Origin of the sequence: Paenibacillus taichungensis, from assembly GCF_003287275.1 — a bacterium.
GTDB classification, from domain to species: Bacteria; Bacillota; Bacilli; order Paenibacillales; family Paenibacillaceae; genus Paenibacillus; species Paenibacillus taichungensis_A.
Genome location: NZ_QEVW01000033.1, coordinates 57,672 through 113,922 on the forward strand (window position 1 = coordinate 57,672; position 56,251 = coordinate 113,922).

At 48.6% G+C, this 56,251-nt stretch carries 42 protein-coding genes; 33 read left to right on the forward strand and 9 right to left on the reverse strand.

All coding sequences use genetic code 11. The features are described 5' to 3' along the window. Positions 1–123 precede the first annotated feature (123 nt). From DC345_RS30445 to DC345_RS30510, 13 genes are all read left to right on the forward strand, one after another. Positions 124–990: a sugar phosphate isomerase/epimerase family protein gene (locus tag DC345_RS30445; RefSeq protein WP_113056328.1), complete on the forward strand. Its 867-nt coding sequence runs from the start codon at positions 124–126 to the stop codon at positions 988–990. Positions 991–1,327: 337 nt separating this feature from the next. Then, positions 1,328–2,386, forward strand: a complete 1,059-nt coding sequence (locus DC345_RS30455; RefSeq protein ID WP_113056330.1) for a Gfo/Idh/MocA family protein — start codon at positions 1,328–1,330, stop codon at positions 2,384–2,386. Positions 2,387–2,567: 181 nt separating this feature from the next. After that, on the forward strand, positions 2,568–3,980 hold the full coding sequence (locus tag DC345_RS30460; RefSeq protein ID WP_113056331.1) for an alpha-L-fucosidase: 1,413 nt from the start codon (positions 2,568–2,570) through the stop codon (positions 3,978–3,980). Positions 3,981–4,292: 312 nt separating this feature from the next. Next, positions 4,293–5,273: an ABC transporter permease gene (locus DC345_RS30465; RefSeq protein WP_024629462.1), complete on the forward strand. Its 981-nt coding sequence runs from the start codon at positions 4,293–4,295 to the stop codon at positions 5,271–5,273. A 15-nt stretch (positions 5,274–5,288) separates the two neighbouring features. Then, a complete protein-coding gene (locus tag DC345_RS30470) occupies positions 5,289–6,197 on the forward strand; it encodes a carbohydrate ABC transporter permease (protein ID WP_231952803.1) in 909 nt (302 codons plus the stop codon). Between the two features lie 128 nt (positions 6,198–6,325). Next, positions 6,326–7,963 carry a type 2 periplasmic-binding domain-containing protein gene (locus tag DC345_RS30475; protein WP_113056332.1) on the forward strand — a complete coding sequence of 546 codons (1,638 nt, stop codon included), beginning with the start codon at positions 6,326–6,328 and terminating at the stop codon, positions 7,961–7,963. 195 nt (positions 7,964–8,158) lie between these two features. Further along, a complete protein-coding gene (locus DC345_RS30480) occupies positions 8,159–10,381 on the forward strand; it encodes a helix-turn-helix domain-containing protein (protein WP_181586789.1) in 2,223 nt (740 codons plus the stop codon). Positions 10,382–10,519: 138 nt separating this feature from the next. Further along, positions 10,520–12,832, forward strand: a complete 2,313-nt coding sequence (locus DC345_RS30485; RefSeq protein ID WP_113056334.1) for a glycoside hydrolase family 3 N-terminal domain-containing protein — start codon at positions 10,520–10,522, stop codon at positions 12,830–12,832. Further along, a complete protein-coding gene (locus tag DC345_RS30490) occupies positions 12,829–15,930 on the forward strand; it encodes an alpha-mannosidase (RefSeq protein ID WP_113056335.1) in 3,102 nt (1,033 codons plus the stop codon). The genes DC345_RS30485 and DC345_RS30490 overlap by 4 nt, the downstream gene beginning before the upstream one ends. A gap of 139 nt (positions 15,931–16,069) precedes the next feature. Beyond that, the gene (locus DC345_RS30495) at positions 16,070–16,945 is read left to right on the forward strand and encodes a sugar phosphate isomerase/epimerase family protein (RefSeq protein ID WP_091001471.1); all 876 of its coding nucleotides are present in this window, start codon (positions 16,070–16,072) and stop codon (positions 16,943–16,945) included. Positions 16,946–16,957: 12 nt separating this feature from the next. Then, on the forward strand, positions 16,958–17,830 hold the full coding sequence (locus tag DC345_RS30500) for a sugar phosphate isomerase/epimerase family protein (RefSeq protein ID WP_113056336.1): 873 nt from the start codon (positions 16,958–16,960) through the stop codon (positions 17,828–17,830). Between the two features lie 290 nt (positions 17,831–18,120). Next, positions 18,121–18,348: a hypothetical protein gene (locus tag DC345_RS30505; protein ID WP_053782996.1), complete on the forward strand. Its 228-nt coding sequence runs from the start codon at positions 18,121–18,123 to the stop codon at positions 18,346–18,348. Positions 18,349–18,645: 297 nt separating this feature from the next. Beyond that, the gene (locus DC345_RS30510; RefSeq protein WP_076291950.1) at positions 18,646–19,077 is read left to right on the forward strand and encodes a VOC family protein; all 432 of its coding nucleotides are present in this window, start codon (positions 18,646–18,648) and stop codon (positions 19,075–19,077) included. An 86-nt stretch (positions 19,078–19,163) separates the two neighbouring features. On the opposite strand, the gene DC345_RS30515 is transcribed toward DC345_RS30510, so the two are convergent. After that, entirely contained in the window at positions 19,164–20,036 is an 873-nt protein-coding gene (locus DC345_RS30515) for a hypothetical protein (RefSeq protein WP_113056337.1), read from the reverse strand. 369 nt (positions 20,037–20,405) lie between these two features. Here DC345_RS30515 and ytxJ point away from each other — a divergent pair, with 369 nt between their 5' ends. The 8 genes from ytxJ (at position 20,406) to DC345_RS30555 (ending at position 30,626) form a co-directional block, all read left to right on the forward strand. Further along, positions 20,406–20,945, forward strand: a complete 540-nt coding sequence (gene ytxJ, locus DC345_RS30520; RefSeq protein ID WP_181586790.1) for a bacillithiol system redox-active protein YtxJ — start codon at positions 20,406–20,408, stop codon at positions 20,943–20,945. A gap of 308 nt (positions 20,946–21,253) precedes the next feature. Beyond that, the gene (locus DC345_RS30525; RefSeq protein ID WP_231952816.1) at positions 21,254–21,316 is read left to right on the forward strand and encodes a potassium-transporting ATPase subunit F; all 63 of its coding nucleotides are present in this window, start codon (positions 21,254–21,256) and stop codon (positions 21,314–21,316) included. Positions 21,317–21,379: 63 nt separating this feature from the next. Next, a complete protein-coding gene (kdpA, locus tag DC345_RS30530; protein WP_113056339.1) occupies positions 21,380–23,059 on the forward strand; it encodes a potassium-transporting ATPase subunit KdpA in 1,680 nt (559 codons plus the stop codon). Positions 23,060–23,126: 67 nt separating this feature from the next. Then, a complete protein-coding gene (gene kdpB / locus DC345_RS30535) occupies positions 23,127–25,271 on the forward strand; it encodes a potassium-transporting ATPase subunit KdpB (RefSeq protein WP_258530933.1) in 2,145 nt (714 codons plus the stop codon). 36 nt (positions 25,272–25,307) lie between these two features. Continuing rightward, the gene (gene kdpC, locus DC345_RS30540; RefSeq protein WP_113056340.1) at positions 25,308–25,868 is read left to right on the forward strand and encodes a potassium-transporting ATPase subunit KdpC; all 561 of its coding nucleotides are present in this window, start codon (positions 25,308–25,310) and stop codon (positions 25,866–25,868) included. Between the two features lie 129 nt (positions 25,869–25,997). Further along, positions 25,998–28,337, forward strand: coding sequence for a histidine kinase (locus DC345_RS30545; protein ID WP_113056341.1), 2,340 nt, complete (start codon positions 25,998–26,000; stop codon positions 28,335–28,337). Positions 28,338–28,345: 8 nt separating this feature from the next. Next, on the forward strand, positions 28,346–29,926 hold the full coding sequence (locus DC345_RS30550; RefSeq protein ID WP_220095262.1) for an ATP-binding protein: 1,581 nt from the start codon (positions 28,346–28,348) through the stop codon (positions 29,924–29,926). A 1-nt stretch (position 29,927) separates the two neighbouring features. Next, positions 29,928–30,626 carry a response regulator gene (locus DC345_RS30555; protein ID WP_113056342.1) on the forward strand — a complete coding sequence of 233 codons (699 nt, stop codon included), beginning with the start codon at positions 29,928–29,930 and terminating at the stop codon, positions 30,624–30,626. A 90-nt stretch (positions 30,627–30,716) separates the two neighbouring features. On the opposite strand, the gene melA is transcribed toward DC345_RS30555, so the two are convergent. Continuing rightward, on the reverse strand, positions 30,717–32,018 hold the full coding sequence (melA, locus tag DC345_RS30560) for an alpha-glucosidase/alpha-galactosidase (RefSeq protein WP_113056343.1): 1,302 nt from the start codon (positions 32,016–32,018) through the stop codon (positions 30,717–30,719). Positions 32,019–32,214: 196 nt separating this feature from the next. On the opposite strand from melA, the gene DC345_RS30565 reads away from it, so the two are divergent. Continuing rightward, positions 32,215–33,051 carry an AraC family transcriptional regulator gene (locus DC345_RS30565; RefSeq protein WP_113056368.1) on the forward strand — a complete coding sequence of 279 codons (837 nt, stop codon included), beginning with the start codon at positions 32,215–32,217 and terminating at the stop codon, positions 33,049–33,051. Positions 33,052–33,189: 138 nt separating this feature from the next. Here the strand turns inward: DC345_RS30565 and csaA are convergent, their stop codons facing one another. From csaA to DC345_RS30585, 4 genes are all read right to left on the reverse strand, one after another. Further along, a complete protein-coding gene (gene csaA, locus DC345_RS30570) occupies positions 33,190–33,519 on the reverse strand; it encodes a chaperone CsaA (RefSeq protein ID WP_113056344.1) in 330 nt (109 codons plus the stop codon). 176 nt (positions 33,520–33,695) lie between these two features. Further along, positions 33,696–34,328: a uridine kinase gene (gene udk / locus DC345_RS30575; RefSeq protein WP_113056345.1), complete on the reverse strand. Its 633-nt coding sequence runs from the start codon at positions 34,326–34,328 to the stop codon at positions 33,696–33,698. A 201-nt stretch (positions 34,329–34,529) separates the two neighbouring features. Next, entirely contained in the window at positions 34,530–34,766 is a 237-nt protein-coding gene (locus DC345_RS32505; RefSeq protein WP_113056346.1) for a VanZ family protein, read from the reverse strand. Positions 34,767–34,825: 59 nt separating this feature from the next. Continuing rightward, positions 34,826–35,749, reverse strand: a complete 924-nt coding sequence (locus DC345_RS30585; RefSeq protein WP_113056347.1) for a helix-turn-helix transcriptional regulator — start codon at positions 35,747–35,749, stop codon at positions 34,826–34,828. 98 nt (positions 35,750–35,847) lie between these two features. Here DC345_RS30585 and DC345_RS30590 point away from each other — a divergent pair, with 98 nt between their 5' ends. Together DC345_RS30590 and DC345_RS30595 are read left to right on the forward strand one after the other, a co-directional pair. Beyond that, positions 35,848–36,345, forward strand: coding sequence for a GyrI-like domain-containing protein (locus DC345_RS30590; protein WP_113056348.1), 498 nt, complete (start codon positions 35,848–35,850; stop codon positions 36,343–36,345). 169 nt (positions 36,346–36,514) lie between these two features. After that, the gene (locus DC345_RS30595; protein ID WP_113056349.1) at positions 36,515–36,973 is read left to right on the forward strand and encodes a hypothetical protein; all 459 of its coding nucleotides are present in this window, start codon (positions 36,515–36,517) and stop codon (positions 36,971–36,973) included. A gap of 106 nt (positions 36,974–37,079) precedes the next feature. Here the strand turns inward: DC345_RS30595 and DC345_RS30600 are convergent, their stop codons facing one another. Beyond that, positions 37,080–40,094, reverse strand: coding sequence for a DEAD/DEAH box helicase (locus DC345_RS30600; protein ID WP_113056369.1), 3,015 nt, complete (start codon positions 40,092–40,094; stop codon positions 37,080–37,082). Between the two features lie 5 nt (positions 40,095–40,099). Beyond that, positions 40,100–41,869: an SWIM zinc finger family protein gene (locus tag DC345_RS30605; RefSeq protein WP_181586791.1), complete on the reverse strand. Its 1,770-nt coding sequence runs from the start codon at positions 41,867–41,869 to the stop codon at positions 40,100–40,102. Positions 41,870–42,150: 281 nt separating this feature from the next. Between DC345_RS30605 and DC345_RS30610 the strand changes: the two genes are divergently transcribed. Then, positions 42,151–42,969, forward strand: coding sequence for an endonuclease/exonuclease/phosphatase family protein (locus DC345_RS30610; protein WP_113056351.1), 819 nt, complete (start codon positions 42,151–42,153; stop codon positions 42,967–42,969). Positions 42,970–43,155: 186 nt separating this feature from the next. Here DC345_RS30610 and DC345_RS30615 read toward each other — a convergent pair whose 3' ends face one another. Beyond that, the gene (locus tag DC345_RS30615; RefSeq protein WP_113056352.1) at positions 43,156–43,983 is read right to left on the reverse strand and encodes a methyl-accepting chemotaxis protein; all 828 of its coding nucleotides are present in this window, start codon (positions 43,981–43,983) and stop codon (positions 43,156–43,158) included. A gap of 245 nt (positions 43,984–44,228) precedes the next feature. On the opposite strand from DC345_RS30615, the gene DC345_RS30620 reads away from it, so the two are divergent. The 8 genes from DC345_RS30620 (at position 44,229) to DC345_RS30655 (ending at position 56,010) form a co-directional block, all read left to right on the forward strand. Beyond that, positions 44,229–45,809, forward strand: coding sequence for an S-layer homology domain-containing protein (locus tag DC345_RS30620; protein WP_181586792.1), 1,581 nt, complete (start codon positions 44,229–44,231; stop codon positions 45,807–45,809). Positions 45,810–46,065: 256 nt separating this feature from the next. Continuing rightward, on the forward strand, positions 46,066–48,363 hold the full coding sequence (locus DC345_RS30625) for a glycoside hydrolase family 88/105 protein (protein ID WP_113056354.1): 2,298 nt from the start codon (positions 46,066–46,068) through the stop codon (positions 48,361–48,363). 334 nt (positions 48,364–48,697) lie between these two features. After that, on the forward strand, positions 48,698–50,032 hold the full coding sequence (locus DC345_RS30630; RefSeq protein ID WP_113056355.1) for an ABC transporter substrate-binding protein: 1,335 nt from the start codon (positions 48,698–48,700) through the stop codon (positions 50,030–50,032). A 46-nt stretch (positions 50,033–50,078) separates the two neighbouring features. Next, positions 50,079–51,029, forward strand: a complete 951-nt coding sequence (locus DC345_RS30635) for a carbohydrate ABC transporter permease (protein WP_113056356.1) — start codon at positions 50,079–50,081, stop codon at positions 51,027–51,029. Then, the gene (locus tag DC345_RS30640; protein ID WP_113056357.1) at positions 51,026–51,874 is read left to right on the forward strand and encodes a carbohydrate ABC transporter permease; all 849 of its coding nucleotides are present in this window, start codon (positions 51,026–51,028) and stop codon (positions 51,872–51,874) included. The genes DC345_RS30635 and DC345_RS30640 overlap by 4 nt, the downstream gene beginning before the upstream one ends. Before the next feature lie 27 nt (positions 51,875–51,901). After that, positions 51,902–53,812, forward strand: a complete 1,911-nt coding sequence (locus tag DC345_RS30645; RefSeq protein ID WP_113056358.1) for a sensor histidine kinase — start codon at positions 51,902–51,904, stop codon at positions 53,810–53,812. Further along, a complete protein-coding gene (locus DC345_RS30650) occupies positions 53,809–55,413 on the forward strand; it encodes a response regulator (protein ID WP_113056359.1) in 1,605 nt (534 codons plus the stop codon). Before DC345_RS30645 ends, DC345_RS30650 begins: the two co-directional genes overlap by 4 nt. Before the next feature lie 51 nt (positions 55,414–55,464). Further along, entirely contained in the window at positions 55,465–56,010 is a 546-nt protein-coding gene (locus DC345_RS30655; protein ID WP_113056360.1) for a GNAT family N-acetyltransferase, read from the forward strand. The last annotated feature ends 241 nt before the right edge of the window (positions 56,011–56,251 follow it).

A 56,251-nucleotide genomic window follows, 5' to 3' on the forward strand; every position in this document is an offset into this window, starting at 1 on the left:
AGCCGATTTTGATTTTATCCGATGGAAAATAGAGTAGCAAACGATTATTGGCAATTGTATGATCTTATGGAAAAAGGTATACGTAAGGTAGAGCCATACACCAGCAGGAGAGGATGAGAGGATATGAAAGTAGGACTCAGCACATACAGTCTGCAACAAGCACTGGATTCCAAAGAATTGACTGTACCCGACGCCATCCGTTACATCGCCGAGCAGGGCGGAGAACATGTGGAGATTGTTCCGATCGGGTACAGCCTGATTGACCAGCCGGAATTAATTGACCAGATTCGAGAGGCTGCACAAGACGTGGGAATTGATATTTCTAATTACGCAATAGGTGCCAATTTCGTTACAGGAGACGGCCCGGATGCATTTGAAAATGAGATCGCTGCTGTCATGAAGCATGTGGATGTCGCTGCCGCACTTGGCGTTACGAGAATGCGCCATGATGTTGCATTTCGTCCTGCACAGGAAGGCACTGTCGCCCAGTTTGAGGCGGACCTGCCTGTTCTGGTGAAGGCCTGTCAGCGAATTGCCGATTACGCAGCGGGTCACGGCATTACGACAAGTGTGGAGAATCACGGTTACTATGTGCAGTCCAGTGAACGAGTGCGGCGGCTGGTTCATGAGACGGCACGAGAAAACTTCAGGACAACGCTGGATATCGGCAATTTCCTGTGTGTGGATGAAGACCCGGTTAGCGCTGTGAAAAACAACATTCCTTATGCGTCCATGGTGCACGCCAAAGATTTCTATCGAAGACCTTCTTATCGTAATCCCGGAGAGGGCTGGTTCCAGACCGCACACGGCAATTATCTGCGTGGAGCGATTGTGGGCCACGGGGATATCGACATGCCGGAAGTATTCCGTGTGTTGAAGCAATCTGGTTATGACGGATATATCTCTGTGGAATTCGAGGGTATGGAAAATTGCAAAACAGCATCCCGAATCGCGATGGATAACGTCCGCCGTTTCTGGGAGGAAGCATAAGCAGCGACTGCACTACTATATAAGTGGAATAAGAATATAAGCTTTGCTGAATCTTGAAATTAGTTTTTATTAAGATCGAAAAGTAGTGGAGGGGACGAAATCGATTCTGAAGAAGCGAAGCGTGCGCCTAAAAGCTTTCGTCAGAAAGCTACATCGGAAGCATAAGCTTATCACCGAATTTCCTCCTTTTAAAAGAGTTGATAAGAAATTTGGGGATAAGAGCGATCGAAAGAACGATTCGTACCCGGAACGGCTACTTCGTAGAACGTTAAATTTTTTTAAAGATGAGTATCAACTGATATGACCATCATTCAACTTATTATGGAGGGGAAAATCCATGTCCAAACTTAAAATTGCCGTTATCGGTGCAGGATCAATTTCCGATTTTCATTTACAAGCGTATGACAGCAATCCCGAAGTTGAAATATACGCCATATGCGACCTGAATGAGGCGCGTGCCAAGGAAGCAGCAAAAAAATATAACGCTACTCATGTATTTACGGATTATAAAGAGCTCCTGGCACTGCCTGAAATTCATTCGGTCAGCATCTGTACCTGGAATGATACACATGCCGAGATCAGCATTGCCGCTTTGGATGCGGGAAAAAACGTGCTTTGCGAGAAGCCGCTCTGTCAGACGGTTGAAGATGCGTTAGAAGTGGAGAAAGCTGTTCACCGCAGTGGAAAGCTGCTTCAAGTTGGCTTTGTACGCCGTTATAGCGACAATGCACAGATCCTGAAGAAGTTCATTGATGAAGGCGAGCTGGGAGAGATCTATTATGCCAAGGCATCCTGTCTGCGGCGTTTGGGCAATCCGGGCGGATGGTTTGCAGATGTGGAACGTTCTGGCGGTGGCCCGTTGATCGATATTGGTGTACACATTATTGATATCTCCTGGTACCTGATGGGCAAACCGAAAGTGAAAACCGTCTCCGCGAATGTCTCCAATCGATTGGGTAACCGTGCGAATATCCGCAATCTGTCATTCTACCAGGCTGCGGATTATGATGCGAACAAAAACACCGTGGAGGATATGGCTAATGCGTTGATTCGTTTCGAGAACGGGGCAAGCCTGCTGGTGGATGTAAGCTTCACGCTGCACGCGAAGCAGGATGAAACTTCGGTCAGACTCTATGGCGATAAAGGTGGGGCTGAACTGGAACCAGAAATTTCACTGATTGGTGAGAAATTCGATACCATTTTGAACATGACGCCACAGGTGGATTTCAAATCCCTTGATTTCGCAGGTTCTTTCCGTAATGAAGTCAATCATTTTATCGACAGTACCCAAGGACGCAAAGAGACACTTAGTCCCGTTGAGGATGGCGTTGAAATCATGAAAATTCTCTGTGCTATCTACGAGTCGGCACGTGAAGGACGCGAGATTTCATTTTAAAAAGGTGTATTGCAATCTGAAGAAGCGAAGCGCTCGCCTTTATCCCCGGATTTCGACCAATTATAAAGTGAAATCAAAGAAATCCGGGGATAACAGCGATCGGAAGATGGTACTGCAATTGGAGTGACAGAGCTTAACTTGTGTAGTTTATCTTATATCCAATCCAAAGGAGATGAACGGGATGAGCGAAACCAAAGATACGGTGCTGGAACAGGAAGAACAGGTCGTCGAAGCCGGGGTGCACAACTTTAGCAAAGAAGAGGAATGGGTGAAGCCTGAAGATCCGTTGCTGAATGAACGTCTGGAGTGGTTCAAGGATCAGAAGCTGGGGTTGATGATGCATTGGGGTCCCTATTCCCAGCTCGGTCTTGTAGAATCCTGGGCGCTAAGTGACGAGGATGGCGATTGGTCACGCAATGATATCGACTGGACTGACGATATGGAGCATTTCAAGCAGGAATACTTTGATCTCAACAAAACCTTCAATCCGATTCGCTTTCAGCCTGAAGAGTGGGCACAGATGGCCGCGGATAACGGGTTCAAATATTTCCTTTTCACCACCAAACATCATGATGGTTTCTGCATGTGGGATACACATACCACCGATTATCGCATCACGGGCAAAGATACTCCTTTTCACACCCATAAGTATGCGGACATTTGCCGGGCGCTTTTTGACGCGTTTCGTGCCAAGGGGCTCGGCATCTCGGCTTACTTCTCCAAAGCGGACTGGCATACGCCATATTACTGGACACCTGGCATGGAGCGTGGAAGCCATATGTGGCGTGGACCATCCTATGATCCGAAAGCGTATCCGTGGCTGTGGGAGAAATTCGTGGAGTTTACGCATGAGCAAATTATGGAGCTGCTGACCAACTATGGACGAATCGAATGTCTGTGGCTGGATGCAGGCTGGGTACGTGAAGGCCGTCACGGTCAGGATATCCGATTGGGCGAAGTGGTGGAGCGGGCGCGTCAGACAACTCAGCCGTGGCTCCTCGCAGCAGATCGCACGGTAGGTGGACCGTATGAGAATATCGTAACTCCAGAACAGACCATCCCGGAGCATCCAATGAATATTCCTTGGGAGAGCTGTATCACGGTGGGCAATTCCTTTGCGTTTGGATATGACGATCAGTACAAGTCAGCAAGACAGTTGGCGCATATTCTGCTTGAGGTCGTATCCAAGGGTGGTAATTTGGCGCTGAATGTGGGACCACAACCAGACGGGCGTCTTCCAAAAGGGGCAGTCCGAAGTATTAAAGCCCTGGGAGAATGGATCGGTACTCACGGGGAGGGCATCTATGGCACGCGAATTTGCGGACCATACTTCACAGGAGAGTGGGCCTTTACACGTAAGGAAGATCTCAACGTATCGTATGCTTTCCGTTTGTACAGAAGCGAGAACGAGGCGGTACAATCACAGGTGGTCATTCCATATGTGGAAAAGGTGGAGCGAATTGAACTCGTCGGCACAGACGATGTGTTGTCATTCCAACGGACGGAAGATGGACTTGTTGTAGAGTTACCGCAAGCAGCAGTTACGGAAACAGCACCTATCACGCTAACGTTCAGATTGTTCACAAACCAATAAATCTACACTTCAAATCCCGGGGGACTTTACAGTCTTTCGGGATTTTTTGGGTTGGTGATTTTTGCGATATACCTGTGCTAAAGGACGATTTTTCCTTGTTCGGCAAGGGTTTTGGGAATAAGGAGAGGTGGGAGAAAATTGCAAATTGATAAAAGAACACGGCTCAAGGTACTATCGATTTAAGAAAGCGTTACCTGACATTATTCTTCACACGGATGACGCTAATGCAGAAAAGTGAGTCAAAAAAAAGGATGTTTAAGGGATGTAAATGTAATGTATTATTACACTTAAGGTGTAGAAGGAGTGACGCGAATGAGTCGAGCTACGGAAAGCATACCTGCACCGGTGGAGCTCCAGCAAGGAAGGAACTACGCAGAACCCAAGCGACAGCATCCATTTATCAGAAGCCTCAAGAAGCATTGGGAGCTCTATCTACTGGTGCTGCCTCCCGTATTGTATCTGTTGATCTTCAAGTACATTCCGATGGTTGGTGTACAGATTGCCTTCAAAGACTTTAGTGTCGTCAAAGGAATCTGGGGAAGCCCATGGGTTGGACTGAAACACTTTGAAGCCTTTTTTGAATCCCCGAACTTCTGGCTGCTGATCAAAAATACGATTGGTATCAGTTTCTACTCGTTACTCGCCGGATTTCCCATACCGATCCTGCTGGCGCTCGCGCTAAATGAGATCCGAACAGGTTACTTTAAAAAGACCGTCCAGATGGTCACCTATGCTCCGCATTTTATCTCTACAGTCGTCATGGTATCCATTATTATTCTGATGCTGTCACCGCATGTGGGTGTTGTAGACAAGCTATTTACCTTCCTGGGTTTCCCGATGACCAACTTTATGGGCATTCCCGAATACTTCAAATCCATCTATGTGTGGTCGGGTGTATGGCAGGGCATGGGTTATTCATCGATCATTTATATCGCGGCTCTCGCTGGCGTTGATCCATCTCTCTATGAGGCAGCGAAGATGGACGGCGCTTCAAGGCTTCGGAAAATTTGGCATATCGACCTGCCAACGCTCGTGCCTGTTACCGTCATCATGCTGATTCTGAGTTTGGGCAGCATTATGGGCGTGGGCTTTGAAAAAATATATCTAATGCAGAATCCGCTCAACACGAGTGCATCGGAGGTCATCTCCACGTATGTGTACAAGGTCGGTCTGATCGGGGCCAACTTCAGCTTCTCCTCGGCAGTAGGATTGTTCAACTCCGTTATCAACCTGATCCTGTTGGTTATCGTCAACGGCATTTCCCGCAAAGTATCCCAGAACAGCTTGTGGTAAAGGAGGAGCTCATCCATGTTCAACCTGATGAATCGTAACCGGATCAAGGACCCCCTCGGTGACCGAATCTTCATGACATTCAACTATATCTTTCTGTTCGCCATACTTCTAACGGTGTTTTACCCGCTCTTGTATATCATCAGTTCTTCGTTCAGCTCCTCGCGTGCCGTTACATCCGGTCAGGTGTGGCTGTTCCCGGTAGACTTTAACATCAAGGCCTACATCTCCATTTTCAAAAGCCAGCAACTTATGCTCGGTTTCTACAACACGATCATCTATACCGTTGTAGGCACGTTTATCAATGTGGCGCTTACGGTCATGCTGGCGTATCCGCTGTCGCGCAAGTCGTTTTACGGAAGAGGAGCCATCATTATTTTCATGATGATCACGATGTTCTTTGATGGCGGTCTGATTCCAACCTATCTCTTGATGAAAGACCTTCATTTATTGGATACACGCTGGGCGATGTGGCTGCCAGGGGCGCTCGCGGTGTTTCAGGTTATCGTAGCGAGAACCTTCTTCCAGTCTTCCATCCCGGAAGAGCTGGGGGAGGCGGCGGAAATGGACGGATGTCGAGACATTCGGTATTTGATCAGCGTGGTTCTTCCGTTATCGAAGCCGATTCTGGCGGTCATGACCCTGATGTATGCGGTGGGGCACTGGAATGCGTACTTTGATGCCCTAATCTATCTTCGTTCCGAGAAGCTGTTCCCACTCCAATATGTGCTGCGCAATCTGCTAATTCTAAACGCCGCAGACCCGGCAATGTTAGCCAATACGAGCCAGCAGCTAAGAGATCAGGGATTCGAGCAGGTGCTGAAATACGCACTGATCGTAGTCGCCAGCATTCCCATTCTCATCATGTACCCGTTTGTGCAGAAGCATTTTGTTAAAGGGGTTATGGTTGGCTCGCTCAAAGGATGATCTTTGTCATCTGCGTCCGTTACGCCACTTGAAAGGAGGTGGGGGAACACTCCAGCTTCCGGAATCGGGTTTAACACGAATACGTAATCAGATGGTTATGCCGTTTTCAACAAAAAGGAGGAGTCAGATTGAAAAAATCTTGGATTTCGATGTTGTTTCTGGTCTTTGCTTCGATGGCTTTGTTGTCCGCATGTGGTTCATCCGAGGATGCGGGTACAGGGAGCGACGGTAGCGGGGAGAGCGGTGGCCCGGTAACGATGACCTTCTTTGCCCCACAAGGTAAAGCGTCCATGGAAGAAAATGAGTTCACCAAATTTATCGAAGACAAGTTCGATGTTACCCTGAAATGGGATCTGGCCCCGACGGACGCTCTGCAAGACCGCAGACAGTTGCTGCTGGCGAGTGGGGACTATCCCGAAGTGTTCCTCCATGGCAAGTTCACGACCTCAGACCTTCAAACGTACGGAAAACAGGGCGTGTTCCTCCCGCTGCAGGATCTGATTAAGCAGTACGGTCCAAATCTCACCAAGATTATGGAGGAGAAACCGTACTTCAAAGAAGCGGTAACTGCGCCGGATGGCAACATCTACGCACTGCCGATCTTCAATGAATGTTACCACTGTACGTACGCTCAGAAATACTGGATTAATACTGAGTGGCTGGACAATCTGGGACTCAAAATGCCTACCACGACCGATGAACTCTACACGGTTCTGAAGGCGTTCAAGGAACAAGACCCGAATGGCAACGGCAAAGCCGATGAGATTCCACTCACGGGTGCACCCAACAAGTACGTGTGGAATGGCAACATCGATGCCTATTTGATGAACAGCTTTATCTATAATGACAATGATAAATATCTGATTGTGAATGATGGCAAGGTTGATTTTGCAGCGAATAAGGAAGAGTGGAAAAAAGGGCTGGAGTACATGCACAAGCTGTATGCAGAAGGTTTGATTGATCCGGCTTCCTTCACGCAGAACGATCAGGCAATCGGGCAGTTGGGTAACAAGGAAGGGGATGAGGTGGTCGGATCTATAACGACAGCGCTCGTCAGCTACCTAGTGAACACGTATGACAAAGATATCACCCGCCACCAGCACTGGGACATCGTGCCTCCACTGAAAGGGCCGGATGGCGTGCAGACGACAGGTGCTACGCAAAGCGTAGGTGAGTTCGAGTTCGCTATCACCAATAAAGCGACCGAAGCACAACAGATCGCCGCGATCAAAATTGTAGATTACATGTTCAGTGAAGAAGGTGCTCTGTATGCAGAGTACGGTCCAACAGAAGGAAAGGGCTGGAAGAAGGCGGATGCCGATGAGAAAAACATCAATGGTGAGCCTGCCAAATACAGCTACTATAACCTGCCTGAGCGTGACCCAAATGTTGTAGTCAACGAAAGTTGGTCACAGATCGGAGCACATGACTTGTCCAATACGTTTCGCAATCTGTTTGCAGAAGGTCAGAACCCACTGGAAGCAGAGGGTTACGGTACACGTCTGGCGCAAGCAACTAATGTATATGAACCTTATGCACCAAAAGAAGTCTATCCTGCCAACGTATTTATCCGTCCTGAAGATACAGAAACCGCTGCGCAGCTCACGACGGCCGTCAAGGATTACGTGATGACCAATATGGCTCAATTCATTATTGGCAGCAAGAGCATCGATAAGGAATGGGACGCTTACGTAAAAGGTTTTGATGGTCTGGGACTCAGCAATTACCTTGAGATTTACCAGCGTGCAATTGAGAAGAATCAATAAGGCTAATGGATTCATGAATGAGGCTGTCCCGATGCCAACACAGGAATCGGGACGGTCTTCTCCTTTTGACAACCCCACTTCATCCGATATAATTTACTGAATATTTATGGAAAATTAGCGACCAGATTGGCGCGGTTGTCATTCCAGCTTATGCAAAATACTCATGCGTATAAACAGTGGTGGGGGGCCTCGGAGATGAACAACAGTTGGTTTAGACGTTTGCTGCTATCGTATTTGCCTGTTTTTTTTATCGTGACCACAATCCTGTTTATCATTTTCTTTCAGGTATTCAATGAACAGAACCGGAGAGAAGCACTCAAGGCCAATGAATTCCTGGCGTCACAGGTAACGCAATATCTGGACAATTCACTGCGCTCCATCGACTTCAAGGTGCTGCGTGATATTTTGACCAATCCCAATCTGAAAAATTATTATTCGGTAACCGGAAGCGAGGATGTGTATGCCGGAATTCAGGCAGTCCAGGTTATTGATGAATTGAAAATAGAGTATCCGCTGATTAATTCCATATATCTGGTGAGATACAACGACGATACGGTATTCAGTAACGGCAAGGCGGTGCCGATTGAGGAATTCCCGGATGCAGCGTTTATTAATGATAGCCGTGCTGCAGCAACGCAAAAGTGGGTGGGAGCGAGATCCTTTAAGGCGTTCCCCACCGAGGAAGGAAAACAGGTCATTACGCTCATTCGCGGTGTCGGAAATGGCACGGGCCTTGTGGTTGTTAACGTCGATCTGCCAACCTTGCAGAAGTCCATCATGCAGATGTACGACCCTGAGTTCACCTTCGTGAATATCTTCAATCGCTCAGGAGGAAATCTGTGGGACGGAGGAATGCAGGGTGGAATTACAGCAGTTTCTTCCAAAACAGACTCAGGGGAAGTGTTCTCCGAATTCACATCCAGCTACAGTGGCTGGAAGGTACAGACGGGACTGAACAATGGCAAGATCGTCAAATTCGCCCTGAAATTTTATAATATCTGGTTTGTTTTTGCCGTTGCCGTTGTCCTGATTGGTGTGGTGTGGGTGATCTATGTGACACGGAGAAATTACAAGCCCATCCAGCAGATTGTCACGTTGATTGAGACGGTAGCTTCGCAGAAACAGCCAGGGGTAGGTTATACGAAAGATAACGAGTTCCGTTTTATCCAGACTACGCTTGAGCGAATGATTGATCAAACCAAGCAATATCAGGAGGAGCATGAAGAGAACCTGATTTTGCAGAAGAAATATTTCTTTCAGGAGCTGCTGGAGGGTACACGGGACTTTACTGGAAATGAACTTACAGCGGAGATGAGCAGGTTCAAGCTCCCGCAATTAGAGGATCGATGGGCTGTAATTGTGGTGGAGATTGATCAGTACTCCCAGTTCATGGAGGAGTACCACAATCAGGATCAATCTCTCCTGAAATTTGTGTTATCCAGCATTCTGCAGGAGAGTGCAAGGCACGAGGGCACCGAAGTGTGGGCTGAGTGGATATCGGATCAGCGTCTGTATGCAATACTCTGGATTCCCGAAATGGAGAAAGGTGAGGAGACCGAGCAGAGACTGCTCTCCGGTTATCTTGACAGGGTTGGGCAGTATTTGAACTTCACCGTAACTATCGGTATTGGGAGAGTGGCAGTGGATGTCCGTGGTCTGAGAGCTTCGCTGAAGGAGGCCGTACATGCCTTGGAGTACAAGGCCGTGCTCGGCATGAACCGGATTATTTCTTGCGGGGAGGTACCGAACTCAACGAATGATGTGTATGAATTCCTGAAGACGATCTCTTTGTTGGTGCAGGCGATGCGACTGTCCGACGATGTCTGGGAGAAGCATTTTGACCGCTTGTTTGAGCAGATCCGTGAATCCGTGCTTTCCCGCCAGGAGATTATGAATACGATCCAGTTGCTGTTCCAGCACTATAACCGGGAGTTCGCAGAACTTCCGCGAGAATATCAGGAGCGATGGGCTTCTATATTTACACCACTTCTTCCCAGGTTGGAGGGATGGGAGACGTTGGATGATTTGCGCGCGTTATGCTGGGAAGGCTTCCGTGATTTGGCGGAGCAGATCCAGACGCTGCAATGTTCCAGAAAACACAGATCTCATATTCTTGAAATTCGCAAGTATATTGAACAGAACTACAACAACCCCGAGCTGTCGCTGAATTATCTAAGTGATCTATTCGATATCAATCCGAAATATCTAAGCAAGCTGTTCAAGGACGAAATTGGTGAGAAGTTCGTGGATCTTCTGATTAGTCACCGCATTGAGAAGGCGAAGCAGCTCATGCTGGAAACTGATAAGGCCATTCAGGAGATCAGTGAGGAAGTTGGGTATACGAATTACAATTCCTTCAATCGGGCGTTCAAAAATGTGGTGGGTGTAGCGCCTAGCGACTACCGCAAAGCCATGTGAGGGTGTTTGAAGGACGCCAAATTGACAGGGAAATAGTCGTTCTATTCTACGGGAGTCAACGGAGTTATCGTATTCACCATATTCACCGTATTTACCGCAGTTGCCAAACCAAGCCTAACTCATAAGGAGAATGTGCATATGGACTATAAAGATGCTTCGCTTTCCATTCAGGAGCGGACCCGAGACCTGCTCGGACGCATGACAACGGAGGAAAAGATAGGACAGCTGATTCAGCCCATGGGGTGGAAGACTTATGTGAAGGGAGCAGATGGTGCTGTTCAGGTTACGGATGAGTTTAAAAAGGACATCGCAGAGGGCGGGATCGGGTCGTTGTATGGAGCACTACGGGCTGATCCCTGGACGGAAGTGACGCTTGAGACTGGCCTGACGCCTAGACAGGGAGCTGTTGCCACGAATGAAATTCAGCGGTATGCCATGGAGAACTCCCGGCTGGGAATCCCGATTTTATTCGGGGAAGAGTGTTCTCACGGGCATATGGCCATTGGGGCAACCGTATTCCCGGTACCGTTAGCGGTAGGAAGTGCTTGGAACACGGAGTTGTACCGCAAGATGTGTGAAGCGATTGCTGTGGAGACTCGGAGCCAGGGAGGAGCGGCAACATATTCGCCTGTGCTTGATGTAGTGCGGGACCCGAGATGGGGACGGACGGAGGAATGTTTTGCGGAAGATCCGTACCTGATTGGTGAATTGGCGATTGAAGCGATAAAAGGATTGCAGGGCGACCGGCTCGATTCCAACCGGACAATTGTGGCGACACTCAAACATTTCGCGGCCTATGGCAGCTCCGAGGGGGGGCGCAATGCGGCCCCTGTGCATATGGGACTGCGCGAGCTGCACGAGGTGGATCTGCTGCCGTTCAAGAAAGCGGTGGAAGCCGGAGCGTGTTCTGTCATGACAGCGTATAACGAGATTGATGGTGTGCCTTGTACGTCGAGTTCGTATCTGCTGAATGATCTCCTGCGCGAGCAATGGGGATTTGACGGATTTGTCATTACCGATTTTGGTGCGATTCAGATGCTGGTTAGTGGGCATAACACTGCGGAGAACGGGGAGCAGGCCGTTGCTCAGTCACTTAAAGCAGGTGTGGACATGGAAATGTCCGGGTACATGTACCGGAAGCATCTCGGGCGAGCCCTGTCGCAAGGATTAATTGAAGAGAAGGATCTGGATACGGCGGTAAGGCGGGTGCTGGAGATGAAGTTCAGACTGGGCTTATTCGAACAACCCTTCATTGATCCTGACTTTGCAGAGCAGGTCATCGGATGTGAAGATCATATTCGTTTGGCGAGGCAAGTGGCGCAAGAGGGAATCATTTTACTCAAAAATGAAGCAAACACCCTTCCGCTTAGCAAAACTGGTACAAAACTGGCGGTCATAGGCCCGAATGCGAATCATGTCTATAACCAGCTTGGTGACTACACCTCGCCGCAGCCGAGAGGACAGATCGTTACGGTGCTGGATGGGATTAGGCGCAAGCTTGGTGCTGACACCGGAAAAGTGTTGTACGCACCGGGCTGCCGGATCAAAGGGGATTCCAGAGAAGGCTTTGCGCAAGCGCTAGCCTGTGCTGAAGAAGCAGACACCATCATTATGGTGATGGGAGGGTCAAGTAGCCGTGATTTTGGCGAAGGGACCATTGATTTGCGAACGGGGGCATCCGTTGTTACGGATGATCCATGGAACGATATGGAATGCGGCGAGGGCATTGACCGGTCTTCCCTGAATCTGATGGGTGTTCAATTGGATCTGGTGCAGGAAGTACATAAGCTGGGGAAACCGGTTATTGTCGTATATATTAACGGACGACCGATTGCCGAACCCTGGATTGATGAGCATGCCGATGCCATTGTGGAAGCGTGGTACCCGGGGCAGGAGGGAGGCAACGCTATCGCAGATATTCTGTTCGGTGATGTGAATCCATCTGGTCGCCTTACCATCTCCATTCCCAAGCATGTAGGCCAGCTTCCGGTCAACTACAATGCCAAACGCACCCGGGGCAAGCGATATCTGGAGACTGATTTGTTACCACAATATCCATTCGGCTTTGGGCTGAGTTACACGGAATTCAAGTACGAGAATGTAAGAGTTGTGCCGGAAGTGATCGGACCAGACGATGAAGCGGAGGTACAGGTAGAGGTCACGAATACGGGAGCGGTTGCGGGAAATGAGGTTGTACAGCTGTATATTACGGATGTATCGGCATCGGTTACCCGGGCGGAAATTTCACTAAAGGGATTCCGTAAAATTCATCTGGAGCCGGGACAGACCCGGACGGTGACCTTCCCTGTGCAAAAAGAACATCTGGAGCTGATCGACTCCCGTCTTCAGCCTGTTGTGGAACCGGGTGAATTCAGACTGATGGTGGGCAGCAGCTCCAGAGACTGGACTGCTTGCAGTTTACACATCCAGAAGGTGGGGGTGGAGGTATGATTCGAATTCAGAGATTTATTCAGGATCTGGCTCAGCAGCAATGGATGGATACCATTGAACTTCCAGAGTGGCAGATACAGAAAGCCAAGTATATCCGGCCAGGGGAATATGAATATGAACAGGAGAATGAGGCTGTCGAAAGCTTGAATCCGCTCGATAGCAACCATGGAACGACTTATTTTCTGAGCAAAACCGTAGAGATTCCGGCCAATTGGGAGGAAGACCTGGTCGGATTGGTCTTCCAGGCCGGGGGTGAAGGTCTGCTGAAGGTAAATGGCATGCCTTATCACGGACTGGACCGAAATCATTGGTATGTACCGTTACCGAAGAGCCGTGTGGGAGTTACGCCTTTGCTGGAGATTGAGCTGTATGATCCCATACCGGAACCACATGACCCCCTGAATCGACAGGCGGTCATTCAGCCGCCAATTCAGGGCATCCGAGCCGCTTTGGTTCGTGTTAATTCGTCTCTACAGAGTCTAATGTACAGCATTACGGTACTTACGGAATCACTCAGAGCATTGCCGGAGAAAGACTTAAAGCGCACCCGTCTTGTCCGGGAAATACATCAGGTGATGGATAAGATGTACAACGAGCCGGAGCGCTGGAGTGAAGCGGCGTGGGTGCAGCATTGGGAAGAATGGCTCGCACAGTCGGTGCAGGAGGAAGACCCGGAAGAGTACCGGGACGGATTCATGCATCTGGTTGGGCAGTCCCATATCGATATTGCCTGGCTGTGGCCTGTGCGTGAAACTGTGCGCAAGTCCAGCCGCACCTTCTCCACGATGTGTACTTTGATGGATGAGTATCCGGAGTTCGTGTATTCGCAGAGCCAACCACAGCTGTATGCATTCGTGAAAGAGCATTATCCTGAGCTGTACGAACGAATCAAAGCCCGAATTGCCGAAGGTCGTTGGGAGCTGGTGGGTGGCATGTGGGTAGAGCCGGATCTGAACATTCCAAGTGGAGAATCGCTTGTACGGCAGATCTTGTACGGGCAGAACTTTTATCTGAAGGAGTTCGGTAAACGTTCAAACATCGAGTGGCTTCCGGATACTTTTGGCTACTGTGCTTCGCTGCCACAACTGCTCAAGCTGGCTGACATTCCTTATTTTATGACCACTAAGCTCAATTGGAATGATACCAACGTTTTCCCGTATGATCTGTTCCATTGGGTTGGTATTGACGGCACCTCGGTGCTTGCGTATCTCAATCATGGAGTGAATGAACATACGAGGCCCAAAGATGTCGATGAGCACTGGCAATCCTACAAGCAGAAGGATGTACATCCCGAGCAAATGCTGCTTTATGGGCATGGCGATGGTGGAGGCGGGGTAACAAACGAAATGGTTGCGTTCGCAGAGCGATCCCATTTCATGGTTGGGCAGCCCATTAGCAATTTCAGTACAGCAGGCGCGTTTTTCGAAGAAATTTCTAACAACAACCCTAAGCTGCCCAAATGGCATGGCGACTTATATCTGGAACTGCATCGTGGAACCTATACAACCCATGCGCGCAACAAACGGAGCAATCGCAAAGCGGAAGTGTTGTATCGGGAAGCGGAGATCTGGGGGCAATTTGCCGGAGTTGAAGCAGCACAGGCGAAAAGTGATCTGGATGAAGGCTGGAAGCTGATCATGTTGAATCAATTCCATGACATTATCCCAGGGACGTCCATTCCCGAAGTATACGTGACATCTACGGAGGAGTATACGAAAGTATTTGCTCTGGGGACATCGGCAGTGGAAGGCACCCTTGGAAGAATTGAGGAATGCATTGCGACAGATGGCTTCGACGGTCAGCCCTATATTGTATTTAATAGTCTGGGTTGGGAGCGGGGAGAAGTCGCCAAGATTACAGGCGACGAGAAACTGAGCGGTTTAGCAGCGTTCGACCATCAAGGTAATCGTCTGGCGAGTGACCTTGAGGCAAATGGAGACGTGCTGAACTTGTCAGTCTATGTCCCATCCATTCCGGCCTTTGGGTATGCCACGATATGGCTGCGCCAGACACCGGATGCCAATCTTCCTGCATTGAAGCAGGATGAATCCTTTCCTTTTGTCTGGGAAACGGACTTTTACACGCTTGAATTTAACGATATAGGAGAGATCACCAGTTGGTATGACAAATCCATGCAACGGGAGTGGCTGAAGCCGGGCGATAAAGCGAATGAACTGCAGTTTTTCCATGACAGGCCAACGTATTGGGATGCTTGGGATATCGATTCGCGGTTTGAATCGCAACGTGCAGGAGCGGCAGAGTTGATTTCCAGAGAGGTAGTTCAGCGTGGTGTAACGCAGGATGTTCTTCGGTTTCATTGGAAGTTAAACGACTCGGAGATTCACCAGGACATCATCCTGTATCGTCATCAACGACGTGTTGATTTCATGACAAAGGTAAACTGGGCAGAAAGACATAAGCTGCTCAAAGTGGCTTTTCCTGTTGATCTGGTATCAGCGAAAGCAGCCTACGAAATTCCGTTTGGTGCGCTGGAGCGGCCAACCCATAACAACACCAGCTGGGAGCAGGCCCAGTTTGAAGTATGTGGTCACCGCTGGGCGGATATCTCTGAGGGCAACAGTGGTGTAAGCCTGCTGAACGATTGTAAATATGGATATGACATCAAGGATCAGACGATCCGTCTTTCCCTGCTCCGTGCTCCCAAATGGCCGGATGAACATGCTGACCAGGGTGAGCATGAATTTACTTATTCCCTGCTGCCGCATCAGGGGGATTGGCGTGAAGCGGGTGTGGTACGACGTGCGATGGAGTTAAATCATCCGGTCAAGGTTGTTGCGAGTGAACGACACTCTGGCACATTGCCAGCAGAACATAGCTGGGTCCATTTCCATAGTGAACATGTCATTCTGGATACAATCAAGGCTTCCGAAGACGGCACGGGAACGGTACTTCGTTTCTATGAGTCATCTGGTGGAAGAGAAACGGTTCAAATTCAATGGGCTGACGCGCGTGTTCAGACGTCTGTGGTCAATCTGTTGGAAGATGAAATCATGCCATTGGCTTGTCATGAAGGGAAGTTTGAGCTGACGTTCAAGCCATATGAAATTCAAACCGTGAAGCTGGTTTCAGCAGATTAGTCTCAGGAAATCGGATAAGAAATGATCGGAGAAAAAGGAGTGACCGGGTAGGGGTCGAAAATTTAATAGAGCATTCCGTCCATCATGAAGGCTCACCAGGAATGAAAAAACAAATACTGATTTAACGGGAGGGTATGGCATGAAATTAACAAACAAGATTGGCGTTATCGTGGATAGCTTCGGTGTAGGTGTACGTGAAGGGTTAAGCAAAGCGAAGGATGTAGGTGCAGAAGGCGTACAGATCTATGCAGTCCATGGAGAGATGGACCCCGAAAATCTCTCTCCCGCAGCCCGTAAGGAGTTAAGAAGTTATATCGATTCTCTTGGTCTTGAAATTTCTGCCCTGGTTGGCGATTTGGGCGGTCACGGGTTTCAGGTCAAGGAAGATAATCCGTGGAAAGTAGAGAAGTCCAAGCGCATCGTGGATCTTGCTCTGGATCTAGGTACGAATATCGTCACAACACATATCGGTATTGTTCCGCACGATCCTTCCTCCGAAGTGTATGCCACACTGCATGCTGCATGTGAGGAACTGGGCCAATACGCCAAAAGCGCAGGAGCCTACTTCGCGATTGAGACGGGACCGGAAACGGCAGCAGACCTGAAAGGATTTCTGGATACCCTATCGACTAACGGGGTTTCGGTGAATTTTGACCCGGCGAACATGGTGATGGTTACCGGAGATGACCCTGCACGAGGCGTTCATCTGCTCAAGGATTATATTGTGCATACCCATGTGAAAGATGGTGTGCGCTTGAAGGAAGTAGACCCGAGAGACGTATACGGAGCAGTGGGATATGCACCTATGGATCATGAGAAAATTGCCGAAATGGTCTCTTCCGGGACGTTCTTCCGTGAGGTACCGCTGGGCGAGGGCAGTGTGGATTTTGACGCCTACTTTGCAGCCCTTCGGGATATTGGCTACAAAGGTTATCTGACGATTGAACGCGAGGTAGGCGATCAGCCGGAGCAGGACATTCGCAAAGCGGTTAAGTTTATCCAACAATACCGATAGGGAGCTGAGCAGATGAAAGTGGGCCTGAGTACGTATAGCTTGTTGAACGATCTGAATTCGGGTGAAATGACGGTTCTGGATATCATCGACTGGATTGCTGCAAATGGTGGCGAACATATGGAGATGGTTCCTTATGGTTACACCGTGGAGGACAATCCTGATCTCGCCGACGCCATTCGGGAGCGGGCTGCTTCTGTGGGTATTGAGCTGTCCAACTATTCGATGCCTGCGAATTTCGTGCAGGAGACGGAAGAAGCTTTTGAAGAAGAGATAGCTCGGGTCAAAAGACATGTCGATGTTGTACACCGCATGGGTGTAAAGCATATGCGTCATGACGTAACGGCGTTTACTTTGCCCAAGGAGAAAATGACCATTGCCTGGTTTGAGGAAAATTTGCCGCTGATGGTGAAGGGAAGCCAGATCATTGCTGATTATGCTGCACAGTTTGGCATTACAACAACCATTGAGAATCACGGCTTCAGTGTGCAGGCCAGTGACCGTGTGCAGCGTGTGCTTCATGCCGTAGATCGTCCCAACTTCAAAACGACACTCGATATCGGCAACTTCATGTGCGTGGATGAGAATCCGATTATCGGGGTCATGAAAAATCTGCCGTACGCTTCTCTGGTTCACTTCAAGGACTTTTATTTCCGCCCTTATGATGAGCATCCGGGTGAAGGGGAATGGTTTACAACCGCTTACGGCAACTTCCTGCGTGGTGCCATTGTGGGGCAAGGGGATATTCCAATCCGCAAAATTGTGAGGCTCATTAAAGACTCCGGTTATGATGGTAACATTACGATTGAGTTTGAGGGCATGGAGGAATGCAAATCTGCTTCCAAAATTGCCATGAGCAACCTGCGTCGCTTCTGGGAAGAGGCTTAAGGCAATCATTAGTTTTACATCGTGGGGCCACTTTAAGGAAGTGGCTCTTTTTGCACTTCTTATGTTGGTAGTATACATGTGGAATGGGTAACGTTAAGCAACTGATCAAGTCGTCAGATCCCTCTCCATTTCCGGCATTAAGTCAGTTCGAGGTGTTTGGCTGCGAAGCCTAAAACATTAACATTAATTGGTTCACGATAAGGATTAAGTTACGATCATCACAAGTATGGTATAATGGATCTATTCAGCCTGGAAAATGACTGGCTATGGATAGGGGAGATCACTGATCTATGCAGGTATTCGAGGACTGGAACCAGAAAGTGAAAAAAACGTTTAATGCTACGAATCCCGAGGTTGTATTGACGGTATCTGAAGCAGGGAGTTTGCTCGGTCTGACCAAAGATCAGATGAAACTTTATGTAGACAAGAATAAACTAACTAAGGTCCCGATCATGAGAAGTGTTCACCGATACCTCTTGTTGAAAAGTGAAATAGATAGCATCGTAAAAACGCGCTAACCTCATAGGATCGACCGCAGCCATTTTACCGACAGGATTCGGGAGAGTGGTTTTTTTTTCGAAAACACCGAGGATAAAATAAGGATTACAGGACAATCATACCAATGAATAAACTTTGGGACCCAGTACCACTGGGAGTTAAACGAAGAGTGGTCAGAGCCTGTTTGCAGAGGGGAACTTGTTCTTAGAGTAGCTTGTGGAAATACCTTCTTGTCAATGGACAACCTATTCGTATATACTCTTGTCGCAAGTGGCAGGAATGGTTCAATTACATGATATCAAGGAGATGAAGCACGAATGGCGATTAGCTTGAATGTGTATCTTGTAACGGATGGTAACGGACGTGAAGCAGTGGAATTTTATAAAAAGGCATTTGGAGCGGAAGTGTTGGCTCTCCAGACATTTGGTGATGGTCCTTCCAACCCAGACCACCCCGTTCCTCCCGAAGCGAAAGACCGCATTATGCATGCTTCTTTGCAGATTGGCAGTTCTGTATTGATGTTATCCGATACATTCCCTGGTATGCCTTATATTGTGGGTAATCATGTAAACGTTACGGTGAACACAGATACTGCCGATGAAGCCAAAGCAATTTTCAACCAGTTGCAAGACGGTGGCGAAGTGAAGATGCCAATACAAGAGACATTCTGGAGTCCAGCCTACGGTATGGTTATCGATAAATTTGGCGTTCAGTTCCAGATCAGCTGTGTTGCAGCCAACCATCAGTAAATTGTAAGTTAGTGTCCCTGATATATATGATTGAACTACAAAACCTCCAGAACATGAGTAACATGTCTGGAGGTTTTTTTTGACTTTTATTCTTTCTGAATCTTGGAAGGATTGTTGATTTTGTAGGGAACAGGGTTCTTGGCCAGCTTTTTCTTGATAATCTTTGCTTCAAAAGTAAGCACATCGCCAACCTCAAGCTCCTGCTTCTTGATCGTGGCACTGTGACTGGACCAGGCTTCGCCAACGTCAACAACTTCGGGCTCCGTAATTGTAACAGCTTCATAGATAATGACTTCATCATCATTGTCGGAGAAGTGGTTCGGCACGGTCGTAAATTCCTTCACAACAGCAGACATTTTCACTTTACCCTCCGGCAATTCAATCTTAAGCGATTTAGCTTTACCTGCGGTTTTGGCCTTTGGTTTAGCAGCACTGCTTGTTGCATTAGCAGGTCCAACATATTCTTCCACAAGACCGTCAGGGTCGCCTTTTAGAGCAGAGGTATCATCGTCATCCGTTTCCACATCCAGTTCGGAATCAAAGTCACTTATACCGGATGGAATCTTATCCGAATAGGAATCAGTAACAGAGTCTTGTGCAGTATCGGAGCTAGGAAGCTCTTCTAAGTTGGTTGTAGCGACTGGTTCATTAGATTTGTCCTTTGCCGTGCCTGCTCCGACCGGATTTTTTACATTATAGCCAGAAGCCTGCATTTCTTTCAGATAAGACGGATGAATGCAGTGTTTCTGATCATTGTCCAATTGAATGACTGCTGCCATATGATCGACAAAGCCAACGATGGTGCAAGGCATGTTCAGCCCATTCCCTTTATAATAGAACGTTTTGACCTTCGTTGCTTTTTCCGAAAGCAAGCCCCATTCCTGGCACTTCTCAATCAGCTCGTCTTCGTTCTCCAAAGCGGTATAATACTGCGGTTCGATCATAAAAGCATATGCCATAACGAATTTCCGCCTTTCCAATCAGTTCTTCATGTTCATCGTTGCCAAATTACACTCAGTGTATCACAAAACTGGACCCTTCGATGAGGAATATAAAAGCGCCTGGGTAGGCGCCTATGGTATAATTTTGGTAGACAACGGGTGGGAATTGCCGCAAAGAATTCATAAATAAAAACCCACCGTTAAACAGGTTGACTGCCTGTGGTGGGATTTGCTCTGCATCTGAATAGACGCGCGCCGTAAGAGGGTTTTACCTCTCCATGTTGTCTATTCTTATGTTACCATAGCCATTTTATACAGGCAAATGAACGACTGAACCTACATTAAAGTAATAGTATCTTATAAATAACTTCAAGGAGGATGATCTCCATGGATAAAAAAGCGAATCCTCAAACTCTTTGGCTCGGGGTCGGTATTGTCATAGGAACGAGTATTGGTGCAGCAACGAACCAGATCGCTCTCGGGATTGCCTTCGGTGTGGCACTGGGCGTCGTGGTCGGAGCTGTCGCTAGCAAACGTGCAGGCCTGAGGCTGGATGATATGCTGAGTGAACATGTCCAGGAATTGCATAAGCAGGAGGAATGGGAAGAGGTGCTTGAGCGGTCACAGGATCATCCGGTGCTGCTGCTGAAACACAGTACAACTTGTCCAATCAGTGCGAGAGCATACAGGGAGTTTATGGCCTTTGTGGGCTCGAATGCATCAGATCCCGCACAGAAGATGGAGTACCGGATCGTCAAAGTCATCGAAAGCCGCTCGCTGTCCCGACGTATTGCGGAAGATACCGAGATTCACCATGAATCGCCTCAAGTCCTGCTGCTGGACGGCGGCCAAGTTATTCAACATACGTCACACGGGAAAATTACCCGGAAGAGACTGCTGCAATGGGCCCAGAATCCGTTTGGATGAAGGGCACTCAATATACATAGACCCGTTTCCTTCAGCTGATGGCTGGAGGAAACGGGTCTTTTTTACGCTTTTTTTACACCCTGGCTGGTATTTCTTTACCCCCTTTTTACAGTGTTTCGTATTACGATTTCATATGTAGAAGGTTGCAAGAACGGTAGAGAGAGGGAGGAGAGCACATGGTGAAGGATGCCATGATCATTGGGCTGGTTGTGCTGTTGTTTGTGGTGTTCTGGGGATTTGTGAAGTTTTGTGAGAAAGCATGAATGCATAGGGCATGAAAGGGGAGGAGCCGTATGATCGTCATCGGCATGATTGTGCTCGCACTGGTAGTCTATCTTGGTTATGTGCTAGTGAGGCCAGAGAAATTCTGATGGCCGCTTGGGGCACGAAACCAGAAGCACTCGGATCGTCGATTTTAGGGAGGAAATGCGGATATGAGTAGCGGTTTATTACAAGTGGCGGTGACGCTGCTGATCATCATACTGCTGGTGAAACCAGTGGGAAGTTATCTGGTGAAGGTGTTTGACGGCAAACGAACTGGACTGGATCGGATATTTGGCGGGCCCGAGCGATTGCTGTATCGATTGATGGGGGTGAAGGAGAACGAGTCGATGGGTTGGAAAAAGTACCTGTCAGCCGTGCTCATTTCGAACTTCGTCATGCTGTTATTGATGTTTCTGGTGCTGCGGCTGCAAAAGTATTTGCCACTCAACCCGGATGGCATCGGCAATATGCCTGCCGCACAGGCCTTTAATACAGCTGCATCGTTCATGACTAACACGAACTGGCAGTCTTACACGGGCGAGAACGCTCTGTCATATCTATCACAGATGCTGGCCGTGACGTTTCCGATGTTCACCTCAGCCGCGACCGGATTCGCGGTCGCTATTGCCTTCATTCGCGGCCTGGTGGGCCGACGGGATGAACTGGGGAACTTTTACGTCGACGTGGTACGGTCGATTACGAGAATCTTTTTGCCGCTGAGCTTCATTGTGGCGTTGTTCCTCGTATTCCAGGGTGTGCCGCAGACACTGGCGGGAGCGGTGAACGCGACCACGCTGGATGGGGCACAGCAGACGATTAGCCGCGGGCTGGTCGCTTCGCTGGAGTCGATCAAGCACTTGGGTACCAATGGTGGAGGCTGGTTCGGAACCAATGCCGCGCATCCGTTTGAGAACCCTACGGCGTTGTCGAACCTGGTGCATATCGTCTGCATGATGCTGCTTCCTACTGCGCTGGTTTACGCCTTCGGCATCATGGTGAACAACCGGAAGCAGGGCTGGACGCTGTTTGCGGCGATGAGTTTACTTTTCCTCGTGATGCTGACCACGGTCTTTGTGTCGGAATATCGCGGTGTGCCAGCGCTGGATGCGGTGGGAATCCAAAGTAATATGGAAGGAAAGGAAGTCAGGTTCGGAGTATCCGAATCGGCACTCTTCACAGCAGTGACTACAGCAGCCACAACCGGGTCGGTGAACAATATGCATGAGTCGCTCACCCCGCTTGGTGGCATGGTTGCACTGGCTGAGATGATGCTGAACAACGTATTCGGTGGTAAAGGAGTAGGTTTGCTCAACGGACTGCTCTATGTGATTCTGGCCGTATTTATCTGTGGGCTGATGGTTGGGCGGACCCCAGAATTTCTGGGCAAAAAAATTGAGGGCAAGGAAGTGAAGCTCGCGTCCATCGCGCTGCTTGTTCATCCTTTGATTATTCTGGCCCCGACCGCGCTGGCGCTTATGCGTCCTGAATCTGTTGCTTCTATTTCGAATTCAGGCATGCATGGTCTGACCGAGGTGTTATATGCTTTTGCATCCGGAGCTGCCAATAATGGATCGGCGTTTGCCGGGTTGAATGCCAACACGGACTTTTACAACATCGCCATTGGTGTGGTGATGCTGCTTGGAAGATACATTTCCATGATCGCGATGCTCGCCATTGCCGGATCACTGGCCACCAAACGAATTGTTCCCGTAACAACGGGTACACTGCGTACGCACACGCCTCTTTTTGCAGGTATTCTGGTGATGATGATTGTGGTAGTTGGAGCGTTGACGTTCTTCCCATCACTGGCACTTGGACCGATTGCAGAGCATTTGGCGATGATTCGATGATGAACGGTACGGTGGTCGGTTATGGGAAAAGGAGCAAGGATGTAAAGTGCGGAGGTGGATTATCACAATGAATGTTGTGGAACGAAAGAAGGAGCAGACGGTGGAAGGATTAGACAGAGGCACGATCAGAACCCAGGGTAAAGGAACGAGAGGTACGGGTACGGATCCCGGTACGCCCAAAAGAAGCAAAACATTAAGTCGGGACATTCTGCTCCAGGCATCTCTGGATGCCTTCAAGAAGCTGAACCCGGTCGTCATGATCAAAAATCCGGTGATGTTTATTGTCGAAGTTGGCACACTCATCACATTGCTGTTATGTATCAATCCGGATCTATTTGTTGCATCTGAGGCAGGATGGGGGTACAACATCGCGGTGTTTCTCATCCTGTTGTTCACGCTGCTGTTTGCCAACTTTGCTGAAGCACTGGCAGAGGGACGGGGCAAAGCTCAGGCAGATACGCTGCGCAAGACGAAATCGGACACCACTGCGAAGCTGGTACAGAAAGACGGAACTATCAAACAAGTGTCTTCGACCCAGTTGAAAAAAGGAGATATCGTCCGTGTAGAAGCAGGCGAACTGATTCCCACGGACGGAGAGATTATTGAAGGCCTGGCCTCTATCGACGAGTCCGCCATTACCGGGGAATCGGCTCCCGTAATCAAAGAGGCGGGCGGTGACTTTTCCTCCGTTACAGGAGGCACGCGGGTTAATTCCGACTATATTGTGATGCGTGTGCAGACCGATCCGGGGGAGTCATTCCTTGACCGGATGATCTCACTCGTTGAAGGCGCACAGCGCCAGAAAACGCCGAATGAAATTGCGCTGACAACACTGCTCGCCGTGTTGACCCTGATATTCCTGATTGTCATCATGACCATGGTGCCAATGGCGAATTATCTGGGCATCCGGCTTGATCTGGCTACCCTTATCGCATTGCTTGTCTGTCTGATTCCGACTACGATTGGCGGGCTGTTATCTGCGATCGGTATTGCGGGCATGGACCGTGTCACGCAGTTTAATGTACTCGCCATGTCGGGTAAAGCGGTGGAAGCGGCAGGCGATATTGATACGCTGATCCTGGACAAAACCGGAACAATTACGTACGGCAACCGCATGGCCTCGGAGTTTATTCCCGTTCAGGGCGTATCTGCACAGGAGATGACCAGGGCCGCTCTGCAAGCTTCCGTAGTGGATGAGACACCAGAGGGACGCTCGGTTGTTGAATTGGCTGGCAAGCAGGGCGAGAACTGGGCGGAGACGGAATATGCAGATGCAGAACATGTGAACTTCACGGCAGAGACCCGCATGTCGGGTCTGAATCTAAGCGGTGGGAAGCAGATCCGCAAAGGTGCGGTGGATGCGATCAAACGCCATATTTCCTCCCGTGGGGGACGGATCCCCGGCGATTTGGACGATATAGCTAACCGAATTGCAAAAGCTGGGGGAACACCGCTTGCGGTTGCGATTGATGATCAGATTTATGGTGTGATCTATTTGAAAGACACGGTGAAGCCGGGGCTGAAAGAGAAGTTTGCGGAGATGCGCTCCATGGGCATCAAGACGATCATGTGTACAGGGGATAACCCCCTGACAGCGGCGACCATTGCGCTGGAAGCGGGCGTGGATGATTTTATTGCCGAAGCCAAGCCGGAAGACAAGATTACAGCGATCAAAAAAGAGCAGCAGGAGGGCAAGCTCGTCGCCATGACCGGCGACGGTACCAACGATGCTCCTGCTCTGGCGCAGGCCGATGTGGGCCTGGCGATGAATTCGGGCACCATGGCGGCCAAGGAAGCGGCCAACATGATTGATCTTGATTCCGACCCAACCAAACTGTTGTCGGTGGTCTCCATTGGCAAGCAGCTGCTCATTACTCGCGGCGCACTGACGACCTTTTCGATATCCAATGATATTGCCAAGTATTTTGCTATCATCCCGGCGATGTTTATTTTAGCGATGCCGCAGCTTCAGGCACTCAATATTATGAATCTCGCTTCGCCGCAGTCCGCAATTCTGTCAGCGCTGATTTTCAACGCCATCATTATTCCACTGCTAATCCCAATTGCCATGCGGGGTGTGAAGTATCGGGCCATGTCGGCGGAGCGGCTGCTTGGACGGAATGTGTTCATCTATGGTGTGGGCGGTGTAATCGTACCGTTTATCGGTATTAAGCTGATTGATCTGGTGCTTTCGGGACTTCATTTGGTGTAAAGGTACAACTAATAATAATTTCAGGATGTGATTCATATGAAACAGGTACTGCCCGCCATTCGACTGTCTGTCGTGCTTATGCTGATATGCGGTATGATCTACCCGCTGGTTACAACCGGAGTGGCGCAGCTGCTCTTCTCGAATCAGGCCAACGGCAGTCTAATCACAACTGACGGGAAAACCATCGGTTCGTCGCTGCTATCGCAGGAAGTGAAATCGCCGGGGCTGTTCCAGCCCCGGGCATCGAACGCCAATTATGATGGAACTGCATCAGCTGGTTCCAATCGTGCCGTGGCTTCGGAGGCGTATATTGTTGAAATGAAGGAAAAGGTGGCTCAGCTCAAGCAAGAGAATCCGGGCTTGCAGTACATTCCTGCAGATCTCGTGACAGGTTCCGGTTCCGGTCTTGACCCGGATCTGTCACCGGAAGCAGCAAAAGCACAGATTCCGCGGATTAGTCAGGCAACGGGCCTTGGTGAGCAAGAGCTTGCCAAGATCGTGGAAGAACATACACAAGGGCGACAGCTGGGCATATTCGGTGAGCCGCGTGTGAATGTGACTGCTTTGAATCTGGCGTTAACAGCTGAGCTGAAATAACGTCAATGTATTGGGTAGATCCACAGGGAATACAACAATTTCCCTTGGTTGCTCGTATCATGCCTTCTTCCGAGCTTCGGAAGGGGCTTTCTCCATTTTAATTAAAGGTTATGTTGGGGGAGTGAACGGATGGAAAACAGCTTCAAGCGGAAATCTCCGGAAGACATCTTGAAAATGATCACGAAGCTGCAGCAGGGTACCTTGAAGATATATATCGGTCCGGTCAGCGGTTCGGGCAAAACGTATCATATGCTCAGGGAAGGAAACACATTGCGCCACCAGGGGATTGATGTGGTTATCTGCGCTGTGTCGACCATGCAAAGACCGGAGACTGTGGAGCAGCTCGGCGAGTTGGAGCGGATTCCGAGCATTCACTGGTCTCGCTGGAAGGATGGCATGGAGATGAAGGACTTGAATCTGGATGCCCTGCTGGCACGTAATCCGGAGGTCGTGCTCGTTGACGGGCTTGCTCATAGAAACCGAAAAGAGGCACGTCATGCAACCCGACTGGAAGACATTCAGTATTTGCTGCGACACAATATCAGTGTCATTACAACGGTGAATGTATATGAGCTGGAGGGGTATACGGAGCTTGCACGCCAGCTCACGGGAATTGCTGCAGAGCATACCGTGCCAGCAGATACCCTTGAACTGGCTGATGAAGTGAAGCTGATCGATGTAACTCCTGAAACCGTATTAAGCCGTCTTGCCGAGGGACATCTTCGGGGACATGAGGGCGAAGCGGTGTTCCGGCATGGCAATTTGGGTATTTTGCGTGAACTGGCTCTCCGACTTGTCGCAGAAGGGGTTAACGAATCACTGCGTGAGCACCGGGAAGAGATGGGCATTACGGTTACGACAGGCATTATGGAACGCATTTTGGTATCCACCCAATATCACTGGAACGGGTCCATCTATATTCGGAGAGGACAGCAGATTGCGAAGAGATTAAACGGAGATCTGCATGCCGTGACCTTTCGCAATATGAAGCAGCCGCTGACCAAGGAAGCTACCGTTTTTCGTCGCAACATGATCAAAATGGTGGAGAAATTCGGAGGGCAGTTTGAGGAATTGCCTGTGTTACACCGCCGTAACATTCCACCTACACTTGCACGCTACGCAGTCCAGCATCAGATTACCCGTATTGTTATGGGGCATTCACGGCACAGTCGCTGGCAGGAGCTGTGGCGGGGATCATTTGTTAATTCCTTGCTGCGCAGGGTGCGGGGTGTAGATCTGTTTCTACTCGCGGATCGGGCACAACATGAGGGTGAGCGGGTGCTTCCGACCCGACTGCCGGATACAGAGACGCCAACTTATCGCAGGTTAAGCGAGCAGGAGATGAAGGCACAGATTGGTCAGATTCGGCGGGGCAAGTTCAAGGTATACATCGGTGCTGCGCCAGGTGTGGGTAAAACCTATATGATGCTCCGGGAGGGCAATGATCTGCTCCGCAAAGGCATCGACGTACGGATTGGTCTGCTGGAGACGCATAATCGGGCGGAAACGATGGAACAGATTGGCCAATTATCCATCATTCCGCGGGAGCAGCGGACATACCAAGGAGTGCAGCTCGAAGAAATGGATACCGAAGCGATTCTTCGTCTATGTCCTGAAGTGGTATTGGTGGATGAGCTTGCGCATACGAATGTTCCGGGAAGCATGCGCCAAAAGCGTTACGAAGATGTTCAGATCCTGTTGGATGCGGGCATCTCTGTCATCACTACCGTGAATGTGCAGCACCTGGAAAGTTTGAACGATGCGGTGGAACATATAACGGGAATCAGGGTCAGGGAGACTGTGCCGGATCATATGTTGCAAACGGCAGACGAGGTTCAGCTTATCGATGTGGCCCCCCAAGCCTTGCGGCAACGCATGCGGGAGGGTAAAATCTATGCAGCAGCCAAGGTAGAACAAGCGCTTGGTCATTTTTTTCGCATTGGTAATCTGATTGCCTTACGGGAACTTGCCTTGAGGGAATTGGCCGATGATGTGGATGAACGCCTTGAATCACAGGAGCGCAAAAGTGCACTTCGCGGTCCCTGGCGCAGACAGGAGGTGGTCTTTGTCTGCGTAAGCAGTGATGAGCATGCAGAGCGGTTGATTCGTCGCGGATTCCGCACAGCCTACCGGTTAAAAGCGGTCTGGCATGTGCACCATGTTCATGTAGGTGAAGTCATGAGTGATGAAGTGAAATGCCAGTTGGAGGAGCTGGAACAGCTGACCGTTCGACTGGGCGGCAAATTCCATATTCATCATAGCCAGAGGCTGAGAGATGTACCTGGTATTTTGGCGGGTAAAGCTTCTGAGGAAAGAGCAACGCAGTTGGTGGTTGGTCAAGCGAGACGGGTTTGGTGGCTGAACGGCTATCGTGGAAAGGGAACGGTGGTCAGCAGGCTGGTACGGTTATCCAGACATATGGACGTATTAATTGTTGCGGACTACGATTATGAACTGAGCGGGATGTGAGATGTGCTGTGTCTGAACGAAATAAAGGGGAAGACGTCTGGCTGAAGCTAAACCGTGTTCCCAAATATATATGGGTAACCCTTGGAATTACATTGCTCACCATTCTGCTTCATGCGATAGGGATTAGCGATGACCTGGTTAACGTGGGGTTAATTTATCTTTTTCCGGTATTGGTCAGTGCTGTGTACTGGGGAATGGGTCCGGCCATATATGCAGCAAGTCTTAGCGTTGTTGCCTTTGACTTCTTTTTTGTTCCTCCGTATCTCAGTTTTACGGTTGAGGATTTGCGATATTTGTTTTCCTTTGTTGTGTATTTGGCAGTGGCTGTATTAACAGCGAGTCTGGCGGGGCGCCTGCGGCAGCAGCTGGAAGTGGTAAAACAACGCGAGATTACGACGAATTCGCTATATGCCTTAAGTCGCCAGATGACGGCTGTTACAGATTTGCATACTCTACTCGGCAACATTGTGAGACAGGTGTCACTGACACTTGGGGCTCCGGCAGCAATATATCTCCTGAATGCTCAAGGCGAACTTCAGGTTACCTCCTCTTCGGAGGATTCGGATGTAATTGCCTGGGGTAAAGGAGAAGCTGAAATTGCTATTGCCAAATGGGTGTATAAACATGGTGAAATCGCTGGACGCGGGTCCTCCAGCCTGCGGGAATCAACTGGTTTGTATGTGCCGCTGCGTACAGAAGACCAGATCCATGGGGTGCTCGCTGTGAATCTGGAATCCAGCGAGCTTCAGGATCAGCGAGAAAAGCTGCGTTTGCTGGAAGCGTGTGGCGGGCTGGCAGCAAGCGCCATTGCCCGTGTCAAGCTGGCCGAAGAAGCGAGACTCGCGCAGGTGACGGCTGAATCGGAACGAATTCGCACCGCTTTGCTGGACTCGGTGTCCCATGAGCTGCGCACACCCCTTACGGCCATCATTGGTTCAGCAACGGGTTTGCTGGAAAATGATTCTCTTTTTACCCCGGAGGATCGAAAAGAACTGACAGGCAATATCCGGGATGGAGCTCTGCGTATGAACAGGCTGGTAACCAATTTGCTGGGCATGGTGAAGCTGGAGAGTGGCATGTTGCAGCTGCGTAGGAAATGGTGTGATGTGGGCGACATGATCGGGATTGTTCTAAATCAGGTTCAGCAATTCATCCAGCAACGTCGCATTCGGGTGGAATTGCCGGATCAGCCGCCGTTTGTATCCGGGGATGAGGTTTTGCTGGAGCAGGTTCTGGTCAACGTCATCAGCAATGCCATCAAATATTCACCAGAGGATAGTGAAATCGTCATTACGGTGAAGATGGATGAGCCGCATGGACGAATGACCATGGTGGTGGCTGATTCGGGTGTCGGGATTCCGGAAGCAGAGCGCGAGCGGGTGTTTGAGAAATTTTATCGATCCGAATCGTCACGGCATGTGACAGGTACGGGACTCGGGCTTGCCATCTGTAGAGGAATCGTCGAAGTTCATGGAGGTACGATCACCGCAGAGCCGAATCCGGGAGGCGGGACACGTGTATGCATCTGTTTGCCTACAGAGGAACCCGAAGCATCATTCCCGTATATGGGACAAAGAGAGGAAGAATGACATGACGGCACCACAAGGCGCGCGCATATTAATTGTGGATGATGAACCACAGATCCGTAAACTGCTGAAGGTTACGCTGCAGGCGCATCAATTTGAGATTCACGAATGCGCCGACGGCGAAGAAGCGGTCAGACAGGCAAGCATAGTGCATCCTGATCTGGTTGTGCTTGATCTGGGCTTGCCCGGTATGTCCGGAATGGATGTACTTCAGCGGATTCGGGAATGGTCGCAGGTACCAGTCATCGTGCTGACTGCAAAGGAACGCGAAGAGGATAAAATTGCTGCACTTGATGGCGGGGCGGATGATTATGTCACCAAACCGTTTGGCATGGGAGAGCTCGTTGCCCGTATTCGGGTTGCCCTTCGCCATGTGGCTAAAACTACGGATGAGCCGGTATTGCGTTTTGGTCCGCTTACGATTGATCTGGCCCAGAGACAGGTCGATTTGGACGGATCACCCGTAAAGTTAACACCAACTGAGTATGAAATGCTGAAAGTACTCGCAACCCATGCAGGCAAAATTATTACCCAACGCCAGTTGCTGCAACAAGTGTGGGGAGGACATCATCATGAGTCGGACAGCCATTACTTGCGGGTATATGTCGGCCATCTGCGCAAAAAATTGCAGGAAGATCCCACGCGTCCCCGTTTTATTCAGACCGAGCCGGGAATCGGCTATCGTTTTCTGCTTCAGGATTAGGCTGGGAAACAAGATGAAAGCTCAAAAAAGCACCAGCCTCTCCCTGTTAAGAGGGGACTAGTGCTTTTAGAATTGCATACAATGAACTTCTTATGACGTGTACTTCGGCAACCAGTCGCCATGAGCTTCGATCAGCTCATCACACATTGAGACGATATCATCAATGGAAAGCTCGGCAGCTGTATGCGGGTCAAGCATCGCGGCATGATAGATGTGCTCTTTTTTGCCCGTAATCGCCGCTTCAATGGTCAACAGTTGAGTGTTAATATTCGTACGGTTCAATGCCGCAAGTTGCGGAGGCAGGTCCCCGATATACGTCGGGCTGATGCCTGATCCATCCACAAGACAAGGCACCTCAACACAGGCTTCACGAGGCAGGTTGGTAATCAGTCCGTTATTCATGACATTACCGCCGATTTTGTAAGGGCGATCCGTCTCCATGGCCTCCATAATATGCGAAGCGTATTCCCGGCTGCGCGTATGTTCGATATTTTCGCTGGATAACAGCTTCTCACGCATTTCTTTCCAGCCTTCAATCTGGTCCACGCAGCGGCGCGGATACTCGTCCAGCGGAATGTTGAAGCGTTCAATCAGCTCCGGGTAGTTTCGTTTAATAAAATAAGGATGGTACTCGGCATTATGCTCGGAGGACTCGGTTACATAGTATCCAAAGCGCTGCATCAGTTCATAACGGACCATGTCATCATGCTGCTCTTTCTGTTTTTCCTTCGCCAGACGTTTAATCTCCGGATACAGATCCTGACCATCCCGTGTGACTTCCAGCAGCCAGGCCATATGATTGATACCCGCAACTTTCGCGACCACACCCGTCTGATCAATCCCCAGTGCATCAAACAGATGCGGCACACACACCTGTACACTGTGACACAGACCTACAGTTTTAATTCCGCCATGCACGTTCATGACATTGGTCAGTACTGCCATCGGGTTGGTGTAGTTCAGGAACCACGCATCCGGGCACACTTCCTGCATATCCTGTGCAAAATCGAGCATCACCGGAATCGTCCGCAAATTACGGAAAATCCCGCCAATCCCGAGCGTATCGGCGATCGTCTGACGTAATCCATATTTCTTCGGAATTTCAAAATCTGTAATGGTACACGGATCATATCCGCCTACCTGAATGGCATTAATCACATATTTGGCCCCGCGCAGTGCTTCCTTGCGGTCGGTATAGGCTTTGATGGAACAACCACTTCCGATCGAACGTGCCATACTGGTGAGCAAGCGCTCCGAGTCGCTTAGGCGTTCCGCATCAATATCGAACAACGCCAGCTCAAAATCCTGAAGCGCTTCAGTCATCATGACATCACCCAATACATTTTTGACAAAAACGGTGCTTCCTGCACCGAGGAACGTAATTTTGTTCATCTCAAGTTCAGCCTCCCTGAATAAATGGTGTACCTCCAATATAGGTGGATTGTGCCGAGATAACTATGGCTCAACCTCTTATAAATATGGCATAATCCCATTTATGGATTCGCTTACAGCTAATATTTCATCTATTTACCTGTTATAATTTTAGTGTGAGATTGCCTATAGTGGTGAACAGAGGGAGTGTGGAATGTTGAAACTGATCGAAACGAACGTGGTTCCTATGGATTTGACGCAGATGGAATTGGTACTGTTATTTTTCGGTTGGCAGGCATGTGATCCGTCGCATTATTGGGGGCCGGGTGTTCGGGATGCTTATATTGTTCATTACATTCATGAAGGACGGGGCACTGTATTTATGGCGGATCAGCAATATGAGCTTACACAGGGCCAGGGATTTGTGATTCTTCCGGATACGCTTATTCATTATGAAGCGGATGCGAAGCAGCCATGGACTTATTCCTGGTTCGGGTTCAAGGGTGTTCATGCCAAGGCATTCATGCAGCGAGCTCATATTAGTCCGGAACATCCTGTATTTGATGCCAGAGATAAGGATACATTCGACTGCCTGTATACCGAGATGGTTCAAGCATCAACACGTACCGGGGGAGATGTGTTCAACCAGAGCCTGCTGTACCGGCTAATCGCTGAACTGATCGCATCTTCTCCCGCTGGAGAGCAGCTGCAAAGACCTCTGTCGACCAAAGAGGAATATATCAGGCAGGCCGTTCAGTTTATGGAGAACAGGTATAGTCAGAGAACCTCGATCCTGGATATTGCCCGTGCCGTGGGTTTGGATCGCACGTATCTATCAGGGCTTTTTAAGGAGAGGTATGGCAAGTCATTACAGGCTTTCTTTCTCGAATACCGGATGAATCGTGCAGCTGAACTGCTGCAGCATTCGGCTCTATCGGTTAGCGAAGTGGCCCACTCTGTGGGGTATACAGATCCATTACTGTTTTCCAAGATGTTCAAGCGAGTGACGGGTGTGTCTCCAAAAGGGTCGAGGAGCATAGAAAAGGGAGATTAGCTGGCACTGCTTCACATTACTAAATACTAAATATGTCCATCATCATTCATACTCTACGATGCAAAAAAAGGCCACGAATCCGAAGATTCATAACCTTATGCTTTAGGTGCAAAGACAGGAATAGCGATATGATGAAAATCAGGCAATCGTTGTTCCGTTCGGTAATGTCTGGTCCGGGGTTAACAATACAACGTCACCTTCATCAGGCACACCGCCAAGCACCAGTACTTCCGATACAAAACCCGCAATTCGGCGCGGCGGGAAATTGACTACAGCAATAACCTGCTTGCCGACCATCATGTCGGGGGTGTAACGTTTCGTAATTTGGGCGCTCGAACGTTTAAGGCCAAGTGGGCCGAAATCAATGGTCATTTTAATCGCAGGGATGCGCGCTTTTGGAAAAGGTTCGGCTTCCACCACTGTACCAACGCGGATGTCATGCTGTATAAACTCTTCAAAAGTAGCCATGTTGTGCTGTCTCCTTTCAGTTATGGAGTCCATTATAAAATAGAAATACCCAAAAAATCCAGATTGCGCTAATTGCAACCTGGATTTTAGTGGTGATATGGTATGAGCGATGCCCGTTTTTGTCCCACTCGGATGTGAGCGGGGCAGAGCGCTTAATGCAGCAACATTATATTAAATTATGCGCCATTCCACTTTTCACCGGTCAGATATTTCTCAGTCAGGATGGATAACATCTGAATCCCGACTTCATTATGTCCACCTTCGGGAATGATGATGTCTGCATACTTTTTGGAAGGCTCGATAAAAGCATCATGCATCGGTTTTACGGTTTCGAGATATTGTTTGTACACGGATTGAATCGTACGGCCGCGTTCTTCCATATCCCGCAGTACTCTGCGCAGAATACGCACATCGGAATCCGTATCAACAAATACCTTAATATCCAGAAGGGCACGCAGATGTTCATCAATCAGGACATGCAGTCCTTCCACAATAACGATATGGTTCGGTGCCAGTTCAACCGTTTCATTGGCGGCACGGTTATCTATGGTGAAGTCATATACGGGAGCATACGCCGCTTGGCCTTTTTTCAACAAGGTGAGATGCTCAATCAACAGATCATTATCGAATGCAAACGGGTGATCGTAATTGGTGAGTCGGCGTTGCTCAGGGGTGAGCTGCGACTGGTCTTTGTAATAATTGTCTTGGGATATAAACGTGACTTTACCTGATCCCAGACGGTCTATGACGGAGCGAGCTACCGTCGTTTTACCGGAGCCGGTTCCTCCGGCGATACCAATAATGAGCATGGTTGTTCCATAAGCCTCCCTAGAATGGCAGCATGATGAATGGATAAAAGCGCACCAGAGATCCTTCTTTCATGGCCTTTATCCACATGTCTGTCTCTGAATACACAATTCCTTCATTGTACCATAGCAGACTGCTTTTTTCATCTTGGGACATGGACCATGTTTTGCCTACAGGGGTACTTTATGTTTGCTAATCATCGTTTACTGCATAGCTTTGAATGATACTTCGCGTGCTAACTCCCATATGGCCATTGGGTGCTGCCTGATGGAGCTTTTTGAGAACATGTTTAGCATGACAAAGCCTAATATACTTCCTGCTGTATTGACTGTTAGATCGTTCAGATCGATGCTGTGAGTTGCCGAGGTTACTCGGAGCAGGAGCTGTGTTATTTCAATTAGAAAGCTGAACGTGGTGGATGTTGTCTGTTGATTTGGCAAAAGGAACCGCCATTTTGAATGGACAGCGTGCTGGCTTTATTGTGTGTATTTTATTCTTCTTAATGTTCATATTGTCCCAGAATGCGACGAACGTAATCTTGAAATTCCTTACGCACTTCAACGGGTTCAATCACTTCACATTTATCTCCAAATGCAAGTAACTTGTCGTATCCGAATGTGTTTTTAATAATGGGATAAGTCGCCAGACAGGTTTCTTCTCCCATATGAAGGATATGCGCTTCCCCGAAACGCTCAATTACTTTATCAATGACTGAACGATGAACACGAATCGTTACCTCCACCCAGTCCTGACTCATCCATCCGGCTCCATCCATGGGTAATGGGGTGAAGTCTCTTGGTACATATCCGTTCTTTGATACCAGAAGGTTGCTCATACGCGCCAATTTAAATATGCGGAAATCTTCCCGGTCGACACAGTAGCTTTGCAAATACCAACTGCTCCCCTTGAAGACAATCTGATACGGTTCAACCGTCCGGGTGCTGATTTTCCCGCCCCGATCCCCATAATCAAAGACCAGGTATCGCTGTTCATTCATCGCAGTCTCAATGCAGCTAAGCAAATTGCGGAGTGATTCATTCCCTTGATTTAACGATAAATCCACTGCGAACCGTCCTGCCTTAATGCCAGTGTCACTCCCGTGATGGATTGCATTCAATTTCTCCAAGATGAAAACAATTTCATTATGTTCAAACAACTGTTTATAGCTTTTCAAACTGGTCAACAAGGTCTGTATATCCTGTGGTGTGAATAACAGCTTGTCCATTTTATAGGCTTTCATCAGACCCACGCCGCCCATCGCTCCCTGATGCGTAAAAATGGGCAATCCGGCAAAGGTTAACGTATCAATATCTCGATAGATGGTTCGTCTGCTCACTTCAAGACGTTCGGCCAATTCCCGCGCACTAACCACCTCTCGCTCCAATAAAATCATAATCAAAGCAAGTAAGCGATCAATTTTCATACTCCACCTCCGCTTTAAGTATGCCATACAGATGTCACAGTTGATAGATTATGCTTGGTTCGTAAACCAAATTCATGTACAACCAGGAGGCAATAAATATGAACAATTACAGGATTGAGAAGAAGCAGGCCTTTCGTATCATCAGTTTTAAAACCCTTTTAGACGAGGGAACCAGTATCCACACTCCTCAGTATTCAAGCAAGAAGACAACTTTCTTCAAAAGTGTGTTGGATAATGGACAAATGGCCAGTCTTCGTCCTTATTCGGAAAGTCCATATGGTTTCGCCGCAGTAACCATAGAAAATGGCAATGTCCATTATTATGCGGGTGTTCAATCCTCGAAGCCTCTGCCTGAACATACAGACGAAGTCCTTTTTCCTGCAGGCGAGTATTTAATCTTGTCAGGAAGCGGTGGTTTATCCCGTTTGGCATTTGATAAGCTGGAAAACCAAGCATTTGGTTCTCTGTTAACCGATGAGTATGACTATGAGTTTGAATATTCCGGGGGACCGATCGCAGAAGTGTTGCTAAATGGAAAGCCAATGGACGCCGAAGTGGAAGTTTGGGTGCCTGTTCAGAAACGGAAAGACTCTTAAACCAGCACACAGACTATTCGTTTGTATGGGAAATGTTGGAGACTCAATCAGTATCAATTTAGTCTCAACTTCGGGAATTTGGGTTGAAGGATCTAGGACCTTCGATATATGATGTCGAAAGATGCCAGTTACTGGGGGTATCTACTATATAAAAAAGGAGGTGTAGGTTATGAAAAAATCAAGCAAAGTCATTTCTTCCACAGTTATTGCTGCCATTGCAGCTGTATCCGTTGTAACTTCTGCTTCTGCAGCAAGTGTATCAACGGTACCTTCTGTCTCAAGCATTAATTTGAGTGGCATGGACATCGAAACAGCTTTGATGATGGTTCAGCAGGAACGCACGAAATTGCTGGATAGCCAATTGCAGGCACAAATTCAACAAGTTCAAAATCGCAATCAAGCGATTGCAGAGCTGAACGAACAATTGCAGGCGGCCATTCAGAGCGGGGATGCTTCCCAAGTCCAAGTTCTGAAGGGTAAAATTGATGCGATGAGCAACTCACAACAAATGGATATGCTGCGTTTGCAGTCTATGACTAACAAACGCAATGAAGCCTTTGATGTGATGACGAATTTCGTCAAGAAAATGCAGGATTCAAGATCGTCCATCATCGGAAACATGCGCTAGGATTGTAAAAAAAGAGCGAAGCCGGAATGCATTTCCGACACTTCGCTCTTCTTTTTGTATTCTACTATTTACAATGTTACGTATGTTGCAACAATCCACTCTTGAGTTAACCTGACCAGTCACGGCGCCGGGTGAACAGATCCTTCAGCTCATCCGTCGACAGCTCGGTAATCCAGTTTTCAGAGCTGGTGATAATATTGTCGCTGAGCTGCTGCTTGCTCTCCAGCATCTCATCAATGCGTTCTTCAAGTGTACCCAGCGAGATAAACTTGTGTACCTGCACATCCTTCGTCTGTCCCATCCGATACGCGCGGTCTGTAGCCTGATTTTCCACGGCAGGGTTCCACCAGCGGTCAAAGTGGAATACATGATTCGCTGCGGTCAGGTTCAAGCCCACACCACCTGCCTTGATGGACAGAATAAAGACCGACGGCTGCTCTGCCGCAGGTAACGTCCGGGATTGGAACTCGTCAATCATGCGATCCCTGGCTGTCTTGGACGTACCCCCATGCAGATACAATACAGGTTCCTGCAACTCCTGTCTTAATACTTGTTGCAGCATCTGTCCCATGCCGATGTATTGTGTGAAAATGAGGCACCGTTCGCCCTCATCCCGTAGTTCGCGAACCAGTTCCATCAGTCGTTCCAGCTTCGCGGAGCGGCTGATCAGCATGGCCATGTCCTGCGGACTGTACAGGTCATACTCTGTTATAGAGCCTTCCGAGGAGAGCGTTTCCGGCAAGGCTTCTTTGGTCAGCAGCAGGGGGTGATCACACAACTGCTTGAGCTGGGTTAAGGCAGAGAGAATTGCACCTTTACGCTTGATGCCTTCCAGCTCTTTCATTTTGTCCATCAGTTCCTGAACGGACTGATCATATAGTGCACTTTGTTCACCCGTAAGGTGAATGTAGGTTTTCATCTCATTTTTGTCCGGTAGATCGAGTTGAATATTCGGATCTTTTTTCTTACGGCGCAGCATGAATGGCTTCACCAGTTGCTGCAGATCCTGCATGCGCTGCTCATCCTTATCCTTCTCAATTGCACTGATAAACCGAGTCTGGAATGCCCGTGCGCTGCCCAGATAGCCGGGATTAATAAAATCATAGATCGACCATAACTCCGATAACCGATTTTCAATTGGCGTACCAGTCAGAGCAATACGATGTTTTGCCGGGAAACTGCGTACCGCCATGGACTGCTTCGTTTGGGCATTTTTAATATTTTGCGCCTCATCCAGACAGATGGATGCCCACGTATAGGACTGCAACATCTCTTGATCCAGAGTCGCTGTTGCATAGGAGGTAATGATGATATCCACCTGTTCCGTCTGTTCCCGGAACTCTTCTCCGCTCAGTCTTCGTGCTCCGTAGTGCAAACTGACGTTAATTGAAGGCGCGAAGCGGCTGATCTCCTTCTGCCAGTTCCCCAATACGGAAGTGGGGCAGACCAGAAGGGCTGGTGCCTGCCCAGGCAAGCGCTGTTCATGCTCTTTGAGATGTAGCAGATATGTGATGAACTGAATCGTTTTGCCGAGTCCCATGTCATCCGCAAGACAAGCACCGAGACCGAATCTCCGCAGGAATCCAAGCCATGCGAAACCTTCCTTTTGATATGAACGCAGCTCAGCATGCAACCCTTCCGGAATAGGCAGGGAAGGAGCGCCGCCTTGCCCACCGCCAAGCTGTGCAATGACCCGGTTCAGGTGTTCGTTCAGTTCCACCTCAAGTCGAATGTTCTCGTTGGATTGTGGCTGTTCTTCTTCCTCTTCCTGTCCTTCCTTGCGTTTCTGGTTGCGATACTCTCGCTGCTCATTATGCAGCAGATGCAGATGCAGAATATCCTGAAACGATAGCCCCTGTTCCTGATCCACACCGCCCATGGCCCGGCGAATCTGCTCAAGCAAGGCCGGATCAAGGGGAACCCATTCTCCACGGAAGCGGACCAGCCGTTCATTACGGGCCACGAGATCAGCGAACTCTTCTTCGCTGAGATCCGTATCCCCAATCGCAATACGCCAGTCAAAATGAATGATCGAATCCAGTCCAAAGAAAGACTGTCCCCGCTCACTGCCTTCCTCCGGTTTCACCTTGGCACGCAGCTTGGGTTTCTTCTTGCGCGCAGCTTCCCACCAACCCGGAAGCAGCACTTGCCAGCCAGCTTCAAGCAGTCGTCCGCTGTCTTGTGTCAGGAACAGCCAAGCATCCTGATCTCCCAATGGATCACTGAGCACATCCCGACTGCCGCTAATAGCGCGGCGAATCCGAGGCAGATGTGCACGCAGCTGCTCCAGCCATCCTGCCGAACGATCAAGGATGAACGGTGTCCACACGTCCGGCCATTCACCTTCCAACCGGCCACGTGAATCTAACCGCACAGGAACCAGCACGGCTGCATCAAGTTTGTTCTGCAACACCAGCCGCAGCCGCCATGCCGGTTCATCCTCCTCCGGCTCCAGCAATTGCAGGAGCGGACGGAATGGGGCTGCGTCTGCTTTCCAGCCGATGGACACGAGCCAGGATTGGGCATCCATGCCAGCCGTTTGCGGAGCCGTTCCGCTTTGTGGAAACAATTGCGGGAACTCGCGCCGCAGATCGGTGGCCGCTTCTTCCGTGCTATACCATTGTTGGAATACCGAAGCGGAATAGGCAGCACTCAGTCCTTCGGCGTAGCTCTCATCCGTTTGTTCCAGGGCTTTGCCAAGAGCGGTTCGATCCTGCTTTTTCAAACTGTCCGGGTCCCAGGTCCATTGCAGTTGTCCCGAGCGAAATGCGGTGAAGCTGGGGATGTATTTACGATTGTCAATCGATGCTGCAAGTACCGGGGCCAGCCGGATCAAATGCTCTGCCTGCTCGTCCCACTTCCATTCAATGTGCAGAAGGGTGTTCATTTCGCTGAAGAAAGGAATCACTTCTTCCGCAGGCAGTACGACCAGTTCAATCTCTTCAATCTGTCTTGTTTCCAGTTCTGTTCCGTAGAAGGAAGGGGCATGCCAAGCAAATAATCGCTGCTTAAGTGATTGTCCCGATACAAAGTGATGGGTGTTCAGCGCTCCATAGAACAAGGCATCCCCGTATCCGGTCAATGCAACATGGACCTCAATTGTTTCGGTGTAAGGGTGCATTAGACTCATGAGATCAACTTACCTTTCCGAAGCTCTTCCTGCAGGGCGCGCAGTCGGCTGTTGCGAACAGCCAATGTGGTGATAAACTGCTCCCAGTGCTCTTCCTGCTTCAATTTTTTATATATTTTGGACAGACGCTTCAACAGTTTCACTGCTGCTTTGTATCCGTCCCTGTTTTTGTGTCCTATATAACGATCTACTGCTTGATGGTAGAAAGGCAGAAGCAGTTCGGGAGCATCCTTTTCAATCGGTTGTAGCACAGCTACCCGGAATTCAAGCGGCTCCGTCTCTGTGCTCAGCTGAAAATCAATCCACCGCCGCCACTGTCCCCGCGAATGCATCGCTTCTTCATAAGCCGGACGAGAATGAGGCAACATGCTGACCAGTGTATCCCACATGCGATGCTCTACATCAGGCAGATGATGAATGGCTGTGTCCCACAACTGCATGTAATCATTCAGGGGGGAGTTCCGTCGATTCGCCAGCAGAGGTCCGAGCTGCACCAACCACTCTCCCAGTCTTTTCCAGTCCGAAGAATCTGCAAGTACGTGAAGAAAATGAAGCAGATGCTCCGGCGGGATACCGTATGCCGAGCTTCCGCTGATTAATCGCTGCCAAGCCTGTTCATCTTGTTTCAAATGGAAATACATCCAGCTCTGCGCCAATACCAGCGGCAAGGGCAACGTGACAGATTTAATCGGCGCACCGCTCCCGTTTTCCGTCAGATTCGCTACGCTCAGTACGCTCTCACCAGGTTTGGCGGGTTTGGAAGCAGCAGCAGACAGGCCATTTTCCATTTCCTGTAGAAACGCCAGCTCTGACTCCAGCGTTTTCCGGTTTCCCTGAAGATGAGGTACGATCCAGTTTAACCAAAACTGTCGATAAAGCGGGGTGAAGAACATCATGCTGGATGTCTCGGATATCATTTGCATACGCAGGTAAGCCGAGGTTTCCTCAAGTCTGTTCCATTGTTGTTCAAGCTTCGTGCCCTTTAGACCGGAGAGATCCAACGGACGACTAAAGATCTGTTCCAACCCCTTTTGGAGCGCATCCACGGCAAGTTGAGCAGGATAGCTCAGATACACAGGTGTATGTGTGATTGAATTGCGGCCAGGCACACAGAAGCGAATCAGGTATAGCTGAACATGCAGCTCAAATAACTGGTCCATACCAGCGGACAGCTTAGGTTTGATGGCATAGAGCTCGTCCGCTGCGGCCTGCACATACGATGTACTTGGTGTACCTATCCCCAGTCGTTTCAGGCATGCCTGAAACAGCTCATGCCATTCCGTGATCTCAAGTTCTGCAAGTTCCGTTGCACGTTCCTTGATCTGGCTATACTGGTTATCAGGGATGGTGAGATCCTCTTCGTGCGTTGCGTAATCCGAACGTCCGGAAGTCGCTATAGCAGCAGGTTTTGGAGCCTGTTTCAGTGCCGTGCTGGAGTGGGCGTTCACAATGCCGTGTACGGGTCGGCCCAGTTGCTCCGCATAACTCATTAGAACGGCTATCATATGTTTGCAATGAGAACCAACCGGACAGGTACAGTGACTGGTATTCAATGATTGCAAGCTCAGGGTTACCTCATAATCATCGGAGCCCTGTACTTCAGCCAAAATTCCGTTTTGTTCGGTGTAGGTTAATGGTCCGACGCGTTTCTGTTTATAATATTGGAATCCACGCATAATCGTCAGGTTGTTAAAATGTTCAGCGACCTGCCTGATCAGCAGTTGCCACTGCGCATCATCCATGTTCATGTCATTAGGTATGTTCATCATTCCATCTCCTGGGGAAATCATAGGTTCAGTCATCACCACGTTTTGACGTAATGGTGTACATTTCATATATCCATCATATCAGTTATCGTGTACTCCGTGCATCGGTTCTGAGAACTTGGATGTGACTTTTTGATAGGTGAAACTCAAGAGTATCGATCTCTATTTTTTTCCATAAACCATGCATAATAGGCTTGTCTTGTGTATGCTTAGCGTATGTATTCCTTACAGGAACGATGCAGGCCGGGATTCGGCTTAATTTCAAACAACAGGAGAGACATATGAAAATACTTACGTTAAATACGCACGCTTGGGCAGAAGAAGACCAACTGAACAAGATCAGTCAGCTGGCTGATTTTATCAATACACACCAATTTGATGTGATCTCCATGCAGGAGGTCAACCAATCCATACAAGAAGCAGCGCTGTCCGCGGAGGAACTGAAACATTACTTTGCCACGGAATCGGATGCTGTGATCAAAAAAGACAACTACGCTTACGTTTTGCTTACGCAACTGACCGAGACCTATTACTGGACATGGATTCCGGCCCATGTTGGTTTCAGCAAATACGATGAAGGGCTCGCCATCCTGAGCCGGACGCCGATCACACAGGCTTTTGGTGAGTATGTATCCCACATGCGAGATTACGACAACTACCGGACACGCAAAATTGTAGGTGTCCAGACTGAATTGCAAGGCGAAGCAACCTGGTTTGTGAATGGACACTATAACTGGTGGGATGATGAACAAGAGCCTTTCAAGGGGCAGTGGGAACTGACCGAGAGCAAGCTTGCTCCATATATGGACCAACCGCTCTATTTAATGGGCGATTTCAATAATGTCGCGGAAGTACGAGGGGAAGGCTACGATTATATGATGAGCAAGGGCTGGAATGACCTGTACACGACGGCTGTGCAAAAGGATGACGGTGCAACCGTGGTCAAAGCCATTGCCGGCTGGGCAGATAACAAACGTGATCTCCGTATAGATTATATTTTCTCGAATCGTCCGGTACAGGCGAAGTCTTCGACGGTAGTTCTCAACGGAAAAAATGGCCCTGTGGTCTCTGACCATTACGGCGTAGCTGTGGAAATTTAACAGTAAGTCAGTCTAGTACACGATTCTTTATCGAAATAAAACGAAAGCCTCCGCTTACTTCCTTATAAGGAAAGTAAGCGGAGGCTTTTTATTTTCAGCCTTTGGCATATTGATGTTAGAAAAGCCCATTTTAATTTATGTACATGTCATTCCTGTTTAATCTATTCCTTAGACCACAAGCTAGCTTTATTCCAGTGCCAGCATCTTTTGCACAAATGCTTTCAGATTCGCACTAGTTTCACTAAGCTGTTCAATACTTTCCATAAACTCGTTTACCAGCCCAGCCTGATCCACCGTTGCTGTGGTAATCTGACCGATCTCCTGTTCCATATGTTTAATGGAAACTTGAACGCTGCCAAGGGAAGACTCGATATCGGCTGCTGCTTGTTTGGTGTGATCGGACAGCTTGCGAACCTCGCTGGCAACGACACCGAAGCCGCTTCCTAGATCCCCGACACGAGCCGCTTCAATCATGGCATTTAAGCCAAGCAGGTTGGTTTGTTCGGATACTTCACGGATGACGTTTGTCACTTTGGTCACATTGATGGAGTTCTCCGAGGCTTTTTTGGAATTGCGTAAGATCTCTTCTGAAGTCGCGGATAGTTCTTCCGAATGTGCCGCAATCTGCTGAATCCCACCAACTAGTGCATGAATGGTCGCTTCATTTTCCCTAATCAGCGTTTCCAGCGTGAGGTGGTTATCCAGTGCGTAGTTCACACCGAGTATGCCCACAACCTGATCGTTTTCCTTAATTGGAATCAGGATGGCATCGAAGGGTCTGCCTTGCAGATCACCGGGCATGCGGGCCACGGTACGTGTGTCCTTGTTAATCAGCATTTTAAAATCCTTATAATCCTCATGCAGCTCGTCCCCGACCTTTACACCGATCTCCAGACTTTTGGCTTCGGCAAAATACAGTACTTTCTCATGATCATTAATGGATATGGATACATCATCACGAAACATCTGTCTTACAAAAGGCATAGCGTTAACCAGAGATTCAAGAATACTCAAGGTACATCGTTCCTTTCTCATACAAAAAGTGGAATTAATAGCCTACTACCTATATCGGTAACGCTTTTCAATTTTTTAAACCAATGCGCAACACGTTGTCGAAATAAGGCGACTTGTTCAGAATCGGTTCAGAGCCTCTCTATATAATGGGAATATCGTACATGTCCATATTATTTAAGGAAGATCCTCCATTGGATTTTGCGTTGGAAGGGCATGAATATACTTCATATGGGAGGAGCATTATTTTGAGAAAAAATCATTTCATCAGCTCGCTTCTCGCGGCATCTTTGTTGACAACACCTTTGTGGGCGACACAGGCTAGCGCTGCAGTATCATTTACCGATATCGATAAATCCTATGCCAAGGATGCCATAGTAGAGTTGCAAAACGAAGGGATTATCACTGGATTCAGTAATGGGCAATTTAATCCGTCCGGCATGATTACGAGACAGGATTTTGCCATCCTGATTGCCAAGACGTTAAAGCTGGATGTAACCAATAACGTCCCACCCAATCCGACATTTACAGATATTCCTGTGACCAGCTATGCCTATGCTTTTGTCGAAGCGGTATATCAAGCAGGTATATTTAAAGGCATGGGAAGCGGGGAATTCGGGAGCGGTAAGACATTATCCAGACAGGATATGGTCGTAACCCTAATGAGAGCGATGGGAACAGACGTAACAGGCAAAGCTGATTCATTAACGTTCAAGGACAGCGCAAGCATCTCGGAGTATGCGAAAGATGCAGTTGGAGCGGCACTCGAGGCGGGATTCATTATCGGCGATCAAAATAACATGTTTAAACCGGTGTTGCAAGCGGATCGTCAAGCTGCGGCACTGACGGCTTCTCGATTGCTGCAAACGATAAAAGAAACTACAGGTCCACAACCTGAACCAGTGCCGACACCAACTCCAACACCAACACCAGAGGTAATACCAACGCCCGTGCCTACGCCGGCTCCATCTACCAGTTCGAATAATGGCGGGACCTCATCAGGTGGAAGTAGCGACAGCGGGAACATGAATCCATCTGTACCTGCGGATACAACAGCACCGACGGTGGATGTAAGCAAATTTAGAATTATCGACAATTACAACGGAACCTGGGATCAAGTTCAGGGAGATCCCGGAGCAGTCAGTGAAGAAGGAGCGGTTGTAACTTTCTATAGATGGACTGATGCGAATATGAATGGAGTCGTGGATGAAGGAGAGCTGGATGAAGGAATTTCCCTTGCCAAAAGCAAATCGGGTGGCTCACTTGCGCTTACCAAGTTGGATAATTTGAGTCCAGGAGACTACAAATATGTGATTACCGCCAAGGATTCAGCAGGTAACGAGTCGACTAAGGACGCATCACATGTGCTGGCATTTACGCTGGTGAACGGAGAGATGCCAGCAGATGTGCCGACTATAGGGTCTAGTAATTTTGGCTTCGACTCAAGCAACGCTAAAACCAAGTATCTTCAAATTCAATATGGAAATAATCCATTTTCTCTAAACTACGATGTAGGAGAAGAATTTGTGGATGGCACCATCGAGTATTGGACTGATGCGTTCCAGTTTAGCATAGATGATTTTTACCAAATTAATGGTGAGAATTATATAATAGATAGCAGTCAGATCAGTGATGATGGCCATACGCTTAAACTTAAAGTAAATGTAGAACCCGGCACACCTATTATTTTGCAATTGGGAAATAAGATGAATGAGACAAGAGGTCAATATGATTTGATCATTCGTGTAGATGCTGACGGCGATGGGTTAGCCAAATCTGTATATGAAGAAACCGGGAAGCTATTCGTTAAATTTGATATTTTTGGATAAGTGTAATCTACATGAGACGGACTACAACGATGTAGTCCGTCGTTTTGTCTTATCGTCAGACTGACAATACAATTATTTATTTGTAAGCGTAATCAAAAATCTGTAGCCACCGTAAAGCAGGTCAGGTATACTTGGTTTATTATTTGGCTATTCCAAAGATAAACGAGGATCATCACCGTTCTGTAAAAAGGGATTTTCTCACAAAGGTTAAGCGCTATACCTATGTATTCCATCTGGAGAGGAATGTGGGCATTCAATGACAACGTATTTCAGTGAACCGCAGAGCATGTATTATCGATTCGGAGAAGATCAGGATCAGGTGCTGAAGGTGCTGGCAGAGAGATATATAGGTGCCAACGCGCAGGCCAATTTTGTATATCGCGTATTTCAGAAGTCTGGTATTTTGCAAAATGAGAAGGGTCTGTATGATCTGAATTTGAGTAAACGTTTCCCTGATGCACAGAAAGGTCAGATTTCCTATGCCGCAGCGCTGGTCTGGGGGGATGAAGATCGAAATCTGGATGTGCTGATCCGCTGTTATGGACCAGTTCGCTTCTATTTTAATGAGAAATTGGTGTATCGCTCCACGGTCATGGATGAGATCAACCTGGATGCAACCGTTAAACTGGGAATCGACATTAAGCCGGGATGGAATACGTTGCTGCTGGAGATGAAGTATACACCTGCGGGTTTTGGATGCCAGTTTGGCTCGGACGAGGGGAAAGTGCGTATTCTGAATGTGCTCTCTCCTTTCCAGGAGAGAGAGGGGCAGGCCGGATGGGTGTATTCCAAACCTGTAAGCTCGGAGGACAGTCATCCGGAATGGAATTTGCTCGAGTCAGAAGAAGATCACAGATTGGAGTGGCTCCCTGATACGCAATGGTCAGAGGAAAAGCAGACGCAACCGACACTTAAACGAATGTACGGACATCTTCCTGGTCAGCAAGCCTATGCGTGGACAAAGTTGATTAACAGAGATTCAAGCGAATGCCCGATCTGTTTGTCTGGTCAATCTTTCGGGCCACTGAATATATGGCTGAACGGCGTATCGGCGGTGCAATTAAAGGACGCGAGTCCGTTCGAGGTGAACATACCCGCATCTTATGGACGGAATGACCTGTTGATTCGCAGTGAATGTAGCGATACGGCTGAGCCATGGAATTTCGTAATAAATGCAACGGTGAATGGAGAGCAGCTGGAACTGGAGCTTCCCCAACGTGTGCACGGAGCTTCTGGGGAGTCGTGGCTATATCTAGGCCCTTTTGAATCGGAGGACGTCGAACCTGATTTGCAGGATCTAATGCGCACTGATCGTGTGTTTAAAGGAAAGGTATTAAACGATAATCCAGAAGAAACGGGAAGCAAACAAGCACGGGAGGAACGCATATATTGGCGATTGGACAGACCGGAAGCGTGGATACGCCCCTATTATGAAAATGCAATGCTCAGTAACAAATGGACAGTAGGCAATGTGACCAACTATGGTCGATGGGATTATCCATTAGGTGTCACCGTATATGGTCTGTTACAGACTGGACGTTATTTGCAGCGGCCAGATATTAACCGTTATGCGTCCGAACACGTGCGGTTGTGTACCCGCATGGATGAGTACTCATTATGGGATCGGGAGCAGTATGGTTTCCCGGCGGTTAACCAGCAGCTGGTTATGATGAAAATGCTGGATAACTGTGGTTCTTTTGGCTCCGCGATGCTGGAAGCCTATTCCGAATGTCAGGAGCCGACGTTCTTGCCTATTGCCGAACGGATTGCAGATTTTATGCTGACCCGCTTGGAGCGACAGGAGGATGGTGCATTTTACCGTGAGTGTATCGGTGAATTTGCCGAGAATACGATGTGGGCAGACGACCTTTATATGAGCACACCGTTTCTTGTGCGTTATGCCCGACTGACGGGGAATAATTCAGCACTGGACGAAGCCGCTAGACAATTTTTATTGTATCGGAAGTATCTGTACATGCCTGAATTCAAGATCATGTCCCACGTATATGATTTCAAATATGGACAAGCGACACAGATTCCGTGGGGACGGGGAAATGGCTGGACGCTCTTTTCGTTGTCTGAGGTATTGGAAGCTTTGCCAGCAGAGCATCCAGATCGTCCTGCTTTAATTTCCTTTTTCAATGAATTATGTGAAGGATATCAAGCTCTGCAAGGAGAGGGCGGATTGTGGCATCAGGTATTAAATGATTCGGAAACATACCAGGAAGCCTCCTGCACAGCAATGTTTGCTTATGGTTTTGCACGGGGAGTACGTTTTGGTTGGTTATATCAACCTGCACGTTACATTGAAGCGGCTGAGCGGGCGTGGAACGGATTAACCCGTAAAGCAATTGACCGTCAGGGTAGTGTACATGGTGTATGCAGTGGCTCAAGATATGCCTTTACCGCAGAATATTACAATAAGGACCTGCTCACGGTAACGAATGACAATCACGGTATTGGCATTATGATGCTGGCAGGAACAGAAGTGGCGAAGATGAAGAAACATCTGGTACAGCCTAAGGTGCCATTAACTGCTGTGACGCAATCCTGAAAGTGTCAGTAAAACTGCAGGATACCTTGATCGAGAACCTACATGATATCTACTATAACGTTTTATTGAAGTCATCCGGATGACCACCGTTAAGATGTAGCGAGGTACAGTACGCTGCACGAAGAATGCTGCATATATGAATAACCACCGGGAGCATCATTCCTGGTGGTTATTTAATCACTACGAATATCGATCTCAATTGAATGGACATTTGTCCAACCCCTTACTTTTTTGACAGGAAAGCTTACTTTTGTTTATGTCATGAGCAGCCATAGGCCGTTACAATAGTTTTTGTAAGCGATTCCATAAAAGCAAAAGGGGAGGAAATTCATTCATGTTGAATACCAAAAAGTGGGTAACCCTGTTCTGCCTATCCCTGTTAATGTTCGCTACAGCCTGTTCCGGAGGATCATCAGTACCGTCTGCCTCATCCAATGAAGGTGAAGAAGGGGGTACTTCCGGCAAAATTGAACTTCGTATGACCTGGTGGGGATCACAGACTCGCCACGATCTTACGACCAAAGTGATTAAGCTATTTGAAGAGAAACACCCTGGCATTACCATCAAGCCGGAATATTCCGGTTGGGACGGATACTTTGACAAGCTGACCACACAGGTAGCCGGTTCAAATGCACCGGATATCATACAGATGGATTACGCTTTTCTAACCGACTTTGCCCGGCGTGGTGCATTGCTTGATCTGACCCCATACTCAGAGAGCAAAGAGCTGCGCACAGAGGATCATGACAAGAGTATGCTCAAAGCCGGATCGATTGACGATAAATTATACGCGATTACATTGGGTGTAAATGCGCCAGGTGTAATCTATGATGCGACCGTGTTCCAGGAGCTTGGGATCGAGGAGCCGCAGGAAAGCTGGACTTGGAAGGATTTTAGCGATGTCGCGGCCAAGATTGCAGCAGAGAAGGGAGACGGTTTCTACGGTTCGGCGGATGTATCTGGAACCACGAACATGTTTGAGGTATTTATCCGACAAACAGGCAAGGGATTATTTGATGGTGGGACGTTGACAGCAACCAGTGAGGAGCTTCAGCAATGGTTTGACATGTGGGGGGCGCTTCGTGAGAACGGAGGTGCTACCTCTGCAGAAGTGACAGCTTCGACTACGAATGCACTGGAGACACGCCCGATCTCGCTTGGTACAGCCGCTATGGATTTTGCCTGGTCTAATCAATTGCTGACATTCCAGCAGGTGAACAAAAACCAGGATCATAAGCTTGGCATACAAGTACTTCCGCACGGTGTGAATGAAAAGCAAATCGGTGAATACCTGAAAGCAGGTCAGTTCCTATCCGGTTATGCCAAAACAAAACATCCGAAGGAAGTGGCGATGTTTATCGACTTCATGGTCAATGATCCCGAAGCAACCGCTATTCTCGGCTCGGAGCGCGGAGTACCGGTCAATGCCAGCATCCGTGAGAAGATGCAGCCTACGCTGCCGGAAGCGGAGCAAGCCATCTTCCAATTTATCGATGTGGTATCGAAAAACTCCAGTGAAATTGATCCGCCATACCCGCAGGGATTTTCCGAAGTGGATACCAGCTTCAAGAGTGCAAGCGAGCAGATTGCCTTTGGCCAAGGCAACACACCGGATGTAATTGCCCAGTTCATTGAAGGTGCCAAGGCGACACTTGCATCAAGTCAATAACACTTGAATGGTTCCAGACTTCATATTCTGCGGGGAGGTTGCGAAGATGAGTACAACACAGGTCAGTCAAGCACAACCCGAGCGTGTAACTGCCCGGCGGGTGAAACGGAGATATGCTCATAATGGAGCAGCGCTTCTGTTTCTGGCACCCTGGCTGGTTGGTTTATTGTTTCTGACACTTGGGCCCATGCTCGTTTCCTTATACATTTCGTTCACCGACTACAGTATCCTGGCCGCCCCTTCCTGGGTCGGTCTGGATAACTACACCACGATGTTTACATCGGATAAACTGTTTATTCAATCGCTCAAAGTCACATTTACGTATGTTGCCGTATCCGTACCGATCAAGCTAATTTTCGCCCTGCTGGTGGCGATGCTGTTGAACAAAGGCATTCGTGGGCTTGGCATTTACCGTACAGTGTATTACATCCCAACCCTTCTTGGGGGCAGTGTGGCGATTGCGATGCTGTGGCGCAAAATGCTGGGCGGTGACGGTCTGCTCAATGGGGTACTTGCCATGGTCGGCATTAAGGCACCCGATTGGGTCGCCAACCCGAAATATGCCCTGTATTCAATAGTACTGTTGTCGGTATGGCAGTTCGGATCGTCGATGATTATTTTCCTGGCAGGCTTGAAGCAGATTCCACCTGAGTATGACGAAGCTTCCGCCGTAGATGGAGCAGGCCCACTTCGGAGATTCTTTTATATCACACTACCGATTCTGTCGCCGGTTATCTTTTTCAATCTCGTGATGCAGCTGATTACCTCCTTCCAGTCATTTACTCAGGCTTTTGTCATCAGTAACGGCAGCGGGGGACCTGTCAATTCAACATTAATGTACTCTCTATACCTGTACAAAAAAGGGTTCTCGTTCTTCCAGATGGGTTATGCATCCGCAATGGCCTGGGTGTTGGTGATCCTGATCGGTGTCTTTACATTGCTGGTATTCCGCAGCAGCAAGCTGTGGGTTCATTATGAGGATGGTGGAAAATCATGATTGGACAACGAAATTCTACTGCGTGGGTAGTCGCCAAACATGTACTGATCTCGGTCATTGCCTTTGTCATGCTGTACCCGGTGCTCTGGATGTTGGGCAGTTCATTCAAACCGGGACATATGATTTTCACCGAAACCTGGTTCTGGCCGCGAGAATGGAACTGGCAAAATTACATCAGTGGCTGGACGGGGATTCAGGGAAATCCCTTCTCCCGCTTTCTGACCAACTCGGTCGTCCTGTCGCTGGGCGCTGTGCTTGGCAATGTTATCTCTTGCTCGATGGCGGCATATGCCTTTGCCAGATTGAATTTTCGGTTCAAAGCGATTTGCTTTGGCTTAATGCTGATGACGATCATGCTGCCACACCATGTGACGCTGATCCCTCAATATATTCTGTTTAACCATCTGGAATGGGTAAATACGTATCTGCCGCTGGTAGTACCGAAATGGCTTGCGACTGATGCCTTCTTCATTTTCCTGATGGTCCAGTTCTTCCGGGGATTGCCTAAAGAGTTGGATGAAGCGGCGACGATTGATGGATGTGGTCCAGTACGAATTTACACCAAAATTATCATTCCGCTGGCTTTTCCGGCGCTGGTGACGACGATGATCTTTACCTTTTTGTGGACATGGGATGACTTCTTCAGCCAGTTGATCTATCTGAGTGATGTCAGCAAATATACAGTGCCGCTGGGCTTGCGCCTGTTCCTTGATTCCAGTTCCCAATCCGATTGGGGACCGATGTTTGCGATGTCAGTGCTGTCACTGGTGCCTTGTTTTATCGTATTTATCGTGTGTCAAAAGTATTTCGTGGAAGGAATCGCGACCTCTGGGCTCAAAGGGTAATTCCAAGACGAAACGAGTTGATTCCCTATGCGGAAAAGAAGATTATCTGTATTCCTAAATCATAAGCTGCAACAAAGCAAGCTCTCCACGTTGATGGTGACTTGCTTTATTGCGTTTAACCTGCTGCTCGTCTCGGTTATTGTCTGGCTAGCATACCAGTCGTTCTCTGCCGTCACGTTTACCGAGATCAGCAAAGCACGACTTGCTCTTCTGAATGAGAGTACACGCCGAGGGTTTGATTTTATTACAGGAGTGACAGGCACGGCTTATTCTTTGGCGAGCAACCGTGAGCTGTCGAATCTGCTGGAAACGAAGGGGACGGGAAGGCTGACGCAGATCCACCAGCGGCGTGAGGTGTCCAAAATACTGGATCATACAGTGGTAGTCAGTGAAGGTATTACCTCAGTGGAACTGTATACGGATGCCTTCAACGGTGTCACGGTCACGCTGGCCGACCGCATCTATTCAGTGGATACGATTGCAGGTGATTCATGGTTTGCTGCATTGGAGCAGGCGGATGCGGCCTGGGTACCTCTGCGGGAAAACGAATCAGGCCAATCGCTAATCGGATACGCCCAGCGAATCTTTGACAGCCGGGGTGGGACGGTAGCCTACGTGCTTATTCGCCTGAGTCGCGCCGATATTGTACGAAGATTTGCGGATATGCCGATGGTGCTGGATGGACAGGTGCTGTTGGTGGATACCGCAGGCAACGTCGTTATGCAGATGGGCGATGGCGATGCGAGGGTAACATCCGGTGAAGAATCAAGCTTTATTAATGGAGCTTCAAAACGTGTTTCTTCTATTAATGCTTCTATTGAAGCATCTTCCGAAGCATCTGCTGCAGACGAAAGCAAACCTGTAGTCGACAGTGCATGGATTCAGGAGCATGTTGAACACGGGGAAGATGGATTTGAAGTGGTTTCCGGCAAGTCGGGTGGAGCCCAACTTGTTCTGTACTCAAGACCTGCTATGCTTCAATGGCGTCTGGTACAGACCATCCCTGTTCACACACTATTATCTCCTGTGAGGCAGGCCGGATGGCAGGTCCTTGGAATAGCTGTGCTGGGGTTACTATTTTCAGTGGTACTTGCGTATCTGTTCGTTAGGCGGATTGTTCGTCCTTTACGTCAGCTGATCAAGCGGATGAGGCAACTGGAGAAGGGGGATTTCAATACCCGGGTTCAGCTTTCGTTTACCGAGGAATATGCCCATTTGGCGTATGGGTTTAACCACATGGCTTCAAAACTGACGGAGTTGATGGATCAGGTGAAGGAAGAGAGCCGTGCGAAGCGTGAAGCCCAGACTGGTTTATTGGAGGCGCAAATCAAACCTCATTTTTTGTACAACACACTCGACATGATCCACTGGCGTGCTCTCGATTATGAGGCCAAGGACATCAGCCGCATGATTGTGCAACTCAGCAAACTGCTGCGTATCGGATTGAGCGGTGGCCGACTATTCATCCGGGTACGGGATGAGTTGGAGCATGCTCGTTGTTACGTTAGCATTCAGTCGGAGCGGCTGCCGTTCTCTATTGATTATCATGAACAGATTGATCCGAGAGTGCGAGGCTGTTACATTCCCAAAATCATTTTGCAGCCCTTTATCGAAAATGCGGTCATGCATGGGCATCCGAGAGAAGGAAAACTCCGCATACAGGTGGATATGCGAGAAATGGATGGCATCGATCCACCATCCAAAATCATCATTTGCATAAAGGATAACGGAAAGGGCTTGCCTGAGGGTTGGAAGCTGGAGGGAACGACTGGCATTGGAATACGAAACGTACATCAACGCATTCAACTATATTGTGGCGCAGGGTACGGCGTTGATCTATGCGCAGGTGATTTAGGCGGAGTAGAAGTGACCATTACGCTGCCGCGTATTGAGACGGAAGAACAATTAAACTTATGGCTGGGCGGTGAAAATGAATGAAAACCATTATGCTCGTAGACGATGACCCGCATATTGTAAAAGCATTGACCGACCATATTGATTGGCCATCCATTGGCCTCCGTATTGCAGGAACAGCTTCCAATGGCGTGGACGCACTGGAGCTGTTCCAACAGCTGCGCCCCGATCTTGTGATGACGGACGTCTACTTGCCAGGAATGACAGGACTTGAGGTCACGCAGGCGTTGCGGCGGGATCATCCCCATCTGCCGATCATCATTCTTAGCGGATATGACGAATTCGAGAATGCCCGGGCGGCCATGCGCTGGGGCGTGAATCATTTTTTGCTAAAGCCTGCGGAAGTGGAGGAGATTGAGTCTGTTCTGCGTGAGGTGTTACTGGAAGAGGATGTGCGTGAGCGGCGTGAGCAACTGGAGCGGACTTACAAACAGGAGATTGGGCGGGTGGTTCCCTATCTTCGCAAATTGTTTCTCCACGAGCTGTTAACCACACGCTATCGGGAAGAGGAATTGCCTGCGGAGCGTATGGATTATGTGGGTATTCGCATGCCCTCTCAAGTGCGTGCCATCAGTCTGCAGTTGTATCGGCCTGCATTTCTGACAAGGATGAAAGAACGGGACTGGCAGTTATTAAGGTATGGGGCAGCAGATATTATTCAGGAGACCGTCAAAGAGCAGGCTACGCAAATAAACGACTGCCAGGTGGAGATCGTGGATTACTCGGATCAGGTGTTTGTGCTGCTTCTATTGGATGAGAAGGGCCCGCTAGAACAATTTGAGTCGATAGTTGAAAGGATGATTGATCAGATTTTTACGTATCTCAAGATCGAAATGAGCGCAGGTATTGGAACGTCCAAAGGGCACTTGTGCGAAGTGATGGACTCCTATCTGGAGAGCAGGGAGGCGCTGGAGAAAGCAGAGTTTCAGGGCGGGAGTCACGTATATCGATTTGATTCATCAGATGCGTTAACGCCGAGCAGCACGGATTACTCGCTATTGCTGCGACAATGGAGTGAGTCATGGACAGATATGAGGACTGATCTGGCAGAGGAGACATGGGTTCAGCTTCGCAATCTGCTGGACGAAGGGAGTGGTAGCAATATTCAGGATGTGCAAGTTGTGGCCGTGAGCCTATTCGACACGTTAATTCATAGTTGGAACCGGCATTATCCCATGCTAGCACCACCAGTGGCAATGAGTCATTTTTTGCGGGAAATTCAATCGAAATATGGGTTGCAGGATCTGATATGCTGGATGGATGGTATTATTCGAAACTGGATGGAACAGATACGAAAAGAAATGGGCGAGAAAAAAAGCAATAAATTAGTGGAGCAGGTGAAACAGTACGTTGAAATGCATTATGCTGAAGAGATCAGTTTTGAAGCGATTGCCAAGGGACTATTTGTACACCCCAAATATTTGAGTCAGCTGTTCAAGAGGGTAACCGGAGAGAACTTTGTGGGTTATGTAAACGGGTATCGGATCCAACGTGCGCTGGAATTGTTACAGTCAGGACATTACATGGTCTACGAGGTTAGTGAGATGACCGGGTTCCGTAACGCGACGTATTTCAGTCAGGTGTTTAAGATGCTTACGGGCAAGAGTCCGTCTGAGGTGGGGTAGAGCCATGAATAGGATAAGGGAAAATAAATTAGATTGGACGGATTATAGCGTATGATCATCGATCAACAGGATTTTAATGTAAAAGGATTGATCTATTCGATTAGGTCTGCAATGGAAAAGGATGCTGAGGCATTGTCTTCACTTCGTGTACAGTTGGATGGAGAAACCGAGTATATGGATCGCGAAAAAGGTGAAGGTTTTATTGATCCAGCGAGGTTTGAACAAATAATCCGGTTGGACTCGGAGAAAGAGAGAAATCTGTTTCTCGTTACTATTGTAAAGGAACAAATCGTCGGCTATTCCAGATGTGAGGGAGTCGATCTAAAGCGATTTTCTCATAAGGTTGAATTTGGTGTTTGCGTAGCGAAAGAGTTCTGGGGTTACGGGATCGGCAAGAAACTACTCGAACTATCGATAGACTGGGCAGATACGAATGGAATTGAGAAGATGACCTTGAACGTGGTGGGGACGAACGATAAAGCGATGGAGCTATACCAAAGAATGGGCTTCGAGATAGAGGGAACTTTGAAAAAGGATCGACGGCATGCGGATGGTCGGTATTTCGATACAGTTATGATGGGAAGGTTCAGGGTATGAGGGGGAGAAGCGTGTGGTGGTTGGTTGGCTATATACGCTACTTCCTTTTATACTAGAGCAACTACTATCTCTTATGGAGAGAGTTAATATTTAATAGATGTAGGCTCTTAACATCTGATTACAAGACAATGATTGATTATGATAAAAAGGGAATATAACGGTTCTACTGTTCTCATCAAACGATAATAGAAAATATTAATTAAGGGTTGCAATTTATTTTTGTACATGGTATATTCTAATT

Bases quoted from the DNA above. Each gene is read 5' to 3' on its own strand.
- DC345_RS30470 (WP_231952803.1), top strand. From the start codon at position 5,289: ATGTTCAACCTGATGAATCGTAACCGGATCAAGGACCCCCTCGGTGAC.
- csaA (WP_113056344.1), bottom strand. From the start codon at position 33,519: ATGGCTACTTTTGAAGAGTTTATACAGCATGACATCCGCGTTGGTACA.
- ytxJ (WP_181586790.1), top strand. From the start codon at position 20,406: ATGGATAAAAAAGCGAATCCTCAAACTCTTTGGCTCGGGGTCGGTATT.
- DC345_RS30585 (WP_113056347.1), bottom strand. From the start codon at position 35,749: ATGAAAATTGATCGCTTACTTGCTTTGATTATGATTTTATTGGAGCGA.
- DC345_RS30545 (WP_113056341.1), top strand. From the start codon at position 25,998: ATGGAAAACAGCTTCAAGCGGAAATCTCCGGAAGACATCTTGAAAATG.
- DC345_RS30635 (WP_113056356.1), top strand. From the start codon at position 50,079: ATGAGTACAACACAGGTCAGTCAAGCACAACCCGAGCGTGTAACTGCC.
- DC345_RS30495 (WP_091001471.1), top strand. From the start codon at position 16,070: ATGAAATTAACAAACAAGATTGGCGTTATCGTGGATAGCTTCGGTGTA.
- DC345_RS30605 (WP_181586791.1), bottom strand. From the start codon at position 41,869: ATGAACATACCTAATGACATGAACATGGATGATGCGCAGTGGCAACTG.
- DC345_RS30555 (WP_113056342.1), top strand. From the start codon at position 29,928: ATGACGGCACCACAAGGCGCGCGCATATTAATTGTGGATGATGAACCA.
- DC345_RS30610 (WP_113056351.1), top strand. From the start codon at position 42,151: ATGAAAATACTTACGTTAAATACGCACGCTTGGGCAGAAGAAGACCAA.
- DC345_RS30465 (WP_024629462.1), top strand. From the start codon at position 4,293: ATGAGTCGAGCTACGGAAAGCATACCTGCACCGGTGGAGCTCCAGCAA.
- DC345_RS30515 (WP_113056337.1), bottom strand. From the start codon at position 20,036: ATGGCATATGCTTTTATGATCGAACCGCAGTATTATACCGCTTTGGAG.
- DC345_RS30460 (WP_113056331.1), top strand. From the start codon at position 2,568: ATGAGCGAAACCAAAGATACGGTGCTGGAACAGGAAGAACAGGTCGTC.
- udk (WP_113056345.1), bottom strand. From the start codon at position 34,328: ATGCTCATTATTGGTATCGCCGGAGGAACCGGCTCCGGTAAAACGACG.
- DC345_RS30655 (WP_113056360.1), top strand. From the start codon at position 55,465: ATGATCATCGATCAACAGGATTTTAATGTAAAAGGATTGATCTATTCG.
- DC345_RS30500 (WP_113056336.1), top strand. From the start codon at position 16,958: ATGAAAGTGGGCCTGAGTACGTATAGCTTGTTGAACGATCTGAATTCG.
- DC345_RS30510 (WP_076291950.1), top strand. From the start codon at position 18,646: ATGGCGATTAGCTTGAATGTGTATCTTGTAACGGATGGTAACGGACGT.
- DC345_RS30595 (WP_113056349.1), top strand. From the start codon at position 36,515: ATGAAAAAATCAAGCAAAGTCATTTCTTCCACAGTTATTGCTGCCATT.
- melA (WP_113056343.1), bottom strand. From the start codon at position 32,018: ATGAACAAAATTACGTTCCTCGGTGCAGGAAGCACCGTTTTTGTCAAA.
- kdpB (WP_258530933.1), top strand. From the start codon at position 23,127: ATGAATGTTGTGGAACGAAAGAAGGAGCAGACGGTGGAAGGATTAGAC.
- DC345_RS30505 (WP_053782996.1), top strand. From the start codon at position 18,121: ATGCAGGTATTCGAGGACTGGAACCAGAAAGTGAAAAAAACGTTTAAT.
- DC345_RS30650 (WP_113056359.1), top strand. From the start codon at position 53,809: ATGAAAACCATTATGCTCGTAGACGATGACCCGCATATTGTAAAAGCA.
- kdpA (WP_113056339.1), top strand. From the start codon at position 21,380: ATGAGTAGCGGTTTATTACAAGTGGCGGTGACGCTGCTGATCATCATA.
- DC345_RS30485 (WP_113056334.1), top strand. From the start codon at position 10,520: ATGGACTATAAAGATGCTTCGCTTTCCATTCAGGAGCGGACCCGAGAC.
- kdpC (WP_113056340.1), top strand. From the start codon at position 25,308: ATGAAACAGGTACTGCCCGCCATTCGACTGTCTGTCGTGCTTATGCTG.
- DC345_RS30640 (WP_113056357.1), top strand. From the start codon at position 51,026: ATGATTGGACAACGAAATTCTACTGCGTGGGTAGTCGCCAAACATGTA.
- DC345_RS30600 (WP_113056369.1), bottom strand. From the start codon at position 40,094: ATGCACCCTTACACCGAAACAATTGAGGTCCATGTTGCATTGACCGGA.
- DC345_RS30480 (WP_181586789.1), top strand. From the start codon at position 8,159: ATGAACAACAGTTGGTTTAGACGTTTGCTGCTATCGTATTTGCCTGTT.
- DC345_RS30490 (WP_113056335.1), top strand. From the start codon at position 12,829: ATGATTCGAATTCAGAGATTTATTCAGGATCTGGCTCAGCAGCAATGG.
- DC345_RS30590 (WP_113056348.1), top strand. From the start codon at position 35,848: ATGAACAATTACAGGATTGAGAAGAAGCAGGCCTTTCGTATCATCAGT.
- DC345_RS30625 (WP_113056354.1), top strand. From the start codon at position 46,066: ATGACAACGTATTTCAGTGAACCGCAGAGCATGTATTATCGATTCGGA.
- DC345_RS30645 (WP_113056358.1), top strand. From the start codon at position 51,902: ATGCGGAAAAGAAGATTATCTGTATTCCTAAATCATAAGCTGCAACAA.
- DC345_RS30455 (WP_113056330.1), top strand. From the start codon at position 1,328: ATGTCCAAACTTAAAATTGCCGTTATCGGTGCAGGATCAATTTCCGAT.
- DC345_RS30630 (WP_113056355.1), top strand. From the start codon at position 48,698: ATGTTGAATACCAAAAAGTGGGTAACCCTGTTCTGCCTATCCCTGTTA.
- DC345_RS30445 (WP_113056328.1), top strand. From the start codon at position 124: ATGAAAGTAGGACTCAGCACATACAGTCTGCAACAAGCACTGGATTCC.